The sequence below is a fragment of the Paenibacillus sp. MAH-35 genome, assembly GCF_058135425.1.
Genome location: NZ_JBYUPU010000025.1, coordinates 57,672 through 100,211, shown reverse-complemented (window position 1 = coordinate 100,211; position 42,540 = coordinate 57,672). Strand labels below are relative to the sequence as shown.

The 42,540-nt window shown below is 56.3% G+C and carries 29 protein-coding genes and 1 pseudogene (1 of these 30 cut by a window edge); 8 read left to right on the top strand and 22 right to left on the bottom strand.

Annotated elements, in window-relative coordinates:
- Nucleotides 1-163 precede the first annotated feature (163 nt).
- From AC3Y2E_RS23005 to AC3Y2E_RS22990, 4 genes are all read right to left on the bottom strand, one after another.
- The gene (locus AC3Y2E_RS23005; RefSeq protein WP_379214521.1) at nt 164-988 is read right to left on the bottom strand and encodes an AraC family transcriptional regulator; all 825 of its coding nucleotides are present in this window, start codon (nt 986-988) and stop codon (nt 164-166) included.
- A 50-nt stretch (nt 989-1,038) separates the two neighbouring features.
- On the bottom strand, nt 1,039-2,907 hold the full coding sequence (locus tag AC3Y2E_RS23000) for an MHYT domain-containing protein (protein WP_379214519.1): 1,869 nt from the start codon (nt 2,905-2,907) through the stop codon (nt 1,039-1,041).
- A gap of 253 nt (nt 2,908-3,160) precedes the next feature.
- Nucleotides 3,161-4,096: an SPFH domain-containing protein gene (locus tag AC3Y2E_RS22995; protein WP_379214517.1), complete on the bottom strand. Its 936-nt coding sequence runs from the start codon at nt 4,094-4,096 to the stop codon at nt 3,161-3,163.
- Complete coding sequence (locus AC3Y2E_RS22990) at nt 4,097-4,531, bottom strand: NfeD family protein (protein ID WP_379214514.1); 435 nt, start codon at nt 4,529-4,531, stop codon at nt 4,097-4,099.
- A gap of 278 nt (nt 4,532-4,809) precedes the next feature.
- Here AC3Y2E_RS22990 and alr point away from each other — a divergent pair, with 278 nt between their 5' ends.
- On the top strand, nt 4,810-5,976 hold the full coding sequence (alr, locus tag AC3Y2E_RS22985; protein WP_379214511.1) for an alanine racemase: 1,167 nt from the start codon (nt 4,810-4,812) through the stop codon (nt 5,974-5,976).
- A gap of 130 nt (nt 5,977-6,106) precedes the next feature.
- Here the strand turns inward: alr and AC3Y2E_RS22980 are convergent, their stop codons facing one another.
- On the bottom strand, nt 6,107-6,946 hold the full coding sequence (locus tag AC3Y2E_RS22980) for an SDR family oxidoreductase (RefSeq protein WP_379214509.1): 840 nt from the start codon (nt 6,944-6,946) through the stop codon (nt 6,107-6,109).
- Between the two features lie 172 nt (nt 6,947-7,118).
- On the opposite strand from AC3Y2E_RS22980, the gene AC3Y2E_RS22975 reads away from it, so the two are divergent.
- Nucleotides 7,119-7,298 carry a hypothetical protein gene (locus tag AC3Y2E_RS22975; RefSeq protein WP_379214507.1) on the top strand — a complete coding sequence of 60 codons (180 nt, stop codon included), beginning with the start codon at nt 7,119-7,121 and terminating at the stop codon, nt 7,296-7,298.
- Between the two features lie 564 nt (nt 7,299-7,862).
- On the opposite strand, the gene AC3Y2E_RS22970 is transcribed toward AC3Y2E_RS22975, so the two are convergent.
- The gene (locus AC3Y2E_RS22970) at nt 7,863-9,140 is read right to left on the bottom strand and encodes an ABC transporter substrate-binding protein (protein ID WP_379214505.1); all 1,278 of its coding nucleotides are present in this window, start codon (nt 9,138-9,140) and stop codon (nt 7,863-7,865) included.
- A gap of 98 nt (nt 9,141-9,238) precedes the next feature.
- On the opposite strand from AC3Y2E_RS22970, the gene AC3Y2E_RS22965 reads away from it, so the two are divergent.
- Complete coding sequence (locus AC3Y2E_RS22965; RefSeq protein WP_379214503.1) at nt 9,239-9,952, top strand: helix-turn-helix domain-containing protein; 714 nt, start codon at nt 9,239-9,241, stop codon at nt 9,950-9,952.
- A 26-nt stretch (nt 9,953-9,978) separates the two neighbouring features.
- Here AC3Y2E_RS22965 and AC3Y2E_RS22960 read toward each other — a convergent pair whose 3' ends face one another.
- Both AC3Y2E_RS22960 and AC3Y2E_RS22955 read right to left on the bottom strand, forming a co-directional pair.
- Nucleotides 9,979-11,529, bottom strand: a complete 1,551-nt coding sequence (locus AC3Y2E_RS22960; RefSeq protein WP_379214501.1) for an FAD-dependent oxidoreductase — start codon at nt 11,527-11,529, stop codon at nt 9,979-9,981.
- Nucleotides 11,530-11,708: 179 nt separating this feature from the next.
- Nucleotides 11,709-12,584, bottom strand: a complete 876-nt coding sequence (locus AC3Y2E_RS22955; protein WP_379214499.1) for an AraC family transcriptional regulator — start codon at nt 12,582-12,584, stop codon at nt 11,709-11,711.
- Between the two features lie 304 nt (nt 12,585-12,888).
- Between AC3Y2E_RS22955 and AC3Y2E_RS22950 the strand changes: the two genes are divergently transcribed.
- Entirely contained in the window at nt 12,889-14,898 is a 2,010-nt protein-coding gene (locus tag AC3Y2E_RS22950) for a beta-galactosidase (RefSeq protein WP_379214497.1), read from the top strand.
- A gap of 93 nt (nt 14,899-14,991) precedes the next feature.
- Here AC3Y2E_RS22950 and AC3Y2E_RS22945 read toward each other — a convergent pair whose 3' ends face one another.
- The 12 genes from AC3Y2E_RS22945 to AC3Y2E_RS22890 all read right to left on the bottom strand — a co-directional run bounded on the left by AC3Y2E_RS22945 (nt 14,992) and on the right by AC3Y2E_RS22890 (nt 36,468).
- The gene (locus AC3Y2E_RS22945) at nt 14,992-19,131 is read right to left on the bottom strand and encodes a carbohydrate binding domain-containing protein (protein ID WP_379214495.1); all 4,140 of its coding nucleotides are present in this window, start codon (nt 19,129-19,131) and stop codon (nt 14,992-14,994) included.
- A 19-nt stretch (nt 19,132-19,150) separates the two neighbouring features.
- A complete protein-coding gene (locus tag AC3Y2E_RS22940; protein WP_379214493.1) occupies nt 19,151-20,890 on the bottom strand; it encodes an S-layer homology domain-containing protein in 1,740 nt (579 codons plus the stop codon).
- Nucleotides 20,891-21,561: 671 nt separating this feature from the next.
- The gene (locus AC3Y2E_RS22935) at nt 21,562-22,953 is read right to left on the bottom strand and encodes an extracellular solute-binding protein (RefSeq protein ID WP_379214491.1); all 1,392 of its coding nucleotides are present in this window, start codon (nt 22,951-22,953) and stop codon (nt 21,562-21,564) included.
- A 254-nt stretch (nt 22,954-23,207) separates the two neighbouring features.
- Nucleotides 23,208-24,032 carry a carbohydrate ABC transporter permease gene (locus AC3Y2E_RS22930; protein WP_190931192.1) on the bottom strand — a complete coding sequence of 275 codons (825 nt, stop codon included), beginning with the start codon at nt 24,030-24,032 and terminating at the stop codon, nt 23,208-23,210.
- A complete protein-coding gene (locus AC3Y2E_RS22925; protein WP_379214489.1) occupies nt 24,029-24,982 on the bottom strand; it encodes a carbohydrate ABC transporter permease in 954 nt (317 codons plus the stop codon). The genes AC3Y2E_RS22930 and AC3Y2E_RS22925 overlap by 4 nt, the downstream gene beginning before the upstream one ends.
- Before the next feature lie 95 nt (nt 24,983-25,077).
- Complete coding sequence (locus AC3Y2E_RS22920; RefSeq protein ID WP_379214486.1) at nt 25,078-26,352, bottom strand: ABC transporter substrate-binding protein; 1,275 nt, start codon at nt 26,350-26,352, stop codon at nt 25,078-25,080.
- Between the two features lie 328 nt (nt 26,353-26,680).
- The gene (locus tag AC3Y2E_RS22915; RefSeq protein ID WP_379214483.1) at nt 26,681-28,171 is read right to left on the bottom strand and encodes a response regulator; all 1,491 of its coding nucleotides are present in this window, start codon (nt 28,169-28,171) and stop codon (nt 26,681-26,683) included.
- On the bottom strand, nt 28,168-30,006 hold the full coding sequence (locus tag AC3Y2E_RS22910) for a sensor histidine kinase (protein WP_379214481.1): 1,839 nt from the start codon (nt 30,004-30,006) through the stop codon (nt 28,168-28,170). The genes AC3Y2E_RS22915 and AC3Y2E_RS22910 overlap by 4 nt, the downstream gene beginning before the upstream one ends.
- A gap of 314 nt (nt 30,007-30,320) precedes the next feature.
- Nucleotides 30,321-32,114, bottom strand: a complete 1,794-nt coding sequence (gene cstA, locus AC3Y2E_RS22905) for a carbon starvation protein CstA (RefSeq protein WP_332074603.1) — start codon at nt 32,112-32,114, stop codon at nt 30,321-30,323.
- Nucleotides 32,115-32,316: 202 nt separating this feature from the next.
- Nucleotides 32,317-33,072 (bottom strand): LytR/AlgR family response regulator transcription factor, encoded by a 756-nt coding sequence (locus AC3Y2E_RS22900; RefSeq protein ID WP_379214479.1) that lies wholly within the window; start codon nt 33,070-33,072, stop codon nt 32,317-32,319.
- Nucleotides 33,047-34,837 (bottom strand): LytS/YhcK type 5TM receptor domain-containing protein, encoded by a 1,791-nt coding sequence (locus tag AC3Y2E_RS22895; protein ID WP_379214477.1) that lies wholly within the window; start codon nt 34,835-34,837, stop codon nt 33,047-33,049. The genes AC3Y2E_RS22900 and AC3Y2E_RS22895 overlap by 26 nt, the downstream gene beginning before the upstream one ends.
- Nucleotides 34,838-35,232: 395 nt before the next feature.
- Nucleotides 35,233-36,468: an MFS transporter gene (locus AC3Y2E_RS22890; RefSeq protein ID WP_379214475.1), complete on the bottom strand. Its 1,236-nt coding sequence runs from the start codon at nt 36,466-36,468 to the stop codon at nt 35,233-35,235.
- A gap of 371 nt (nt 36,469-36,839) precedes the next feature.
- Here AC3Y2E_RS22890 and AC3Y2E_RS22885 point away from each other — a divergent pair, with 371 nt between their 5' ends.
- On the top strand, nt 36,840-38,120 hold the full coding sequence (locus AC3Y2E_RS22885; protein ID WP_379214473.1) for a hypothetical protein: 1,281 nt from the start codon (nt 36,840-36,842) through the stop codon (nt 38,118-38,120).
- Between the two features lie 555 nt (nt 38,121-38,675).
- Here the strand turns inward: AC3Y2E_RS22885 and AC3Y2E_RS22880 are convergent.
- Together AC3Y2E_RS22880 and AC3Y2E_RS22875 are read right to left on the bottom strand one after the other, a co-directional pair.
- Nucleotides 38,676-39,128, bottom strand: coding sequence for a GNAT family N-acetyltransferase (locus tag AC3Y2E_RS22880; RefSeq protein ID WP_379214471.1), 453 nt, complete (start codon nt 39,126-39,128; stop codon nt 38,676-38,678).
- A gap of 524 nt (nt 39,129-39,652) precedes the next feature.
- Nucleotides 39,653-39,811, bottom strand: coding sequence for a helix-turn-helix domain-containing protein (locus tag AC3Y2E_RS22875; RefSeq protein WP_379214469.1), 159 nt, complete (start codon nt 39,809-39,811; stop codon nt 39,653-39,655).
- Between the two features lie 70 nt (nt 39,812-39,881).
- On the opposite strand from AC3Y2E_RS22875, the gene AC3Y2E_RS22870 reads away from it, so the two are divergent.
- The 3 genes and pseudogenes from AC3Y2E_RS22870 to AC3Y2E_RS22860 all read left to right on the top strand — a co-directional run.
- The gene (locus AC3Y2E_RS22870) at nt 39,882-40,061 is read left to right on the top strand and encodes an SRPBCC family protein (RefSeq protein WP_379214467.1); all 180 of its coding nucleotides are present in this window, start codon (nt 39,882-39,884) and stop codon (nt 40,059-40,061) included.
- A 169-nt stretch (nt 40,062-40,230) separates the two neighbouring features.
- Nucleotides 40,231-40,851, top strand: a pseudogene (locus AC3Y2E_RS22865) (ATP-binding cassette domain-containing protein).
- Nucleotides 40,852-41,212: 361 nt separating this feature from the next.
- Nucleotides 41,213-42,540 carry the 5' portion of an ABC transporter permease gene (locus AC3Y2E_RS22860; RefSeq protein ID WP_379214465.1) on the top strand. The gene runs 826 nt beyond the window's last position, so the window shows 1,328 of its 2,154 coding nt (coding positions 1-1,328); the start codon lies at nt 41,213-41,215; its stop codon lies off the right edge, out of view.

The following is a 42,540-nucleotide window of genomic DNA, read 5'->3' as shown; positions in this document are numbered from 1 at the left end:
TTTGCCTTCGCTACCTCCGCACCCATCCTCACGGACTGAGCACTATGCGTCAGCTATGCACTTCCGCCACCTCGCGGCGTGCTGGAGACTTTCACTCCTTAGTCGATTGCGCTGCCAAGCGCACAAAAGGCGGATCATCCGGCCAAGGCCGAATCATCCGCTCCTATCGTTTGCTCTGCCGCTCGTCCCTCCATTGCTGGGGGCTGATTCCATGCTTTTGCTTAAACAGTCTCGAGAAATAATGAACGCTGTTAAAACCCGTCTCCTCCGCGATCCGGTGAACCGCCATATCCGTATGCGACAGCAAACTGATCGCGGCATTCAGCCGGAGCTTGTGCACATATTGGATTGGCGTAACCCCGGCTATGCTTTTGAACGAACGGATGACATAAGACGGGTTCAAATGAACCCTTTTCGATAACGTATCGATATCGATCGGTTCATAATAGTTGGTCTCCATATGCCGCATCAGCCTCTGGACGAAGGCTTTCGTCGAAGTATCGGCATAACCGGAAGCGGTATCGGCCGTCTGCAGCTGTCTACGGATCAGCCGCATCGTTTTCTCCAAATCCAGCCGGACCAGCTCTTCGTCGTAGGCCGAAGGCTCCGACCTGAGGCAATCCGCCGAGTAGGAGATATGCTCCAGCGTCTGCCCGATCAGCCAAAGCGAGGAGGACGAATAATCCGCGGTTTCCTGAAAGCGATTCCACTGCATGGCTTGCTCCACCGAAAAGAAAGGCTCGTTCGGCTCCATATCGAGCTCGACGTACCAGAACCGCAGCGGCTCGGAAACCCGGATGATCCGGTGCGGCGTATCCGGCGCCAGTACGAACAAGCTTGGCGAAGAGGCCGTATACTCGGTCCCCATCCATTCCAGCACGGCATGTCCCGCGCGGACGCAGAGCAATTCGCCGTATGGGTGGATGCCTCCGCTTTTGCCCGTATGATTACGCTGGAGCGTGTGCGTATTAAATGATCGGATCCGCATAATCTCATCCCCTCCTCCGGAATACGCCGCTTCTCAAGCCTATAGCCGAATTATACGTCGTTGGTGCCCGATATTCCAGTACATTCCCCGCCTGCGCCGCCCGGGACCGGCAGCGTCACCTCGACGATCGTTCCGCGGACCGGAGCATCGGAATATTCGATATGGCCCTGATGCTCGTTAATGATTTTGTAGCATACCATAAGCCCGAGGCCGGTTCCTTTCTCCTTCGTACTGTAAAACGGCTCCCCGAGCTTCGCCTTCATCTCCGAAGAAATCCCGATTCCTTCATCGGTAATGCGGAACAGCATGTCCGTCCCGCCCTTTCTCCTAATTTCCACTTTAACGGTGCCCCGGCCGCTCATCGTCATCGATTCGATCGCATTTTTCACCAGATTGACGAACGCCTGCTTCAGCTTATTCCGGTCGACCAGCAGCTCCGGCAGCTCCGGCTCGAATTGCGTTTCGATCGCGACGTTGTTCATATTGGCCTGGCTTTGCACGAGCGTGAGCACTTGTCCCATCAGTTCCGCAGGATTCGTCCGGACGTACTCGGATTGCTGATGATTCGCGAGCAGCAGAAACTCGGTAATGATCCGGTCGATATGCATAATCTCGGAGCTCATAATCTCATAAAACTCTTCCTTTACCGCGCCACCGCGCAAAAGCTGAACGAACCCTTTGATCGTAGTCAGCGGATTCCGGATCTCGTGAGCGACCCCTGCCGCTAATTGTCCCGCCATGCCCAGCTTGTCCGATTTGCGGTAATGCTCTTCATTTTGCTTGTGCTGCGTAATATCTTTAAAAATCGCAATAACGGCGACTACCCGCTCGCCCTGCTTCATCGGAATGCCGGTAACGCTCAGATCGAGCAGATGTCCATGCTTATGAAGAAACACCGATTCGAAATGCTGCGCCTGTCCCTGCTTCACCATCTCGAACAGCCGGTTCGAGGCGACAATCCGGTCCGGAGGCAGGAGCGAACGATAGCTGCGGCCGCGAAGCTCCTCCTGGGTATAACCGGTCAACCGTTTTGCAGCCTGGTTGGTATGGAGAAATTTCCCTTCCAGATCAAACGTGCAGACGAGATCCGGATTGTTGTTGTACAACGCGTCGAACTGCAAAATGCTGGACTTGGCCGACTCCAGCGCCAGCCTGCGATCGATAAAAGCGCCGCCGATCAGGACGACGACCAGAAAAAAAACGGTAACGCCCATCCACACGGACAACACACCGGGGCTGAGCGGCGTCTGCAGGAAATGCCAAGACTCGGACAGCGAAACTTCCGGATAGGGCGGCGAATAGCTCATGAAATGGCTCGCCTTCATCCCTGTGTAATGCATGCCGGATATAGCGCCTCCTAGCAAAAGAGCGCCGCCGGTTTTCGCCTTGTCGCCGATAGGCGGAGCGTCCTTTTTCTGGAGACGGAACGTCAAATAAAGCGCCCAGTAAGAAACGACAATCGCGATCAGGATCGAGATCACGAACGGCAGCAGCTCATAATGAATCGTACAGCCGCTGCGGATCGCCTCCATCCCGACATAATGCATGGTCGCAATCCCTCCGCCCATACACAAACCGGCCATGCTAAACCGCAACAAACTCAGCTCGCTGCGGCAGACAAGCAGGATCGCGAGGAAGGATGAGCCGATGGCCAGCAGTAAAGAAAACAGCGTCCACATCAAATGATACGTAACCGGCTGCGGCAGCTTGAGCGCCAGCATTCCGACGAAGTGCATCGACCAGATCCCAAGCCCGAGCGTAATCGCACTAACCGATATGAGTGCGTATTTCCTGCTGCGTTCGTGCAGCTTGCTCGCCCGACCTGTCAGGTCAAGCGAGCCGTAGGACGCCGCGACGGCGATAACGACCGAAAGGACCACAAGGGCGTAATTATAGTGACCATGCGCATATTCCATCATACTCCCCCTTTCTCTTGCTGTACCGCAGGTTGGTACGGATCGTAGCAGGTTGTTCATACCGCGCGGGTAAATGTTGGTAACTGTCACCTCCTTCGCTTCTGTGATCCGGCGGGACGTACAAGCCGGAGTTCCGATCGGGAAGGAAGGCGGCAGGGAAGCAATCGGTAACGCGTACGCACCGCTTCGTGCCCGGACGAATAACCGCTGCCACCGGAAGCGGTTATTCCTTTATTCTTGCTTGCGTGCAAGGTCGTTATTTATCCTTCTTGACCGCTCCCAGCATTTCGCCGATGGCGCCGATGGTCCCCAAGGTCTCGACTGCCCTCGTCGGAATAAATACTTTGTTCGCCGGGCCGTTCGAGATGGCCGTCAGCGTCTCCAGCGAGCGGTAGGTGAGCACATGCTCGTCAAGACCGGCTTCCCGCAGCATCTCGATCCGCGACTTCTCGGCCTCTGCGACGTGCTGGATCGCTTTCGCCTGACCGAGCGCCTCCAGCTCCTGAGCTTGCCGCAGCCCTTCTGCTTCCCGGATTCTCGCTTCCTTGTCGCCTTCCGCTTTCAGAATCTTGCTCTGCTTGTCGCCTTCCGCCCGCAAGATCATATCCTGCTTGGCCGCTTCCGCTTCCAGCACGATCGCGCGCTTGCTGCGCTCGGCCTTCATCTGCTTATCCATCGCCTCCTGGATGTCCACGGGCGGCTGAATATCGATAACTTCGACCCGCTCGATGCGGACACCCCATTTTTCCGTCGCTTCGTCCAGAGCTATACGAATGTCGGACGAGATTTTCTCCCGGCCGGACAACGTCTCGTCCAGCTCCATCTTCCCGATAATCTGCCGCATCGTCGCCGTACTAATGTTCCGCACCCCGTACACATAATCGGAGATGCCGTAGGTCGCCTGTTCGGGTCCGGTCACCTGATAGAAGATGATCGTATCGATCTGCACCTGTACGTTATCCTTCGTAATAACCGTCTGCGGCGGCACGTTCGCCTGCTGGATACGCAGATCGTGATATGTGCGTACATGGTCGATGATCGGAACGAGAATATTGACGCCCGGCGTCAGCAGCCGGTTGAATTTGCCCAGCCGCTCCACGACTCCGACCCTTTGCTGAGGTACGATCTTGATCGATAACGCCGCAATAACGATCACAAGGACCAAAATAATAATAGTAACCAACACACCCATTTATACAGAGCCTCCCCATCTGCGTACTTCGAGTACCGCGCTGCCGCGATTCACGATAACAACGGTCTCCCCCTTGCCCACAAACTCATCCGCTACAGCGCTCCACGTATCGCCGCCGATCTTGACGATCCCCGGCTTATCCGCCGCGATATCCTCCACGACGATTCCCAGCTTGCCGACCAGATCATCCACCGCGTCTTTGAATCCGCGCGACTTGCGAAACCGCCGGGTGAGCGGCTTCGTAAAGATCGTAAGCACGATAACGACCACGCTGCCCGTGAGCGCCTGTGCGACGAACGACTCCGGAAACAGCCAGGCGACTGCAGCGGCAGCCAACGCGCCCAGACCGAACCATAATAAATAAAAAGTAAGTGTCAGCATTTCCACAATCAGCAGCACACCGGCTATGATTAGCCAGATCGCCCATATCCCCATGGAGCCGCCCCCTTTCTGCCTAAGTTTATTCGGTACGGAGCCGCTTATTTCCTCTTTTTTGCCGCAACGCGTCCCCTTTGTTTCTATGCCGTGCAGCCGATCCGGTGTTGCCGGAACCCGGCCGATACGTATAATGAAGCAAGGGCGTATGCATCCGTTTGTGAATGTTGACAAATAACCACCCCTGTTTTTGTAGACGACCCATAATGCGCTGACCCTCCAATCGAACTATACTGGAACGAGGACCGAAAGTCGGAAAGTCAGGAGTGCCGTTAGTTATGAATGAAACCGGACTGAATCCCCTCTTCTACAGGGAAACGTGGGCCGAAGTGTCGCTGGACGCCGTCGCCCGCAATACGAAGCTGTTCCGCACCAGAATCGCCGAGAGCTGCCGGCTGATGGCCGTCGTGAAAGCGAACGGCTACGGACACGGTGCGGTGGAAACGGCAAAAACAGCGCTTTCCGCAGGCGCCGAAGCGCTAGGAGTCGCCATACTGGAAGAGGCGCTGGAGCTCAGGGAAGCGGGGCTCGACTGCCCGATTCTGGTGCTGGGAAGCACGCCGCCTGCCGCTATTCCGCTCGCCGTCCGGCATCGAATCGCTTTGACCGTGTATACGGAGGAATCCGTCCGGGCGGTTATATCCGCTGCAGAGAGGGCGAATGGAACAGCAGTTGTACACCTGAAGCTGGACACCGGCATGTCCAGGCTGGGCGTAACAAGCAAAACGGACGCCCTGCGGCTGGCGCGGCTGGCGTTATCGTCGGACCGGGTGCGGCTTGAGGGCGTGTTTACCCACTTCGCCGACGCCGACAACCCGGACCCGGCTTACACCGAGCGGCAGTTCCGCACGTTTTTGGACTGGACCGGCCATTTGTCCGGCCACGGGATCGACATTCCCGTCAAACATTGCTGCAACAGCGCGGCAACGGTTCGTTATCCGGATATGCATCTCGATTTGGTCCGGGTGGGCGTCGCTTTATACGGACTGCCGCCGGTGGCCGGAGCGGAGGACGACTATCCGCTGCGGCAGGCGATGCAGCTGAAGACCAGAATAACCGACGTGCGGCGCCTTCCCGCCGGACAGTCGGTTGGATACGGACGGACGTTCACGGCCGGCCGGGAGATGACCGTCGCGACGATTCCGATCGGGTATGCCGACGGCTGGTCCAGACGGCTGTCCAACAACGGCAGCGCGCTCGTCGGCGGCGTGCGGGTCCCGATCGTCGGCCGCGTCTGCATGGACCAGACGATTCTCGACGTCTCCGCGCTGCCTGACGCCGGCATCGGCGACGAAGTGGTGCTGTTCGGCGGAACGCCAGGCGTGCCGGAGCGGTACATCCCGATCGGCGAAGTCGCCGACAAGCTGGATACGATCCACTATGAGGTCGTATGTATGCTGGGCCGGCGGGTGCCGAGGGTATATGCCGGATGCGGGCAAGTTTGAGCCGGGCGGCGCGATGCTTAGCTCGCCGATAACAAGCGTATACGCCGGAATGCGGGCATTTCGCGTGCGAGGACGGAGCCGGGCGGCGGGTTGTCCGGCTCCTTGGCTGGGTGCGTGGCGCTGGGCTCGATCAGCGCAGTGCGCGGCGTATTGCGCCTTCGAGCCAGCTCCACGGCAGCAGCGCCTTCGCCGCCAGCAACAGCGCGGAGCCTCTGCCGAGCGCATAGCGCAGGCGGGGCGATCTGGCATTCGCGATCCGGCCGACCAGTTCGGCGACTTCGCGCGGGTCGGGAGCCGTCTCCGCCGCCCGCTGCGAGTAGCTCATCATCGCCTTCATCGGACCGGCATACGGCGAAGCCTCGCTCGTCCGGATGGCGGCGATCCCTTTCCCCCATATTGCCGTCCGGTAGGCGCCGGGCTCGACAAGCACGACCCGTACGCCGAACGGAGCCATCTCGTGCCGCAGACTCTCGCTGAACCCTTCGACGGCGAATTTGGAAGCGGCGTACGGGGCGTATCCCGGAAATGCGATCCGGCCGCTGACGCTGCCGATATTAACGATCGTGCCGCTCCCGCGCTCGCGCATCGAGGGCAGGACCGCCTTCGTCACGGCGATCAGCCCGAAGAAGTTCGTCTCCATCTGCTGCCGCCAGTCTTCCAGCGGCACCTCCTCGACGAACCCGCCGAGAGCGAAGCCGGCGTTATTGACCAGAACATCGATAGCCCCGTAGCGGGTTATCGCATCGGCGACGACGCGCGCCGCCTCCTCGGAGTCGGTCACGTCGAGACGCACCGTCTCAATTAACGCATCCGCGTCTACGCCGGCGCGGGCGGCTTCGTGCAGCAACGCCTCCTGCTTGGACAAATCCCGCATCGTAGCGACAACCTTGTACCCTTTCCCGGCGAGAACGACGGCCGTCAGCAAGCCGAATCCGCTCGACGTGCCTGTAATGAACGCCACTTTTCCCATCGATGGTTCCCCCTTATCCGAACAAACTCCCTCCCACATCATTCGCCTCCTTCAGGCATCATTCCTGCTTGTTCGTCTGAAGCCTTTTGGGTCATCTATGACTCTGCGCTAGCGGTAGGGTAGAGGTTGAGAGATCGGGTTCGGGGTTGGGGTTGGGGTTGGAGGTTGGGGGTTGGGGGTTCGGATTCGGGTTCGGGTCGGATTCGGGGTTCGGGGTTCAGGGTTCGGGTTCGGGTTCGGGTTCGGGTTCGGGTTCGGGTTCGGGTTCGGGTTCGGGTTCGGGTTCGGGTTCGGGTTCGGGTTCGGGTTCGGGTTCGGGTTCGGGTCCGGATTCGGCTCGGGGGCGGGTTGATTAGCAGCAGGAAAGTTCAGTTTGGCTGAAAACGATACGTACTGGTTCAAAGTTAGTTTTTAAAAAGAATAAGGGTCTTTTGCATCCCCTATTTTCGTCATATGTGGATGATTGAAGCAAATAGAGGCGGTTTGCACCCCTTTTTTCAACTCACCTGCTGGTCAGCAGACGTTTTCGCTGATTATAAGAGCTGCAAAAAGCTCCTATTTTCAATTTCAAGCGGGTTTCCAACAAAATAAGAGGTCCAAACCGCTCTTAATCGGCTCTCTCCCCCTCGTGACCGGGGCATGCACCAGCTCAGCCGGACAAACTCCTCCCCGTGAGCGGGGCAGCCCGGCCGGACAGTGGCTCCTCCCATGAGCAACGTTCTCCGGCTGCCGGGCGCCATTCGTAACGGCCAGAACAGCTCAGTCACGCTAAAAGCTCACCCCGTTAGTTTTTCGCCATCCAAAAAACGGGAATGCCGCCCCGCCAACAACGGCATTCCCGGTGTCCAGTTACCTCCTTCCCCGTCGCGATGCCTTGGGCCTGCTGCTCCTGCCATCGCTTCGGACCTAAGCGCCCTTACTTCATCTGCTCGGCGATTAGTTTGTTCGCCCGCTCTTCGGCGCTGCGCAAGGCGGTGTTGACGTCCGTTCCTTTCTGGGCGACTTCCGCCAAAGCCGCGGCCAGCTCGGTTCGGACAATACCGTCGTATCTCGTGACGCGGACCGGCTTGGCGATCACTTCCTTAAATACCGCGTTCGTATAGTTTTTACCTTGTAAGAACGGCAGATCGGCTCCGAACTGCTGAACGACGCTTTCACTCTTGACGATCGGCACCCGGCCCTGACGGGCGTTCCACGTCTGCATCTCGTCGGACATCAGGTAGGCGATTACTTGAAATGCTTCGTCCCGGTGCGGGCTCGCCGGCGGGATCAAATAAAACGGCGCGTTCAGCTGGGAGCCGCTGCTCTCGTTAGCCGGAAACTTCGGCATCGTCGCCGCATCCCAATCGAGACCCGATTCGATAGCGGCGGGCAGCAGATCGAGCGGGTTCGGACCGGTGCGCATCGCCATCGTTTTGTTTTTGAAGAACGCGTTGTCGGCGTTCCCCTCGAGCGAGTTGTTCGGGATTTTATAAAACGAGGTCATCGCGCCCAGCCATTTTTGCCAGCCGTCGTGCGACAGCGCCGATTTGTTCGTCTGCGGATCGACGAACGGCAGGCCGAACTGGTTTTTGTAGACAGGGTTCGCGCCGCTGTAGCTGAATCCTTTGTACGCCACCCCGTTCTCCGTCCGCGACGTTTTGCGGATCATCTCGGTCACTTCGTCCCAAGTAACGCCGTCCTTCGGATACGCGACGCCGAACTTGTCGAAGATGCTCTTGTTGTACAGAAGTACGCTGTTGTTCAGCTCGTACGGCATGACGAGAATTTCGCCTTTCTCGGAATACCCCTTCACCGCATCCAGTACGCCCGGAGCGAGCCGGTTCAGATCGAAGCTGTGCTTGCTCACCAGATCCGACATATCGGAGACGAGCTTCAGCTCCATCACTTTAAACAGCTGCCCCATTGTAAACGCTGCCAAATCAAGCTTTGTGCCAGCGGCGATCGTGTCGTCGATCGTTGTCCCGGTGCCGTGAAGAATCATATGAATCGTGATATGGGGATATTTTTGCTCGATTTTGGCCTTCAACTGGTTGGTCAAGCTTTCCGAGAACCCGTTATAGAAAAAATTTAGCGTGACCGGTTCTTGCTTCGCCGCAGGCTGCTCCGGCTTGTTGTCCGTTCGACCGCAGGCGGACAGCGTCAAAGCGGCGGCCATCACGGCCACTCCCCATGTTCGATACCAAGTCTTCATTTTCGTTCCCCCTTGTCATCATCATCGCAGGCCCAGCGGCATTCTCCACCGCTTAGGATCATCTTGCCCGCTGCGCCGCCAACCCCGCCTGGACGTTAATGGCCGTCGAGCACGGCCGGTTCGAGTACCGGATTCAGGGCGCCCGCGGCGAAGCGGGTACCGGCGACATTGTCGTTTGCCCGCCCTATCTCGATTTCCATCGGAAAACGCTTACACCATTGACGTTTCATTATATCAAATGCAATTGGACCGCGCCGAACGCCAATCGGCATCTCGAATTGCAGGACCGGCTGCACGACTTGTTCGCCTACAAGGTGACCATCGGCGATTCGGATCGGCTGCGGAGCAATTATTCCTGCCTCCAGGAAGCGGCAGGACGGTTAAGCGAGCCCGAGAGGGCGTGGAAAAACCATCTGGTGAACGACCTGTGGCTTCAGATCGAGCGCGAATCGAACCGGCTGTCCCGCATTAGCGGCATCCGGGACAAGCTGATGCTGGAAGCGAAGGAATGGCTGGAGCTCCATTTGGACAAGGAAAGCTCGATCGCCGACGCCGCCTCCCGGTTTCATCTGCATCCGGTCCATTTCGCCCGCCGGTTCCGCAGTTGCTTCGGAGTGACGCCTTCCCGCTACGTAACGGAGTGCCGCATCGAGAAGGCGAAGAGACTGCTTTGCCAATCCGACTACACGATCGATCATATCGCCCAGCTGTGCGGCTACGACAACGGTTTTTACTTCAGCCGCATCTTCACGAAGGAGACCGGCACGAATCCGTCGGAATACCGGAAGCGGCACACACCGCGCTATCCCTGAATCTCCGCCGCCCACTCATGCCCGCATTACGGATGCAGCAGCTGTCCGTCTGCGATCAGCCGGTCGCGAAGCGCCGCGTACTCGACCTCTTGTACGCTTGTTCCTTTCTCGAGCGCCAGTACCGCCGCCGCTGCGGCCGACTGGCCGAGGATCAGGAACACCGGCTCCAGCCGCAGCGATCCGTAAGCGATATGGGAGGCGGACAAGCACACCGGAACGAGCAGATTCGTGCATTCGTCGCCTCTGGGTACGATCGCCCGATACGGGATCGGGTAAGGACCCGCGGTCGGGGTCTCGACATTGCCTTCGTTCACGCAGCAGCCGTCCAGCACGATCCGGCGACAGTTGTGCGAGTCCATCTTGTAGGAAGCGATCCCGATCGAGTCCGGCTCGCTTACATAATGGCGGCAATGATTCTCGGTAATGACGAGATCCGATACCATCCGTCGGCCTTCGCGGATATAGAGCTGATGCGGCCAGTTCGCCGTCCCGGTGAATTCGTCGGCCGGAAGCCCCCACTGGCTCATTTCCTGGCGGATCGTGGCTGGAACCCGCTCGTCGCGGCTTAAGTAATACAGCATTCCCATGTTGTACCGGACATGGTCCTGAAAGATCATCTCCCTCGCCGCGTAATCGCCGCCGGGCCATCCGTGGTTGGCGCCGATATGGTCCGTACTCACCGCTCCCCGGTTGTTCAGGTCGGTTTTGCCGTTCTGCAGCATCAGATTGAGCTGCATCGCATCCCATACGCCGGCCTGCAAATAACGCCGGAGCAGCTCGAATCGGTCCGGGTCGTAGCCTGGCGGCTCCGGGAACGGAAGCCGGTTGTCCGGTACGTTCGTCAGGCAGATGCGGAAGTTGTAGGCCTGAACGGAACGATCCCCTTGCCCCTGAACGCCCGGAGCTTCATCCGACACACCCGGCAGCAGGCCGCTGTCCGGCTTGCCCGGGACGGCATACGGATCGATCCACGCGTTAAACCGGTGGTTCGGCGAGCCGAACTGGATGCCGTTTAACGTCTCCTTGTAGACGGCGTTCGCTTCCCGGCCGATCGTATACGATACGCCCGCTTTTGCCATCAGATCGCCTTCATATGTGGCATCGATGAACATGGCCGCGCGGATGACGCTGCCGTTCTCCATGCGAAGCCCCGTTATCCGTTCCGCCACCTTCATGACCTGCTGCAGATGCTGCCGGTACATGACGCGCACCCCGGCCTCGTCCACCCATCGCCCGAAAATCTCTTCGGCGGCGCTAGGCTCCAGCAGAAAAGCCGCTCCGTCTTCCTCCTCGCCGCCATACTTCCGGCCGATTTCCCGGTAAAATTGCCGGGCGAGCCCGCCGATCGTCCGCTTGATGCCGAAATCCGTCTTGCCCAGTCCGCTGGCGGTCACTCCGCCCAATCGGTCACCCGCCTCGGCGATGACGGCTGTAAGCCCCATTCGCGAAGCCTGCACCGCTGCCGCTATCCCTGCGGGCGTCGCTCCGTACACGCACAAATCGGCGGTTACCGTCTCGGGCATCGCCTCTCCGCGATCCGGCTTGTAATAGTACAGTTTGCTAAAATCCGCTGCCATCGTTTCCGTGCAGCCCCCTCTCTAGCCGCTATCGTCAAGCTCCTCCCCACTATACATCCGCTCCCGGCGGCAACCCATGCATTTTTCAAATCGTCCTATGCACTTTTCCAACTTCAAAAACCGCCGGGAGACCCGACGGCTGTTTAGGCATTTTTACCATATGGGGCACGAATAAAGGGTCAGCTGTAGCCCAACCGCTTTTTCCGATACGCAGCCGGCGACATCCCGGTCTCTTTGCGGAACATCCGGCAAAAATAGTTCGGATCGGGCATGCAGACCGCTTCGGCGATCTGCTTCACGGTCAGCTCCGCCCGCTGCTCCAGCAGCCTGCAAGCTTTGCCGATCCGGATATGTCGTAAATATTCGAGCGGGCTCATCCCGGTGTGGCGCTTCAAACAACGCGTGATGTAATCCGGGTTGTAGTGAAACTCGCGCGCCAGCTGCGAAGCCTCGTAAGGAACGTCCTCGTACCGTCTCAGGAAAGCCGCCACCGCTGCAGCAAGCTTGCCGGAACGGCTCTCCGAGCCGGAGGAGCGGATCAGCTCCTGCAGCTTGGCCAGCAGACGGACATAGTGCAGTTGAAGCTGCAGCACGGTATCCACATTCAGCCGGTTGTGCAGCCGGTCCATCTCGGATAAGATCGCCCATACTTCCTCCATCTCCAGCGCCCCATACTTGGGCATATAGATCGGCCGGCTCGGAGGAGCCGGGTCGAGATCCGTTCCTTTGCGCAGCACGAGCGACCAGGGGATGTCGGAGGCGGGCAAGCGGTTTTGTGCAGATTCATGCTGAATATGAAGCCAGAACAGCTCCGTATCCTCCTCGCATTCCCGGTACCCGACATGCGTGCGCCCCGGCTCCAGCATCAGCATCTGCCCCGCGCCAATCGCATATTCCGTCCCTTCCTCCGCCATATACAAGCAGCCGGTTTTCACAAACAACACGTCGTAAAGTCCGAATTGCCGCGAGAAATGCCGCATCCCGGGCTGCCATACCGCATGTCCCACGGTCACGAGCTGGGGCAGCGGCGACACGCTCCATTCCAGACACTCCATATGTCCGACTCTCCTTATCCGGAACTTTAGACTGCGGGCAATCGTTCGTCCGTCCACAGCCGATAGCTCTATCGTACCCGATCCGGACCAGCTGCGGAAGTCGAAATTGTGCTAGTTTTGGTCGGCTGCGTCCCTGTTTCACGCCCCGGATCGGAGGTACACTGGTACCAGCAGGGATACGATCGCATCCGGCGGCCGTTCGGACAGGTATCGCGTTCATACGGGGCCGTCCGGCAGGCTGTTTTCACCTTAGACGCACAACAGAACGATCCTAACTCCGATTACGCCCAGGAGGGTTGTCCACATGAGATTTCGTCAGGTGCATCTCGATTTCCATACGTCCGAAGCGATTGCCGGCATCGGCGCCCGCTTCTCGAAACAGCAGTTCCAGGACATGCTGATGCTCGGCCATGTCGATTCGATCACCGTGTTCTCCAAATGTCATCACGGCTGGGCCTATCATCCATCCAAGGCGAACCGGATGCACCCGCAGCTGTCGTTCGACTTGCTCGGCGCGCAGATCGAAGCCGCCCATGAGATCGGGGTAAAAACTCCCGTTTATTTATCGGCAGGGCTCGACGAGAAGACGGCTCGCGAGCGGCCGGAATGGCTGTCCCGCAGACGCAACGAGCAGACCAACTGGGCGCCCGACTTTCTGTCGCCGGGCTACCATACGCTGTGCATGAACAGTCCGTACCTCGATGTGCTGGTCGAGCAGATCGAAGAAGTGGTCCGGAACTATGACGCGGACGGCATCTTCCTCGACATCGTCGGCGTTAAGGAATGTTACTGCCACTCCTGTATCCGCACGGCCCGCGAGCGGGGCGTCGATCCCAGGGTGAAGCCGGATATGATGCCGATCTGGGAAGAAACGTACGCCCGTTATACGGAACGGACCAATGAGGCGGCGCAAAAGCATAAACCCGGAATGCCGGTGTTCCACAACGGCGGGCATATCCCGCAAGGCAGACGCGATCTGGCGAAGCGCAATACGCACCTGGAGCTGGAATCGCTGCCGACGGGCGGATGGGGATACGACCACTTCCCGCTGTCGGCCCGTTACGTGCAAGGACTCGGGATGCCTTATCTCGGGATGACCGGGAAGTTCCATACGACCTGGGGCGAATTCGGCGGCTACAAACATCCGAATGCGCTTCGCTACGAGACCGCGCTCAGCCTGGCGAACGGCGCGCGCTGCTCGATCGGCGACCAGCTCCATCCGGACGGTCTCATGGATGAAGCGACGTACCGGCTGATCGGAGCCGCCTACCGGGAAGTGGAGGCGAAGGAAGCCTGGTGCGAAGCCGTCTCCAACGTGGCGGACATCGCGCTGCTGACGACCGAGGCGGCCGACTGCAAAGCGGAAGGCGAGGGCCGGTGCCCGAAGGCCGACCAAGGCGCAGTACGGATGCTGCTCGAAGGAAACTGGCTGTTCGACGTCGTTGATCCCGAGTCGGACTGGAACGTTTACCCCGTCCTCATCCTTCCGGACCGGATTCGGCTTAATGCTCTGCTGGAAGCGAAATTGCTCGATTACTTGAACCAGGGCGGACGCGTGCTTGCTACCGGTCGTTCGGGCTTGCGCGAAGACGGCAGCGGCTTCGCGATCGATCTCGGCGCCAGCTGGATCGGCACGGCCCCGTACCGTCCCGACTACTGGGTGCCGCAGCTGGCGCTTCCGGGCGGATCGGCCGCACCCGAAGGCACTGCTTACGTCATGTACAGCGAAGGCCAGCAGATCGCGGCGGCAGGCGGGGGCACCGTGCTGGGAGAGCGCCACCATCCGTATTTCAACCGCGACGCTTTCGCCTTCTGCTCGCACCAGCATACGCCGAACGGCAAGCAAAGCGGCGGACCCGGCATGACGGAAGGATCGGCCGGCATCTATATCGCCTGGGACGTATTCGAGGACTATGCGGCGAAGGGCAGCCTGTTTTTGCGCGACACCGTATCGGCCGCGTTAAGCCGTCTGCTTGGCGGTAAAGCGACGTTGACGACTACGCTCCCTGCCCAAGGCGTAACGACTGTGCAGCGGCAGGACGGGCACGGCCGTCTCGTGCACCATCTGCTGTACGCATCGCCGGTGAGGCGCGGAGAGAAAATCGAGATTATCGAAGATATCGTGCCATTGTACAACATCTCCTGCTCGCTGCGTACGGGACGCCCGGTGAAGAACGTATACTTGGCTCCGCAGATGGAGAACGTGCCCTATACCGAACAGGATGGCGTGATCTCGTACACCGTCCCCAAGCTGGATTGCCACCAGATGGTCGTGGTTGAGCTGGAAGCGGACGGAAGCGCCCCGGCACACTAAAAGATAACAAGCATTGGACTGCGCCAGAAGCAGAAAAAGGAGAAGGGAACGACCCGCGCGGGAAGCTTCCATTCTCTTTTTTCGGCTTTACTTCTATTTGCCGGACAACGTTACAGACGGGGCGAGCGGGTTCATCGTGCTGACATCATCCCAGACCATCGCTTTCACCGTGTAGCCGTCCGTAGAGTCCGGCAAGCGGAATCCCGCCCGGATCGTATCCTCCGATTCCTTGGCGAATTCCCGGGACAGCAGCGACACGTTGACCATCCGTCCCGACTTGTCGTACAAAGCGACGATGAGAACCGCTTCTTTCGCCTGATCCGTATGGTTGCGCACCGTCACCCGGGCCTGAACGATCTCGCCTGGCTTCAGCCCGGCGACCGGATTATCGTTCCAATCGGTGAAGCTTATGCCGGCGATACTGAATTCGGAAGCCCAATCGACCTGAATCTGCACCGCATTGGTCGAAAGCTGCACGGTGTCCTGTACGACGGTCGCGCTGACCGTGACGACGCCTTTGCGCAGTCCGTACAGCTTGCCGTCCCGGATCTCGGCGACCTGCGGATCGCTCACCGTGTATTGGACCGCCGCCCCCCCGGCGCTGCCCGTCTTGCCATTGACCAGCGACAGACCGACGTTCAAGTCCAGTGATTCGCCGATAACCAGCCTGCTTGCGGAGGCCGTCAGCGACGCTCCGTTCATGCGGACAGGCAGCTTCATCAGCTTGGCGCCGCTGGCGTAATAGATGCTGCCGTCGGGGCCGAGCGTCATCAAATGGACGGGATCGCTGACCAGCTTGCGCGAAGCAAGCGTCTGCGGATCGAAGACGTACAGCTCGCGGCCCAGCGTCGTGTACAACAAGCCGTCCTCCGTCCCCCAGCGCAGGAAGAACGGTCTCCACGTGCTCGCTCGCGCACCCGTGTTCATCACCCGGCTTTTGATAATTTCCTTCGTACCCGGATTCATCGCAAAGAGCGCAAACGCGCTGTCGGAGGCCGGCGTCGTCCCCCACATAATCCCCCACAAATTCCCGTCGGGGCCGATGCTCAGCTCTCCGATCATCTGCGGGGAGAAGCCCGGAACTGCGGGCCGGCCGACATAGGTCGCTTTTTTCTCCGCGACGTCCCATTCGAACAGGCGGGCTTCCGCCTCCGACGGCTCCACGCCGAGTCCGCCCCAGATCGAGGTGCCTCCGTACACTTTGCCGTTCAGATAGGCCAGTCCGATGACGCTTTGATTCGGCACGATGTTGCGATGCTCCGTCCAAGTCCCGGCATTGGAATCGTACACCGTGAGAGCTCCGCCCAATTGTCCGTAATCGGCAACCGTACCTACGAACAATTTGCTGTCGCCGCTCGCGAACGTAAACGGCCGGCTCTGCCCGCTTTGAATATCATGAATCACTTTGGGGTTCGTTCCCATCCGGAACGGCTTGGCCGGATCGTACTCGTAGATGACCGCCCCGCCGTAGATTCCGTAATACACCTTGCCGTTGATAAAACCGATCCCCTCGATTTGATGCGGTTCTTTCTCCTGGACGGTAAACCGGCCCAGCCGCGTATCGTACACGCTCATCGCGCCCTGATAGCCGCCCATGTACAGGTTGCCGTCCGGACCGCTTTCCAGCGATTGAATGTCGATGCCTACCGTCGCGACCTTCGGATCGTAAGAAGTGATCGTATGAGCGATCGGATCGTATAACGTCACATTAATTTCATTGGTCATGAGGAGCAAGGCGTAGCGGACGTTCGCGCCTTCTCCGATTCGCACCCAATCCATCGCTTTGGAGGACAGGTTGGGCAGCTTCATCGTTTCGTCTACCGCAGCGAACTGGTTCGCCGCCGTATCGTACGTCCAGAGCGTGGACGTATTTTTGTTGCGGAAATAAACCAGATTCGGATTGTACGGCGACGGCGGCGAAAGCAATCCGTCAAACGCATTCTGCGACTGCCAGTCGATCGTCTGCAGCACCTTATAAGTGCTCTCGTCCAAAATGATCAAGGATGTGCCGTAGACGACGAACAGCTTGCCGTTATAAGCATAGACGTTAGAGATGGACGTAGCCGCTCCGGTAATCGGCAGCGGAATCTCGGTTTTCTCAAGCGTCGCCCGGTCGTAACGGTACAGATAAGCCGTCGTGCCGGTTCCGGCATAGAAATAGCCGCCCGATACGCCGCCTCCGCGGACGTAGTCCTGTCCGGGCCTCGCTGCGCCCATATCTTGAAAACGGCCTGCAGCGATATCGTACACGAACGTTTTGCCGTTTCCGGCCGCATACGTGGAGCCGTATATTTTCCCGTCCGCCGACGCATCCAGATCCCATACCCATTTATTCGACGGGTTGGCCCCCAGATTTTCGAGCTTTTTGAGCGTCGGGTTATACCGGTACAAGTTCCCCGTCTGCGTACCCGCCACATACACGTTGTTGTCCGCCCCGACAGCGACGGCCCATACGACATCTTCGCCCGGCAAGCTTTGCTGGAAATTCGCTTCTCCGGTCACAGCGTCAACCGCATAAAAGACGGACGGCGAGCCGTTGGTGCCGAAATAAATTTCGCCGTTGCCGACCGCGGCGCCCTGCGTTTTCGATACGACCGTCGCATCTCCCAGCGACACCGGCTTGGCATACTCGTAAGGCAGCGCCAGCACCGAAACCTCCTGGAAGAGCACGTCGTCGTAATAGGTCGTGCCGGTGACCGCTCCGCCGGAATACAGCCAGATGCGGGCCGTTGCCGCATGATTCGGGGCGGTTAGCTCGTAGTTCAGGTCAGTCCAGCGATTAAGCGGAGATGTAAGGCCCGCGCTTTTAAATTCGACCTGCGAACCCGCGGCATCCAAATATTCGATGTATACCCGGGCCGATCCCGATTCGATAAATGTTTTCAGCGATACGGCGTAGGTTTTGCCGCCTGCGATATCGATCGGCTTGCTGATCAGCCCCATGGAGCCCGCGCTGTTGTCGATCAGCTTCACGCTCGCATTGCCGCCGGAAGACTTCTCGGTCGTTACGGCGATGATGCGATCGGAAGGCATCGGATTTCCGGGATACGGCTCCCAGCCTGGGATCTCGCTGCCGGACGCCGCTTGCTCGAACCCTCCGTTTTGCAGAACCCGTTTCTCGCTCACCGCGACGTCGTCGATGTAGACGGTACGAACGGTGCCTACGCCTAAATTAAGCAAAATGGTCATCGAGGCGGCTCCCTCCGGAGCGACAATATCGGTGTACGGGGTTTTGGCCTGCCACGTATCCAATGCCGTTATGTTCAGATTTTGCCCCGCCGGCTGGACGCCGCTGCCCAGCTTCGCTCCGCTCGCATTATGGAAATAGACGTAAATGAACGGATTTCCGCTTCCGCCGGCAGCGACGCGGCCTTGCAGCGATACGCTGTACAGGTTGCCCGGTTTAACGGGAACCGGGGCGCTAAGCGCGCCAATCGAAGACGCGCTGCTCGCATCGACGATTTTTAAGCTATTCGTTCCGCTCACCGCATAGTCCGATGAGACGGAAATGCTGTTTCCCGCCGCAGGAACCGCCGGATCGCTTCTCCAGCCCCGGATGAAGGAATCGGGCAGAAGAGCGGCCTCGAAGCTGCCGTTAACCGGTGTTCCTTCCTGCACTTCCGGAATCGTATGCGTTACCCGGATGTTGTCGTAATACGTGACGGAAGCTGTAGCTTTATTGACGGAAATGAACACTTGCGCCTGGGTCGCTCCTGCGGGCACGACCCATTCTACAGGCAGCTCGAACCACTGGCCCAGCGGAAACTGGCCCGGCGACAAGTTTACCGTCTTATCGGGAGTAACGGCCGCATTGTTTGCATCGAAATATTTGATCAGCATCGTCACATAGGCGTTAGCGACGCCCGCGTTGATGCTTTCTACGTATACACTGCTTGTTACCGTATACGAGTCGCCGGCCGTAACGTTAAATCGGGTGCTCTGGACTCCCACAACCTGCTGGTCGGTAACGGACAGCTTCAGGCTTTTCCTGCCTTCCGTATATACGGTATCGCTCACCGACATGCCGACCGCGTGACCGCCTCCCCAGTACGACCAGCCTACAGGAGCCGTTCCTGCAGTATTGACATCTTCAAACCCGGCATTCACTAATGCGACAGGCTCGGTGGCGGGAGCGGCGGCTGCGCGGACGGGGGAGAACGCCGGGAGCAGCCCGGTGAAGAGCGCTCCCAATAGGACGATCGAAATGATCTTGTTGCCGATTCGAGACAGCATAACGTGGTCACTTCCTCTCTTACGGATTGATAAAGGCTGCATCGAATAATAACCGTTTGAGCATAACGACCGCTTCCGCGCGGGTCGCCGTTCCGTCCGGCGCAAGCTCGAACTCCGAACGGCCTTGCAGCCAGCCGCGCTTGATCGCTTCCGCCATCGCCTGTTCCGCCCATGGACGCGTCGAGCCGGAATCGGCGAACCGGCTTGCGGCTTGCCCGTAAGCGGGAAGTTCTGCTATCGGCGTAATTCCGCTGTACTGTGCGGCTCTTTGCAGCATAACCGTCATTTCCTGACGGCTGACTTGCCGGTCGGGCCGGAACTCCCCGTTCTCATACCCTTCCACGATGCCGGCTTGGACCGCAGCCAGCACAACGCCCGCATGCCAGTCGGATGTTTGCACGTCCGTAAAGCGAACCGTTCGTCCTGCGTCGTGCAAGCCGAGCGCCCGAACGAGCATCGCCGCAAATTCCGCCCGGGTCACGCTGCCGTCGGGAGCGAACGTCGAGTCGCCGACCCCGTTCACGATCAGCCGGTTCGCCAGCAGCTCCACATCGCTCCGGCTCCAATGGCCGCTGACGTCCGCAAACTGGCGGTCGTTCCGCACGACGGCATAGATGCCGCCGCCGCTATGCTTGATTACCGCGGTCCAGACTCCCCTCTCGTACTCGAATACAGTGGGCAGCGGCCTGAACGTACCCGTCGCCGGATCGAAGAGTATTGCTACCGTCTTGGCCGTATCGGGTGCGGCGGCCAAGCGCATTCGTTTTTCTCCGAAGCCGGTTAAGCCGCCAATCTTGCGGACTCCCGCATCTGTAAGAATCGATAATTCGAACGCTACCGGACTGCCGACCGTTGAAGATCCCGATTGCAGAAGTTTGGCGGTAATACCGTCTGCAGCCGGGCCCGCCATTCTTTCCATTCGCACGATAATTTGCGCATCGCCTGCTGGAATCTCATTGGCGGTGGCGGACAGCAGTTCCTGCAGCCGGATCTCATAGGCGGCAGCCTCGTTCTGAAAAACGAGCTTGACGAGCGAACCGGAGCCGTAAACCTGCCTCAGCGTCTCGGCCGGTACCCGGAGCTCCTGAACCGCCTCCATGCTGTCCGATTGGACGATCACCGTCATCGAGGACTTGCCCGCGAGCCATTCGGCAAGCTGACGGCTTGTCACTCCAACGACCGACACGGTCCGGCCTTGACCGTCCGTCTCTTTCACGCCCGCGGCGCGGAACACGACTTCCCGGTCTCCCGTCTGCACGTGACCGCCCGGGCTGCCTGTTTGCGAACCGGGTGCCGGTCCTGACGGCCCGCCAGCGCCAGGCTGGGGATTCTCGGGCTCGGGATCAGGCCCGGGTTCATTAGGCTTGGGCTCGGGCGATTGGCCGACCGGAACGGCCAGCTTCGTCACCGAGTCCAGGCCGGACGCGCCGAGCTTCAGCTCGTATGGCCCGCCGTCTGGCTCCGGGATCGGCAGGAGCAGGGCGAAATCCCCCCGTTCGCCGGCATCGATCTGATCGAAATAAACCGGATTGCCGACTTCATTCAGCAGTTGCACCGAGATCCAGGAGCCTTTGCCGGAAGACACGTTCCCGCTTATCCGAACGGCTTGGCTTGCCCTGTCATAATCGGCCGATGCCGTCAGCCGGACGGCATCCATGGCGGCGACTGCCGCTGCTGCGGGCAATAACGCTGCGGGCAGCAGCGGCACCAGCAGCAGCAGCGGCAGCAGAATCGCAAGCAGCCCCATCCTTCGTTTCATAACATCCCTCCTGAGTATGGATCACTTCAAGTCATCATCGTGGAGTCCGGGGTCGTCCGATTAACCGCTCGCTGCACGATTTTCCACTTCGAATCCGTGGTATATAAACAGTTCATAGCAGTATCATAGGGATTCTTTTTGGTCATGTCAACGCTTCCATGATGCATTAAATTGTCTTTAATTCCAGCGTCGTGTCCATCCCTTCGCTCCAGCCGCTCGCCCTCAGGTCGTGCTGTCTTTTGTGGTGGTATGGCTAACGAACCCAGCAACCGTTATAAGAGCCGAATGGGGACGTTTGAATTTGTAACGAACTCTCGTATCGTTATTTCCGCAAATCGGATCGTTTTTTCCCACTTTCGGTTCGATAACGATCCCCGGATTCGTTACGTCTTGAATAACGTCGTTTTTCAGCTATAAGCACCATACGATTCGTTAACCATCGGACCTGAGTATATGATCTGCAACAATATAAATTCTTAAATGTACGGGTCATCGCATACGGCTCCTCCGCGCTTATCCCCTCTTGGGATGATGTTCATCACTACCACGGCCAGAGCACTCCTAGTGAACTATGCACATCCGCCACCTCGCGGTATGCTCGGGACTTTCACCCTTTAGTCGATGCGCTGCCAAGCGCACAAAAGCCATTCAGCGCTGTACGCTGAATGGCTCTAGCTCGGCATTTCCTCTAAAGCTTGAAGCAGTTGGTTGCCGTCCGACAGCTCGGACCAGAAGTAGCTCAGCTCGCTCCGCAAGCTCATCAACTGCCTGGACGTCATGCCGAGCTCGCTGTAGTAACGGAACGACGGAATCAGGTCCCGATACATCGAGTACCGCTGCGGCTGGTACATCGTCTCGCTCCCCGGCGATTCCGCAGCCCGCAGGTTCGACGGGATGCTCATGGTGTGCCGCCGGATGTACAGCTGACTGTCGTAGCTGGTCAGGAAGTCGACGAAGCGCTGAGCCGCTTCTTTTCTCGGCGAGGTTTGCAGAACGCTCAGCCCGATCGCCAGCAGCAGCGTCCGTGGACTTTTGCTCGAAGGAAGCGGAGCGATTTCGTAAGGAATTTCCGATTCGGTCAAATAATTCAGATTAAAATAAGTCGTCATAATAACCGACGCCTTTTCCTTCATGAACAAGTCCTCGGCGTACAAATCATGGTCTGCGATCAGAAGCTTGTTGACCCTTTGCCCGAAAATCGTGTCTTTGCACAAAATCATACTGTCCAGAAACCGTTCGGCTTGATCGGACAGATTGGACGAATCGTAGGCGAATCCGTTCTGCAATAAAAAAACAGGCCAGCGGTTTTGCGACAGCAGGTGGAAATAAAAGCCGTATCGTTCCCCGTCATCCGACAGCAGCCGCGACGCCTCGATCAGCGTTTCCCACGACCAGCCGTAATCCGGCTCCGAAAGCCGCTTCTCCCTGAAATGGTTTTTGTTGCAGCATAAGATGACCGGAGAGAAGACAAAGGGGGCGGCGTACAGGGTCCCGTCCCGGACGAAGCCTTCCTCGACGAACGGATAGACCGAGCTGTCCCGGCTCTGCGGCTCCAGCAGGTGCAGACGGTCCGACTCGCTGAACTCCATATATTGATCGTAGTTGATGCTGATCACATCGATCATGTCGTTGTCCACGTAATGCTCGATGTTGTCGAGATATTGCTGGTATGGAAAAGGGATGAATTGAATTTGAATATCCGGATTTTCCGCCTCGAAACGTTGAATAAGCGCTTCAATCGAAGCTTCGCGGATCAAGCTCTGGTGACCGGCGAATTTGACGATCTGCTTCACTGCGACTTCGACTTCGGCGCCTTCGCTTGCGCCTGCGGCCGCAACCCGCGTGCCGACTCTCGGTATTTTCTCAATCCACCCTTCCTCGGTCAACTGATCCAGCCCTTTGCGGATGGACAGCTTGCTTAACCCGTATATCGCGGCAAGCTCCGTCTCGGCAGGCAGGAAAGAACCGGGAACGAGCGCTCCGCTGCGGATATCGCTCCGGATCGTATCCGTAAAGTGATTGAGTCTGGTAAGAAAAGTCGAACGCGTTGGACGTTTTTTCATGCCGTCGGTTTTCCTCCCCGATCCGATTTTCCGCTGAGCCCGATACATGACAAGGCAGGCCGTATCCCGTCCATCCGGGATATGCCGGAAATGAGGGAATGCTTGCACATGGCAAGTCTCGTTCTTCCAATAAGAGGTATTATACTGGTTTGTCTCTCATTCTTCCAGCCGTAAATAAAACGACCCGGTTCGGCCAATCGCTTGGCCGCGGATCGTTTTGATGTTCCTGCACATAATGGCTCGAGTGCCGACGTTTATTTCAGAGCCCCTTCCGCCAGACCTCCGATAATGTACCGCTGCGTAAATCCGTACAGCACGAGGATCGGCAGCATGGTCAGGAAAAATCCGGCGAACGCCAAATTGTAGTCGAAGCTGTATTCGCTTTTGAAATTGTAGATGAACAGCGGCAGCGTCCAGAAATCCGGGTGCCGGTTCAGCATAATGAGCGGAAGCTGGAAATCGTTCCATATCCATAGGCTGTTCAGAATCAGTACAGTAGCGACAATCGGCAGCATCATCGGGTATACGATCCGCACGAACGTTTGCCACACGCCGCAGCCGTCGATTTTGGACGCCTGGTCGAGCTCGATCGGAACGTTTTTCAAAAATCCGACGCACAAAAACATCCCCTGCGCAAACGAAAGCGTCACGTACATCAGGATGAGGCCGGTCTGATCCAGCAGCTGCAAATTGCTCATATGCCGGTAGATCGGCAGCATGACAGCCTGAAACGGAACGAATATTCCGGACAATATAAGAAAGTACAACGCTTTGTAGTACGTCTTGTTCATATTGCGCGAGATGGCGTATGACAGCATCGGAATCAGCAGCAGCATCAGCAGCACTGAAATCGCAGTGATCGATACCGAGTTTTGCAAATAAGTGCCGAAATTCGCCTTCTGAATCACTTGCCGGAAATTCCCCAAGTAAAAGCCGGAAGGCAGCGAGAAAAAGCTGGCGGTCGACTCGGCCTGCGTCTTCATCGCAATGACGATCGTCAAATACATCGGAAACATAATAAAAAGCGAACCGACCGACAGCACCACATACCGCAAAAAACGAAGCGTTCCCTTCTTCATTGCTGGCCCGCCTCCTTCCGGTTCAAAAACTTGAATTGGACAAAGGAAATCAGCGCGATCAGCAAAAAGACATAGATCGCTTCAGCCGTTCCATAACCGAACTTCATCTCGCTGAGTCCGTGCTTGTAGATCAGAAACCCGATCGACTCGGTCGCCTGCGCCGGGCCTCCGTCCGTCATCGCGACGATTGTATCGAATACGGTAAGCCCGCCCTTTATCGCCAGCACCAGATTCACATTAAGCATCGGGATCAGAAACGGCAGCGTAACCGAGAAGAAACGCTGCACCGGCGAAGCTCCGTCAATGGTGGCCGCCTCCCGCAAATCTTTCGGCACGCTGGCCAGACCGGCGATAAAAATAACCATCGGAACGGCAAAGCCCTGCCAGACGTTGGTCAGCACGATCCCGAATATCGCCGTATCCTTGCTCCCCAATATGTTCTTGGACAGCCATTCCAAACCTAGCGACTCGCCGATCGGCGGCAGCACGGAGAAAAAGATCTGGTTGAAAATAAGACCGACCGTAATCATGCTCAAGACGGCTGGAAAAAAGAATATCGACCGGAACAAGCCGCGAAGCTTCAGCGGCCCTGTCAGCAAAAGCGCAAGAGCAAGCGCAACGCCAAGCTTCAGGACGACAACGAGTCCCGTGTACACAAACGTAAATTTCAAGGAATGGAGGAACCGGCTGTCACGGAGCAGCTCGATATAGTTGCTCAGCCCGATAAACCGGTACGTTTTGGAAAAGCCGTTCCAATCGGTCAAGCTGTAGTAAATCCCCATTCCTACCGGGAAAACGAAAAACAGCACATACAGGACGAGTGCCGGAACGGTGAGCAGAAAAAAGATTGATCCCGCCTTCATTCCGGCAAAGGGCATCTTCCTCCGGGCCTTGGTCCCGGTCGAACGAATCGCCTCCATCATCCACCTCCGGATATTGATATAGTCCAACGGGCACAACAAACCCCCTCCAGCTGCGGACATGAACCGGCAACCCGGCTTCCGAAGGCTCGAGGGGGCCTTAACAACGGCTGTTGTAGCACCGTTTACTTCTTATTCAGCTTGTTATAGAAAATCGAATCCAGCTTTTGCAAATACGCGTCGATGTCTCCCGTCGCGAACAGCTCCTGGGTAGCCTTGCCGACGTCTGCGTTCACTCCCGCCGGCCATAAACGTTCGATCGTCGGATACACTTTGCCCGCCTCGATCAGGCTGTTCAAAGTCGTCAATTCCTTCACACCGTTATTAACGCCTTTGATCGCCGCCGGGTAACCTCCGAAGTCGACGTAACGTTGCACCGATTCCTTGGACACCATAAATTCGACGAATTTCCTCGCCTCTTCCTTATGCTTGCCGTTGGCCGGCAGGCCGATCGCGGTGTCGACGGACACTTGCGTTTTGGCGTTTTCCGCTTTCTCCGGCGGCATCGGGAACATTGCAAATTCGAGGTTTGGGTTCGCCTGCTTGATCGACTTGATGGCCCAAATGCCGGTAAACCACATCGCCGACTTACCGTTTGCGAATTCGCGAAGCGCATCGTCGTATCCGGTACCGAGCGCATCTTTTTGCGAATACTTCCGCATTTCGTACAGCTTTTGGGCGAACGGCTTCATATCCGCGCGGTCGGTGATATGCGCTTTGCCCTTCATGACGTCGTCCAGAAATGATTCGATGTTCGGCAGCATCAGACCCATTTTGAAGACGACCTCCTGCCGGATGCCGTTCCAGTCCTTGTCATGGAAATAAAAAGGCGTAATGCCGGCGGCTTTGATCGTCTCCGCCGTTTTGATCAGTTCGTCGTACGTTTGCGGAATTTTCAAACCGAGATCGTTAAATACTTTCGTGTTGTAATATACGCCAAGCGTTGCCAGCGCTACGGGAACTACATAGTTTTTCCCGTCGATTTTGCTGAGCTCGACGATCGCGGGCTGAACGTTGGCAAGCAGCGGATCGTTGGTCAAATCCACGACGCTGCCTTCCTTGGACATTTGCTGAAAGACCGCGTTATGCGGGTAATGGGTAAACACCTGCGGTGCGTCGTTCGTAGACACGCGCATCGTCCAAACGTTCTCCGGATTCGGAACGTTGTTTTGTTCGACGGTGATGTTCGGATATTTCTCCTGAAACGTCTTGATCAGCTGATTGTCGATATCGACGGCATCCGCTTTCATTTGGAAAAACTCAAGCTTGACCTTCTCGGACCCTCCCGACTTGGTAGCTCCCTCCTGCTCGCCGCTGCCGCTGCTGCCCGAGCAGCCCGTAACGACGGCGAGCAGAGAAGCGAGTGCGGCTGCCGTCCACTTCTGATGCGATATTTTCATTACCTTTGACCCCTTCCTCCTCATGTTCGTCTGACAAGTTCAGTATAGAGTAATGCGTTATGGGCCAATAGGATAGAAGTGACTGGGTGAATATAAGAAAAACGACTATTCGATGTAAAGCAAGGATGAACGACCGCGATTTAGATGTAGTTTTTCTTGGTAAGGAATCTCTCCTTTCCCTTGTTATTCCCGGGAACCGTTGGGATTCCTTAGCGTTAAGAAAAACGACTATTCGATGTAAAGCAAGGATGAACGACCGCGATTTAGATGTAGTTTTTCTTGGTAAGGAATCTCTCCTTTCCCTTGCTCGAAGCTCGAATGCCTCCCCTTACGTCACAGGCTGCTTTCTCGTTTGCCCCGGCGTCTCGCCGTACACCTTCTTGTACATCTGGATGAAGTAGGAGTAATCGTTGAAGCCTACCGAAGACGCCACTTCGGATACCGGAAGCGAACCGTCGCTTTCCAGCATCGCCTTCGCCTTGCTCATGCGAAGCGACAATACATACTGTGAGAAGCGGACTCCGGTTTTTTTCTTGAATATTCGGCTCAAATAAGTCGGATCGGTAAAAAATACGTTTCTCGCGATCTGCTCCAGCACGATATCGTCCCGGTAATGCTGTTCGACATAACTGATCAATCGATCGCCCAAATCGTTTTTTGTCATCGACAGCTTCCATTTGGCCGCCGCCTTTTCCACCGAGTCGCCGAGCAGATCCGCCGCTTCGTCGGCACTGCCGAATCCGTGCCAATCGGGAGTGTCCATGAACGAATCGGTCCGCTCACCGTTGCCGCTTGCGAGTTCGTTCAGCAGATTGACGACGCGGGTCGTCCGGTCCGCAATTTCCAGCAACAGCCGGGGAGGAAGTTCGCGGTCTACGATTTGCCGGATTGTCTGGCGGACCAGCTTGCCGGCCTCATCGCCGGCGCCTCTGCAGGCTTTGCGGTATAAGGAGGACTGCCACTCGTCCAGCTCGGTATGACTGAATTCGCTTACTGCCGTTGGCTCCTGGGGAGCGTATACGACAAGTCTCCTGTCGCACACAAACCGGTGCAGCAGCGCCTCCCTGGCTTCCCGGTACGCCGATCCAAGCTCGTCGGGGTCGTCCCGGCGCCGGCTCAAACCGACATCAATCCTGACTCCGGCCTGGTCAGAAAGACGGTGAACCGGACCGGCGAGCAGACTGACGCCTGCGTCCTCCCAGCCGCCGTCTGGCGATGACGGAATTTGCAGGTGAAGCACGATCAGATTCCCGTAACGTCTCGAGTGGGTCGCGACCGCCCGAATGCCGCTTTCGCGAAGTTTCCCGATCAGCAGCCGTTTGATGCAATCCCGCTCCCCAGCTTCGAATCGTACGACCGCAAGCGTATAACTTCCGGACAAGTCCGCCGGCGGGTCTTCGTTATCGTACAAGCTGGAGGCAAATTGACTTTCCAGCCTTTTCTCCGAAAGGGTAAGCGCTTTATCCCTAATTTGCTCGAGCAATTCCAACAGTTCCGCCTTGTCGACCGGCTTCAGCAAATATCGCTCCACCTTGTACCGGATGGCCTGCTGCGCATAATTAAAATCATCGAACCCGCTTATAATGACATTGATCGTATCCGGATAGCTGAGATACAAGCGTGCAGCCAGCTCGATTCCGTCCAGCAGCGGCATCCGGATATCGGACAGCACGAGATCGGCCGGACGCTCGCTCAACAGGCTCCATGCCTGCAAGCCGTCCTCCGCTTCCGTTACTTCCGCCTCGGGATTCCAGTTTCGTATCGTTTGCACAAGCGCCTTGCGGGCAAAATATTCGTCATCGACGACCATGATGTTCATCGCATGCCATCTCCTTTCACAGCGGGAATCGCCATCTCGATGCAGGTGCCTCCCTCAGGCCGCTGCGACGCCCTAATCCAATATTCCGGTCCGTAGTAGTGTTTAATTCTCCCATGTATATTTTGCAGCCCCAAGTGCGGACTCGGATTGTCGGTCTGCGGCGCCCCGGGCTCGGCGAACATGCCGTTCAGTTCCTCCAGCTTGTCGTTATCCATCCCGACACCATCGTCCTCGATCCGGATCTCGACGAACTGCCCCTTCAGCTCCATGGACAGCATGAGCAGGCCTCTTCCCCCTTTTGGCTCAAGACCATGGTAAAACGAGTTTTCCACCAGCGGCTGGAGCAGAAACTTGAGTATCTTATACGGGTACAACTCCTCCGAAATCGAATAGCGGACCTCGAATTTTCCGAAAAAGCGGATCTGCTGAATCGTTATGTAGTTGCGGATCTGTTCCAGCTCCTGTCCGATCTCCACCATATCGCCCGCTTTAATATTGTACCGGTACATGCTCGACAGGCTCCTCGATACGGCTGCGATTTCCTCCGAGCCTTGAAGCTCCGCAATGGAATGAATCGTGTTTAACGTATTGTACAAAAAATGCGGATTGATCTGCGCCTGCATCATATTCAGCTCGGCCCGCTTCTGCAGCTGTCCGGACAGCAGCTCCTTCTCCCGGCTTTCCTTCAGGCGGGCGATCATATCCTTGTAGCTGCCGATCAGCCGTCCGATCTCGTCATTGCGTTTCGTCTCGAGCGTTACCAAATCCCAGTTGTCGGAATCGACGAGCTTGATTGCCCGGTTCAGCTTGTTGATCGGGCGAATAAACCGTTTGGTCATCCAGACGCTCAGCAGAAAAGCGGCCAGCAAACATGCAAGACTGAGCAGCATATAATTACCCGTGTTTACCAAAAACGACCGGTCGATAACTTGAGCCGGAATGTACTGAATAATTTTCCAATTCGTCTGTTCGTTCACGACCATGCTGAACATATACCGCTGCTCCCCTCTGCCTAGATCGGCTTTCATTGAGATCCCCGCAGAGTTCGCGTCACGCTCCAGCAAAGCGGCGATACCGGTCATCTGCCGGTAGTCCCGGTTGTCCCCCGCTTCATGCGAGTGGTAAATCACCTGATCGCCCGCGACGACGATCGTTCCCGGTTCGTAGAAGCGGCTTGAGCTTCGATCGGAAGCGCTCCCCAAAATATTGATGATCGACTTGAAATTGATGTCGACCTTAATGAAGCTGTTCGATTTGCGGTCGGCATTCAGATCGGTCAACGTTCGGAGCGCGGATACGAACTGATCTTCGTTTTTTACGGTGCTGCTCTTGTAAGGAGCCGATACCAGAATTTTGCCGCCGACGGTCTCCCTGTCGCCAAACAGCGCACTGACCTGACCGATATCCGGCACTCTTGCGTTTGTGCTGTTGTAAATCATACCGTTCGGAGCAAGCAGCGTAATCGCCGAAATGTTTCCGTTCATAAGCACGAATTGATCCATCGCATGCTGGACATACAAATAATCGTCCAAATATTCTTTGCCGGTCTGTGATTCGTTTTTATTCATAATCGCTTGCAGCTTCGTATCGGTTAAATAAAAAAACGTATTTCTCGACACGGTCGATACAAAATCGCTCAGGATAACGTTAGTCCGGCTGTTCAGCTGACGCAGCACGTTTTCGTAATTGCTCCGTGTCTGGTAATACAAATTGACCCCGTACAGCAACAGCGCCGACAAGACGGGCACGGTCAAGATCAGGATGTAAGACCACAGCAGCTTGCTCTGGAACGATATCGGTTTTGATTGTTTATCGGATTTGAAAAAACTGGTCAATCCATCCCCGCCCTCTTGTCAACTTGCGCCGATTATTATGCTAGATCCGCCGCGGCCGTTTACGCACAATCAATGATCGGGCAGCCAGAACCTCTCCCTATTCTATCTTCGCCTTCTGCCGCGGACAATACCTCTATGAAATCTTAACGTTTCGGGAGAGTCTGCGTCAGCCTTGCGGACAACTTGCAGCCTTTTCCGTTTCTGCGCATTAAAAAAGGCCGTCCCTTCGGACGGCGAGGCGAACCCCCGTCATCAAGAGACGGCCTTTCATGTTTTAGCCGACTGCTGCAGCCGATTACGCTTGGTTTGGCCGCTTATGCCGCTTTCGCCTGCAGCTTCACCTGCGGATTGTTCCACAGCTCGATCCATTTTTTGATCGCCGCGATCATAATGATGATGCCCAGCACGAGCATGATGACGGACAGCGAGGCGTTCAGAACGCTATAGCCCGAGACGGCTTTGTTCAGATAGACGTTTTTAACCATCCAGAAGCCGGCATAGTTGACTGTAACGAACAAGTAGGCGAGCGGGATGAGACAGGTCAGCATATACCAGCGTTTGTCCGCAATTTTCAGAATGACCGTCGCCCCGACGATCAGCCCGATCGAAGCCATCAGCTGATTCGATACGCCGAACAGCGCCCATACCGAACCGATATCGCCCGACGTAAGCAGGTAACCCCACATGAAGCAGGCAAGCGCGCTTGCGAATATCGCGCCAGGCACCCAATCGACCCGCTTCAGCGGCTTGTATACTTCGCCGAAGAAGTCCTGGATCAAGTAACGCGCCACGCGGGTTCCGGCATCGATCGCCGTCAGGATGAACACCGCTTCGAACATAATGACGAACTGGAAGAAATACGATGACAAATGGCTGAACCAAGGGATTTTCGTGAAAATGTACGTCATGCCGACCGCCAGGGTAACCGCTCCCCCCGTCCGGCCTTCGAGGTTCAGCCCGATTTTCTCAGCCAGCTCTGGCAGATGGACGACATCCATACCGAGTGTCGCGAATACTTTGGGCGTCGAGTTGATCGCAAAATAGTCGGCCGGCTGCAGAGCCGTCGCCGCGATCAGTGCCATAATACCGACCAGACATTCCACCAGCATCGCGCCGAATCCTACAACCTTGATGTCGCTCCAGCGGTTGATCATCTTCGGTGTCGTACCGGAGCCGACGAACGCATGGAAGCCGGATATCGCGCCGCAGGCGATCGTGATCGAGATAAACGGCCAGACCGGACCGGGGAGGATCGGACCGCCGCCGCCAACAAATTCCGTGAACGCCGGGAAGTTGATGGACGGGTTAATAATGAATACGCCGATAATCAGAGCGATGAATACCCCGATCTTCATAAAGCTACTCAAGTAATCCCGCGGCGCGAGAAGCAGCCAGACCGGCAGCGCAGCCGCAAAAAATGCATAAATCGGCAAAATGTAGCCAAGCGTCTTCGAATCGAGCGTCAAGAGATCTCCGAGAGCCGTACCTTGAATGGACGGCCCTGCAAATACGCCGACCATAAGCAGGATGAAGCCGAGCGTGGAAGCGACCTTCAGGTTGCCCGTCTTTTTGTACAACAGCCCGACGCCCATCGCGATCGGAATCGTAATCGCTACCGCGAACGTGCCCCACGGGTTGTTCTCCAAGGCGTGCAGCACGACCATGGACAATCCCGCCATCGTAATCGTGATGATGAACAGCATCGCCAGTCCGGTGCAAAATCCGGCGACCGGTCCGAGCTCATCTTTGGCCACTTCGGAAAGCGATTTGCCCTGCTTGCGCATCGAGGCAAACAAGACGACCATATCGTGGACGGCGCCGCCGATCACCGCTCCGATCAGCAGCCAGAGCAGTCCCGGCAAGTAGCCGAACTGCGCCGCCAATATCGGACCGACGAGCGGTCCCGCCGCGGCAATCGCGGCAAAATGGTGACCGAACGTCACCCATTTATTCGTAGGGACATAATCTTTTCCGTCGTTCATCGCATGAGCCGGCGTCTGATTGGCGTCGTTTAGCTTCAGCACCTTGGCCGCCATAAACGTTCCATACAACCGGTACGCAATCATCAGTATACAGATCGAGCCAATGACGATTGTAATCGCATTCATTGTCGTGCTGCACCCCTTCTCTCGTTTGTAACCCGATTATAAAACTTGAAAACGCGCGATGGCCGTTTTCAGGTTAAGTTGCAGGAGAGGGAAGGCGAGTTGCACAGATGACTGGTTGAAATGCATGATCCGGCATTTGAACAGCATCGCTCAGAGTGTACGTTCGGCGCAACACGATTTATTAACGTGGAGAGCCTGATATTCAAAAGTTCAGAAGCTGCTTGATCTCTTTCATAAACGTCCGGCTGACGGGAATCGAATTGCCGTTGCGCACGATCAGCGTACAGGTCGAGTTAAACCAGGGCTGAATCTCGATGACGTTGTCCAGATTGACCAGATACGCGCGGTGTACCCGGACGATCGGGGAATGCTGCAGCTTGCGCTCCAGTGCGGTCAGCGCGTCGTTTACCCGGTATTGGCGATCCTCGGTCACGATGCTGGTCTTGCCATCCTCGAAGCAGATGTAGAGAATTTTATCGATCGGGATCAGCATGATCCGGTCGTCGACCGAGATTGGCAGACGTTCGATCCTCCCCGGCGGCTTGCCGGACGGACCGGGTGCGGCACCCGGCGGCTGGTGCTCCTTGCGCTCCAGCCGTCTGGCGATTTTGCTCACGGCCGTCTCGATCCGGCTTTCCTCAAAAGGCTTCAGCACATAATCGCTCGCCTCCAGCTCGAACGCCTGCAGCGCATATTCGTCATACGCCGTGGCGAACACGATCTCGGGCCGCCGTCCGCCCATTCCTTCGGCCAGCCGTTTCGCGACGTCCAGGCCGCTCTCTCCCTCGAGCTGAATATCGAGGAAGACGACGTCGGGCTCCAGCTCCCGGACCCGTTCAATCGCTTGTTCCAGCCGGTCGGCTTCGCCTACCACTTCCACCAATCCGGTCCGCCGCAGCAAATAAGCCAGCTCGCCCCGCGCCAGCGGTTCATCATCCACGATCAAAGCTTTCAACATGCGTCTCCCCCCAGTGCGAGTGATGAATCGGCAACCGGATCGTTACCGTCGTGCCGGCTCCCGGCTTGCTCTCGATGCGAAAATCTCCTTCCGACCCGTATAACTCATCGATCCGTTTGCAGATATTATATAAAGCGGTGCCGGTCCCTTCCAGCGATTCGACGGTCCGGCTGCCCAGCGCCGCAAGCAGCTCGCCGGGAATGCCTCTTCCGTTATCCTCGGTGACGAGCACCATTTTGTCCTGCTCGCGATACGCGCGGAGCATGATCTGGCTCCTCCCCGGCTCGGCGTGAGCCGGGAATGCGTATTTCAGCGCATTTTCCACCAACGGCTGCAGTGTAAAGGGCGGGACGCCGATCTCTTCGAGCGCCGGATCAATTTCCATGCGCATCGAATATTTATCCGGAAACCGGGCTTGTTCGAGACTGAGGTACGCTCTTACGTGCTCCAGCTCTTTGTACAGCGGGACGACCGTCTGGCGCGCCCCTTGCAGATTGCTGCGGAAAAATACGCTGAGTTGCTGCAGCAGCGTTCTTGCCTTCTCCGGGTCCATCCGGCACAGAGCGGATATCGTATTAAACGCATTAAACAGAAAATGGGGATGCACTTGGGCTTGAAGCGCTTTAATCTCGGCGTCCTTGAGCAGTCTGCGCTGTCTCTCCGCCTCCGCCAGCTCGAGCTGCGTGGAGAACAGCCTGCTTAACCCTTCGGCCAGCTCCTCCTCGGCTTGATCGAGCCGGCTGGGCTTTTTGTAATACAGCTTCAGTGTGCCGACGGTCCGCTCGAGCACTTTCAACGGCAGGACGATGGCGGCTTGCAGGACGCAATCCGGCTTGCTGCACTGAATCTGCTCGCGGGTCACGGCCTTGCCCGCGCTCCCCTCCTCCAGCACTTGCCTCGTCAGCTGTGTCGATATAGGTTGCAGCGCCACATGATGGTCCGACCCTGCCCCGATATGGGCCAATACATGATGCCGGTCCGTGATCGAGATCGCATCGGCATTGGTCTGTTTCCTAATAATCTCGGCCGCCTCCCGGCATGAATGCGGATTAAGTCCCTGACGGAAAAAAGGAAGCGTCTGGTCCGCGATCGTAAACGCCAGCTGCGTTTGGTGCGCGCGGGTTCTCGTCTCTTCCCGGATGATCGACTGAATGATCAGCATGAACAGCAGCGTGCCGAATCCGTTAATGAAAATCATCGGGACGGCGATGACTTCCACAAGTGCTGCCGCCGCATCGAAAGGCCGCGCCACCAGCAGAATCGTAGCCATCTGCGTACATTCCATCAGCAGCCCGATGACGACGGCACGCCATAACGCGCTGGACTCCCGCAAACGAATCCGTTTGCCGAGATACCCGGTAGCGATCCCTGCGAGTATGCTCGACATGCCGCACGCCACTGCCGTAAACCCGCCGAGCGTAAACCGGTGCAGACCGGCAATAAGACCGACACCCGTTCCAACGACGGGACCGCCGATCAAGCCGCCGATGACGACGCCCATTATGCGCGTATTCGCGATCGCACCGTCCGTCTCGATCCACGTCTGCCAGGCTTGCGAGGCAATCAGGCTGCCTCCCCGGATCTCCACACCGGTATAATTGCTAATAACGCCAAACGCTCCGAAGATGACAATAAGCCGGATTTTATCCGTGACGCCGTCTTCGTGGTTGACAATGTTCCGGAACGATTTCAGGCGCGAGAGCAGGATGGCCACAATCAGCAGGATGCCTACCCGCTCCAGCATCAGGGGGAGCAAGCTAATCATGCTTTCTCACCTTCTCCATGGGTTGTTAACGTGTCTATAAGAGGCTGTCGATTCAATGTGGACAACCAAGTGGAAAGGGAAAAGATTACCTTCTGGCGAATTTTGTCTGGAATCCCCTACCTTACAATCCTTATTCAATCAAGGGATTCCGGACAACCTGTTTGAGCAGAAGAAGGTAACTTTTCACTTGGAACGGCCTGCTAACACTTCTATACAATGAATCGACAGTCTCCTATAAAAGTTCTATTATTATACCCCACCTTTCCTGCTATCAACAGATCCGCTCGATCGAAACCGCTGGCCCGCCGCGTTCGGCGGCCAACAACATACAAATAGCCCGAAGCGCGCCGATCCGGCGGGGACCGGCATTCGCTCTCAGGGCATGGGAAAACGGGTTATAAGGAAGCAGGCTCTTCTCTTCCTGCTCTATTTCCGGCAGACTGGCCGGATTGTTCATCCGGGGACGGCATCGCTTTTTTGGCCCGGTATTCGAAGTAAGGCACCGCGCACAAGCACAATAAGGAGATGGCGATCAAGCCGACGAAAATCGGCCCCCGAAGACTTTCGACCGACAGCACGATCAGCAGCGTCGCGATCCGCGTTACGCAGATAAGCGTTTCTCTCCATACCAGCAGTCCCGCCTGACCGGATTTGGAATAAGGCTTGATCAGCTTGAACTGCATCGTATTCCACGCCGCCCCGAAGCAAAACATGCCCACCGCCGTCAGCAGATTCGAAACGATCAGCACCGGCTTGACCGGCACGAGCACGATCAGAAAGCCGCACGCAAGCAGCAGACAGCCGGCCCCCAGCAGCGTATGGTCCTGAAGCCGCAGCTTCCGGTAAGCGAGCAGTCCGAGCAGCGTGGCGAGCGTGTACAAGGCGTTCAACCCGGCAATCCAGAACTTGTTCTCCGTCACGCTGAAGGTGAAAATCAGCAGAAACAGCTGCTGGAATTGAAGAAACACGCCGGCCGCCAAATTCGAAGCCGAAAACCAGCGTAAGCTCGGATTGCCCGATACGACACTGCGATACCAGCCCAACACGGACGGTCTGACCTCCCGGATTTCCGCCCGAAGCGAAATTTTCGGCATCGCAAACGAGAACAGCAGCATCACCACGAGAAATACTAACATCAGCACGAATGTGCTGGAATATCCGAAATAATGAATCGCGATCGCCGACAGCAGCGGAACCGCCAAGGTCACAACCTGCTGAATGCTTCCCGCCGCCGTAAAATAGTGGCCCAGCTCCGCGCTGCTGCCGCTCATCGAGACGCTCAAGTTTTGCGCCGCGCTGAAAAATCCATACATGATACCAACAGGTATGCCTATACACGCTATCCAAACCAGCCGGTTGTCCAGCTCGACAAAGGAGAGCAGCGCAAAAGCGGTCCCGCCCGAGGCGGCCGAGATCCCCAGCAGCACCCGGATCGTGAACCGGGACAACAAATGCGCCGCGGCGGCAAATGCGAACGCCCAAGTGAAAAACATCAGCAGATTAAACCAGGCCACATCGAAAATAAGCCGGTGCTTCTCCCAAATAAACAAATTGACGAATATCCCCACATACACAAAAATCGTATAGCTCATCATGTTCATGACGAGCCATTTTTTCAATGCGCCTGACATCGCTGCTCCTCTTTCCGATCGTACTAAAGCGCTCCCGCCCGAACACGCTTTCCTGCGCGGGTTCCCGGCTCCCGGGAGTCCTTATCCAGTATACTATCGAAGCCGATGTTTTACATCGGGACGGCGGCTGCAGACGGATCTAAATTCGCGCGCGCATATATGCGGGCCGTCCCCTTGTGTCGACATATCGGGCGAAGGCGGCAAGTGGCCGAAATACGGCCCGAACTCCCGGTTTTCATCGATTCCTCCGGTACTACGGTTGCCTTTTCCGGTACTTTTATTACTACTTGGGCGAGAGGACGGCCTGGGCGACAGGAATCGGAGCGGCGGCGCGGAAATACATGTTCCAACGAACCGAAGGAGGCTGTACGATGAGCGGAATTCATATTCATCCGCACGATATTTTGGACGAAGGCCCGTCCGCGATTATGGAACGGGTTGGGCGGATGGACGGGGTCCAGTATTTGCTGCCTGAGATGAACACCATTTTCGAGCGCAATCCGTATCCGTCGGGCGTGCTCCCGCATAATCCGGTCCATCCGGTCGTGATGGGGACAGGGACGTTCCATGTCCCGATGCGTACGCGCGAATTGTATCCGCGGCTGTATCAGAAGGAAGATGCAACGCTCTCGGAAGGAGCCGATTCGCTGGCGGTTTTGCTGGAAGCGGTTAAAGGAACGTCGTATGAGGTCGTGCCATGGGTCAATTTGCTGAACGGTCATTTTAAAGGGGATGTGGAAGCGAACGGGGTTTTCGACTTCCGCGGACGTCCGGTTGACCATTGGCTGTGCCCGAACGGGCCCGATGTCGTCGGCATGTGGACTGAGGTGCTGGCGGCCACGAGCGAACGATACGGCTGCACGACGTTTTTGCTCGACCGGATTCGTTACCCCGATTGGGCCGGCAAAACGGTCAATCCCAGCGGCATCTTCAGCTGCTTCTGCGACCGGTGCCGCGCCAAAATGGACAATCAAGGCATTAATACCGATCTGCTGCAGCTCGATATGGTGCTGATCGCTTCGCTGCTGTCGGCCAAGCAGTTCGATCAGGCTGTAGATGTGATGACGACGTCCGAAACTATGCAGGCCTGGGTGCGGTTTAAACAGGACAACGTTTCCGAGTTTATCGAAAAGCTGACCGCTTCTCTGGCGGAGCTCAATCCGTCCATCGTCTGCTGGCTCGATCTGTGGCCGCCATCTTACGCCTGGCTGCTCGGCCAGGACTATACCCGGCTGACCCGGGTGTCTCCGGCGCTCAAACATTTCCCGTATCACAAATTGGGAGGAGGCGCGGACGTCCAGGGATTGATCCGTTATTTCGCCTCGACTCTGGAAGAGCAGGAACACGCATTCCGCGCGTTTCAACGGCTGTTCGGCATGAGCTATCCGATAACGTACGAGCAGTTTGTCCGCCAAGGCTTCCCGATCGAATTCGTCGGCATCGAAAATGACAAGGTGCGCCGCCAGTCGCAGCCGGGCACCTATATTTTCAGCGGCATCCAGATGTGGAATCTGTCCACCGAGGAGCTTACGCAAGCGATCGGGGAAGCCCGCCGCAGCGCCGCGGACGATTTGTTGTATTATTGCTACGGCTGGGCCGGCGAGGAATTGTTCGACGCGGCCGGCGCCAGCAGTGCTCGGGAACGGCGTTGAGCCGTTAAAGCGGATTAGGGAAGGCGTGGCGGTTGGCGGTTGGCGGTTGGCGGTTGGCGGTTGGCTCCTGAACCATGCTGATGACACCATGCACCGCAAGCTTGCCGAACCGAGGCAAAAAACAAATAAGAGCCTTTTGTGAGGCTGTTGATTCATTGTGGACAACCAAGTGGAAAGGGAAAAGATTACCTTCTGGCGAGTTTTGTCTGGAATCCCCTACCTTACAATCCTTATTGAATCAAGGGGTTCAGGACAACCTGTTTGAGCAGAAGAAGGTAACTTTTCACTTGGAACGGCCTGCTATCACTTCTATACAATGAATCGACAGCCTCTTTTGTACCCTCTATCTTCGGCATATGGGGAAGTTGAGCGATAATAAAGGCGGTTTGCGGCTCTTATTTAGCCCGAATGTTAGTAAAGTACCATTAGTGGCCGAATATACGAGCTGCAAAACGCTCTTATTTTCCCGACAGCCCCGATTTCCGGTAAAATAAGGGGTACAAACCACCCTAATCGTCATTTCCACCGTCCACCAGGGCAGCGTTGCAATCCATCCTACAAATCCTGCGACAGACGCACCATATCCGTCACCTGGATGCCGTTCTCGAATAAAGGTTCCTCATAATGACGCAGGAAAAAGTCGCGGTCGATCCCGACCATGCGGAATCCGCACTTCTGGTACAACGCCAACTGATCGACGCTGGAATTGCCGGTGCCGACCTCGATCGTCTGATACCCTTCTTCTCTTGCCTGCCGAACCGCATGCCGGACCAGCTGCTTGCCGATCCCTTTCCCCTGATGCTCTTCGCGGACGGATACGTTGACCAGTTCCACCGTTGCCGGCCTCGTAGGCAGCAGCACGTACACGCCGACGATTTCGCCGGAATCGACCGCCACATAACTCGTTCCTCTCTGCAAATAACGTTCAACCAGCTGCTTGGAAGGGTCCGCATTCAACAGCAGCTCCATAGGCGGTTGTTCGCCTTCCCCCAACATTCGAATATCCATCCTAATCTCCTTTCCTAGTCCAACGCTACGTAAAAATCCCAACACTTGTACGAGCAGATTTTACCGAAGTGGCCAGTTTGACGCAGACGGGGCGGTTGGATGTACTAGTCGGCATATAACAGGCGAGCAGTGGTCGTTTGGCAAATTGTTTTGGTCGCTGCAAATGAAGATAGAGGAAACTTTACTTCCGCTAATTCGTCGAGCAAACTCTTTTATGGTCGTTAGCGGAAGTTTTATTTCCTCTATACAAAGGATTCCTCTGTATTTCAAGCAAGTTTCCATAAATAACGGAAATAATCGTTCCGCTATCCACCTTTCTGGACGGTTTCAGTCACAGTAGCGGAAGTCTTTCTTCCGCTACTCGCTTCACCCTGCACACCCCCTTGCTATCCTCATTCAGCGTGTAGGCGTAAATTCATTCGCTGCCAGATCCGGACACCGATCTCCGCTGCCCATACGTTGGTAGATTTATCCGTTGGTCTAATTTCGAGGTCTGGCACTAGTCCTATCTCTATCCAAGCTCGTTACTCGTGATGGCTGGCGCCGCCCGCCCCCATAGCGCGAATATACTCTTCCGGCGACCGTCCGAGCACCGCTTTGAAATCTTTGATGAAATGGGCTTGGTCGTAATAGCCCAGATCCACCGACAGCTGGGCCCAATCCGGAATCAGCCCCTTCTCCATCTGCATCGCCGCTTCGTGAAGCCGATACCGCGCTGTTCTATGATTTACATTAACAAACGGATTGCGGACTGTGCAACATATTACGATGACGCTCGAACCGGTCGGCGACTGCACCAAACTGGTGCTCGTCAACGATCAATGGACGCTCAACCACCCGTCTCAAGCCAAAACGCCGGAATCGTGGCCAGTTGTGCTGAGCAATATTAAAACATTGGCGGAGACGGGCAAGACTTTGAATTTGGGCTGGTAATTTCGCTATAGAGGTACTTGTTCTCACTGTAAAGTGGGGAACACAATTCTCGGGTTAGAGTTCCAAGAAGCTTCCTTTCCGTTTTGTGGGGGGAGCTTCTTTTTTTATATCTATCTCCCTGTCTTATATTTATTTGAGACTAGACACTTATTGATTGCTGTTATTTTACATGTGTGAAAGTCTATTTTTCAACGCAACAATGTTCCACGAACAAACTAATAATGGTATTATTTCGGTTATTAAAATACTCATGTGTTTATATTTAATAAAGGCGGCTGACCCTATGAACATCCAAATCAAAAACTTGTCCAAGCAATACGGCAATCACCATGCACTTTCCCAACTTAACCTGTCGATCGGCTCCGGCATGTTTGGTCTGCTTGGACCTAACGGTGCCGGTAAAACGACGCTGATGAAAATACTTGCAACATTGCAAGCGCCTTCAAGCGGCGAAGTTCGGTTCGGAGAGTTGCTTCTCGGCAAAGACGATCATGAAATTCGCTAGCTTGTCGGATATTTGCCGCAGCATTTCGGTCTCTATGAACGATTAACCGGCGAGGAGTTTCTCGATTATATCGCCATTCTGAAAGGAATTAAAAACGCAGCCGAGCGCAAAAGACAAATCGACGCCGTGCTGGCCGAAGTTAATTTATCGGATAAGCGGCATGTCCGGATTAAAACCTTTTCCGGCGGGATGCGTCAGCGGGTCGGCATCGCACAGGCACTGCTGGGCAATCCGCAAATTATTATTACTGATGAACCAACTGTCGGACTCGATCCGGAGGAGTGAATCCGGTTTCGAAACATGCTTGGCGAACTAAGCGTCGACCGGATCGTTCTGCTGTCCACCCATATTGTCGGCGATATTGAGACCAGTTGCACCGAACTAGCGGTTATGCACACCGGAAACCTATTGTACCAGGGACAGCCTGAGGCGCTGCTCAACCAGATGAAGGGAAAAGTGTGGACGACAATCGTAACCAGACAAGAATGGGCGGATATGCGTACGATGAAACACATCCTTTCCCAACGGACGGTGCAAAAAGGTTACGAGCTCAGAGTCTTATCCGGCGACGAACCAGCCGGCCAAGCATCACCCGCGTCGCCGAATCTCGAAGATGCCTACATGGCTCTAATAGGAGGGCACTCTATTGCATGAATGGCTTTATATGCTGCGAACCGAGCTTCGTCTCCTGCTTCGCGGGATTACATTCAAAATAACCATCGCGCTCGCAGCCGGTTACGCCGTACTGATCTATGTTACCGTTAAAGATCTGGCGTCGATTCTTCATTGGGGGTACTTTATAAGGCAGTTCCAATACTGGTTCTTGTTTCCTGTGACCATGCTGGCCATAGTCTCAAGTGTTTATAAAGCGAGAGAGGATCGGATGACGACCGTCGATCAGCTATTGCATGCCTTGCCGTACTCCAGCTATAAACGGTTAAGCGGCAAGCTGGCTGCCATCCTGTTTCCCTTTATTATCCTATCGGCAGTTCCCGTTGTTATCTGGTTGACAGGCCGAATGGACATAGAGCCATCTGAACGTATGTACGTTGCGGTTATGCTGGCCTCGGCATCCATCCCTCTAGCATTTATCATTTGCGCCGGCTTTGTAGCCGGTTATGCGATCAAAGGCCGGATCTCTTATGCGATTGCTCTGTTGATCTGGTTTGCTTTTTCACCGCTCGGATTAATGGTTTATTACCCGGGGACACCGATTGCAGTCCGGGATTTTCTTAACGTATTTATTCCGTTTGGCTACTACATGGATTACTTCACCGGGTTCAATACAGACATCACCTTCTGGCTGTATCGCGGGTTTTATTTCGCTCTGGCCGTCTCCTCCGTTCTGTTGACTCTAGCGCTCGTAATACGAAAACGTAAAGAACAGGCTCATCTCCGGCTCCCCGTTACCTCTGTGCTTATTACACTATCCCTTGCCGTTGGGACGGGAGCTGCCTTTTTTCATATGCAACAGACGCGGATGCAAGCTTCCGTTCGCGAAGCGGAGCGAATAAAAGCCGATGAGCTTCTTCTGCCCGACCAGCCGATGGATGGAAAAATAACGCCGCTGCCCGCTTACCGGGTGAACCGGTACGAGATCGAAGCGAGTCTTTTGGACGACAAGATGGAGTTCCACGTCATGATGAACGTTGAGTCAACCGGGCAGCAACTTATCCGTCAATTGGAGCTCACCCTATGGGACCAACTCGATCTCAATACGGTCCAAGTGAACGGGCAAGCGGCCGACTACAGCCGTCAACACAATTTCGTTACCCTTACTCCAGCGGCACCGCTTGCTCCAAACAAAGAAACGGACATTGTCATGACGTATAGCGGAGCGATCGACGAGTGGCGCCCGATGCGGCCATATCGGCAAACTTATGAGGTACTATCGCCTCTTTATACAGCAAACCAGAACAAACTATTATTGCCGAGTCACACCGCTTGGTACCCGCTACCCGGCAAAGTGGTGGC

Coding starts and splice junctions, on each gene's coding strand:
- AC3Y2E_RS23005 (WP_379214521.1), bottom strand. CDS start 988: ATGCGGATCCGATCATTTAATACGCACACGCTCCAGCGTAATCATACG.
- AC3Y2E_RS23000 (WP_379214519.1), bottom strand. CDS start 2,907: ATGATGGAATATGCGCATGGTCACTATAATTACGCCCTTGTGGTCCTT.
- AC3Y2E_RS22995 (WP_379214517.1), bottom strand. CDS start 4,096: ATGGGTGTGTTGGTTACTATTATTATTTTGGTCCTTGTGATCGTTATT.
- AC3Y2E_RS22990 (WP_379214514.1), bottom strand. CDS start 4,531: ATGGGGATATGGGCGATCTGGCTAATCATAGCCGGTGTGCTGCTGATT.
- alr (WP_379214511.1), top strand. CDS start 4,810: ATGAATGAAACCGGACTGAATCCCCTCTTCTACAGGGAAACGTGGGCC.
- AC3Y2E_RS22980 (WP_379214509.1), bottom strand. CDS start 6,946: ATGGGAAAAGTGGCGTTCATTACAGGCACGTCGAGCGGATTCGGCTTG.
- AC3Y2E_RS22970 (WP_379214505.1), bottom strand. CDS start 9,140: ATGAAGACTTGGTATCGAACATGGGGAGTGGCCGTGATGGCCGCCGCT.
- AC3Y2E_RS22965 (WP_379214503.1), top strand. CDS start 9,239: ATGGCCGTCGAGCACGGCCGGTTCGAGTACCGGATTCAGGGCGCCCGC.
- AC3Y2E_RS22960 (WP_379214501.1), bottom strand. CDS start 11,529: ATGGCAGCGGATTTTAGCAAACTGTACTATTACAAGCCGGATCGCGGA.
- AC3Y2E_RS22955 (WP_379214499.1), bottom strand. CDS start 12,584: ATGGAGTGTCTGGAATGGAGCGTGTCGCCGCTGCCCCAGCTCGTGACC.
- AC3Y2E_RS22950 (WP_379214497.1), top strand. CDS start 12,889: ATGAGATTTCGTCAGGTGCATCTCGATTTCCATACGTCCGAAGCGATT.
- AC3Y2E_RS22945 (WP_379214495.1), bottom strand. CDS start 19,131: ATGCTGTCTCGAATCGGCAACAAGATCATTTCGATCGTCCTATTGGGA.
- AC3Y2E_RS22940 (WP_379214493.1), bottom strand. CDS start 20,890: ATGAAACGAAGGATGGGGCTGCTTGCGATTCTGCTGCCGCTGCTGCTG.
- AC3Y2E_RS22935 (WP_379214491.1), bottom strand. CDS start 22,953: ATGAAAAAACGTCCAACGCGTTCGACTTTTCTTACCAGACTCAATCAC.
- AC3Y2E_RS22930 (WP_190931192.1), bottom strand. CDS start 24,032: ATGAAGAAGGGAACGCTTCGTTTTTTGCGGTATGTGGTGCTGTCGGTC.
- AC3Y2E_RS22920 (WP_379214486.1), bottom strand. CDS start 26,352: ATGAAAATATCGCATCAGAAGTGGACGGCAGCCGCACTCGCTTCTCTG.
- AC3Y2E_RS22915 (WP_379214483.1), bottom strand. CDS start 28,171: ATGAACATCATGGTCGTCGATGACGAATATTTTGCCCGCAAGGCGCTT.
- cstA (WP_332074603.1), bottom strand. CDS start 32,114: ATGAATGCGATTACAATCGTCATTGGCTCGATCTGTATACTGATGATT.
- AC3Y2E_RS22900 (WP_379214479.1), bottom strand. CDS start 33,072: ATGTTGAAAGCTTTGATCGTGGATGATGAACCGCTGGCGCGGGGCGAG.
- AC3Y2E_RS22895 (WP_379214477.1), bottom strand. CDS start 34,837: ATGATTAGCTTGCTCCCCCTGATGCTGGAGCGGGTAGGCATCCTGCTG.
- AC3Y2E_RS22890 (WP_379214475.1), bottom strand. CDS start 36,468: ATGTCAGGCGCATTGAAAAAATGGCTCGTCATGAACATGATGAGCTAT.
- AC3Y2E_RS22885 (WP_379214473.1), top strand. CDS start 36,840: ATGAGCGGAATTCATATTCATCCGCACGATATTTTGGACGAAGGCCCG.
- AC3Y2E_RS22880 (WP_379214471.1), bottom strand. CDS start 39,128: ATGGATATTCGAATGTTGGGGGAAGGCGAACAACCGCCTATGGAGCTG.
- AC3Y2E_RS22875 (WP_379214469.1), bottom strand. CDS start 39,811: ATGGAGAAGGGGCTGATTCCGGATTGGGCCCAGCTGTCGGTGGATCTG.